Origin of the sequence: Streptomyces termitum (genome assembly GCF_014650175.1) — a bacterium.
Classification (GTDB): Bacteria; Actinomycetota; Actinomycetes; order Streptomycetales; family Streptomycetaceae; genus Streptomyces; species Streptomyces termitum.
Genome location: NZ_BMUL01000009.1, coordinates 112,719 through 170,389, shown reverse-complemented (window position 1 = coordinate 170,389; position 57,671 = coordinate 112,719). Strand labels below are relative to the sequence as shown.

Below are 57,671 nucleotides of genomic sequence, written 5' to 3'. Positions count from 1 at the left end.
TGGCGGCCCTGGCGGAGGACGACCAGGAGCGGATGGAGGAGGCCGCCACCTGGGTCTCCCCCGGTCAGCTGGCCTTCGGGGTCAACGAGCTGGCGTCCCGCGCGCTGCTGGTGCTCGCCCGGGAGCGGAGCCAGACGCCCGAGACCGTCGCCCGCGCACTGCTCGGGGTGCGCCCCGACTGAACTCCCGCCCCTCGGGGACCCTCGACGCACGGGTTACTCACTGGTTAAGGTGCGCCGACGATCCGATGGGCAGCGAGATGGGGAGGGTGCCGTGGCGGCTACGGAACCGGCGGCCGGCGACACGTACGCGCGCGTGCCGGCGGACGCGGCCGGCGGGTCGGAGGCCGACGCCGACTCGCTGTTCGTCCTGACCGCCTGCCTGTTGACGCCAGCGCGCTTCCCCAGCGTGCTCGGGGACGACTACCCGGCGGCCTGCGCCGCCCTCGGGCTCGAACCGTACGAGGAGGGGTACGGCCTGGTCCTGGGCCAGGACGGGCTGGGCGCGCGCTGGACGGTGGTCGTCGACGACGTGTCGCTGGTCGCGGTCGCCATCGCCTCCTGGGACTGCGGGATGGCCTACGACCTCTCCCCCGGCGAGGAATCCGTGGTGGCGGCCCTCCCCGGCTGGCCGCTCGCCGTCGCGACCCGGGCCCCCGGGGTGCCGGAGCCGCACGACCCCGAGCCCGAGGAGGGCGATCCCGCGCCGCTCGTGCCGCCCGCCGAGGACGTCTGGGGTCCCGCGCAGCGGCGGCTCGGCGCCGACGAGGTGGCGCTGCGGTGGCACGACTGGCGGGCGCAGATCGAGGAAGCTCCCCCCGCGCCGGCCTCCGGCGCGGACACCCCCGTCGAAAGCGCACCCGCGCCCGACGGCCCCTACGCCGAGGTGCGCCGGGCCCTGGAGGAACTGCGCGGTTATCTGGAGGAGGCGCCGCCGGCGGGGCGGGTGCGGTCCGCTCCCACCGGTGGGGAGGCCCGGGCGCTGAGGGCCGACGGTCCCGGCTGGTCGCTGGTGGCCCGTACCGACGACATGGCGTTCGTCCTCCTCGACGCCCACCCGCGCGAGGTCCTGCCGGTGACGCGGGGCCCCCGGCTGCCGGGCCTGCTCGAAGCCCTCGACGCGATCGCCGTACGGCACGCCTGACCGGCCGGTCCGCCCCGGGCCACCGGACGGCACCGGACCACCCGGCCACCGGACCACCGGACCACCGGACCACCGGACGGCACCGTGCCACATGGCCGGGGGCGGCGGGGTGTGGCGCGGGCCCATGGCCCGGTGGAGGGCGGCGCCGCAGGATGTGGCGCCTCACCCCTTTTCCGTCGCCCCACCGGAGGCACCTCCATGCGCCTGCTCCCAGGCCGCCCGCGCACCCGTCCCGCCGCGCCCGCCCGGCGGTTCGGCCTCGCCGCCTCGCTGCTCGCCACGACGGCCGTGCTGGTCCCCGCCGTGCCCGCCACGGCCGACGCCCCCTATGCGGGGCACTGCGCCCGGCAGGACCGGCTCCGGGTGCCCGGGGCCGCCCGCCAGGAAGCGGCCTGCCTGCCCGATCTGACGACCGCCGGGCTGGCCGGGACGCCGTACACCGACATGGCCGACCAGGCGGGGCTCTCGGCGAAGGGGACCGTGAACCCGTCGGGGGTCCCGGGCGTGCAGATCGACGGCTACTTCCCGGACACCTCGCGGCTGAACGCCACCCACGGCTGGGCGCACGACGCGCAGTTCGTCATCCGGCTGCCCGACCGCTGGAACGGCGGGCTCGTGGTGACCGGCGCGCCCGGCACCCGCCGCCAGTACTCCACGGACGCGCTCATCTCCGACCGGGTCCTCGCCCAGGGCTACGCGTACGCGGCGACCGACAAGGGCAACACGGGCCCGGACTTCTTCACCGACGGTGAGCGGCCCGGCGACGCGGTCGCCGAGTGGAACCGGCGGGTGACCGAGCTGACGCTCGCCGCCAAGCGGGCCGTGGGACAGCGGTACGGGCGCGCGCCCGCGCGTACGTACGTGACCGGCATCTCCAACGCGGGCTACCTCACCCGCTGGCAGCTGGAGAACCGGCCCGAGCTGTACGACGGCGGGGTCGACTGGGAGGGCGTGCTGTGGACCGGCAAGGGCCCCAACCTGCTGACGAGCCTGCCGGTGACGGTGGCCCGTTCGCTGGGCCGGGCGACGGACGAGGACCTGGTCGCGGCCGGTTTCGCGGCGAACTCACGGTTCCTGTGGCCGTACCACGAGACGGCGTACTGGGGGCTGACGCAGAAGATCTTCCGGGCCGAGTTCGACCCCTCGTACGACCCGGCGTGTCCGGGGACGACGGCCGGGAGGACCGTCGCGGAGATCCTCGACCCCTGCGCCTCGGACGCCTCGTACGACTACGCCGCGCGGCCCGCGTCGGTGCGGCGGGCGGTGGAGCGGGTGGCGCTGACCGGCCGGATCGGGAAGCCGCTGATCACCCTGCACGGCGACCTGGACACGCTGCTGCCGATCGCGACCGACTCGGACGTGTACGCGCGAATGGTCGACGGGCGGGGGCGGGGCGGGCTGCACCGGTACTACACGGTGGCGGGCGGCAACCACACGGACGGCCTGTACGACACGTATCCGGACCGGCTGCGGCCGGTCCTGCCCTGCTACCGCTCCGCCTTCGACGCGCTGACCCGCTGGGTGGAGGCGGGCGAGCGGCCGCCGGCCGACCGCGTGGTGCCCCGGCCCGCCGCCGGCGCGGACGTGGTGAACTCCTGCGAGCTGGGCTCCTGAGGGGCCCGCGCGGTCAGACGCGCTCCAGGGGGCGGTGCGGCCCGGCCGGTGCCTCGATCCGGATCGGGTCGCCGGGCCGCACCTCGCCGCCGGTCAGGACGATGCCCATGATCCCGGCCTTGCGGACGATCCCGCCGTTCTCGTCGCGGCCGACGACCTCCTTGAGCAGGCCGTGGCAAAAGCCGTCGATCTGCGCGCAGGGGTTGCGCAGCCCGGTGACCTCGACGACGGCCTCGGCGCCGAGGTGGAGGCGGGTGCCGGTGGAGAGGGCGAGCAGGTCGACGCCCCGGGTGGTGACGTTCTCGCCGAGGTCGCCGGGGGCCACCTCGAAGCCGGCGGCGGCGACCTCCTCGAAGAGTTCGGCGTGGATGAGGTGGACCTGCCGGAGGTTGGGCAGCGTCGGGTCCTGGGCGACGCGGGAGCGGTGCTTGACCGTGACGCCCGCGTGGACGTCGCCCTCGACGCCGAGTCCGGCGAGGAGGGTGATGGCCTCGCGGTTGGGCTTGGTGAAGGAGTAGACGCCGTTGCTGCTGACGGTGGTGACGGTGCCGTCGCCCATGGGGTCCCCCAGTGATCGAGAACGCGTTCGAGAACGCGTCCGACCCTACTCCTGGCGTCCGGCGCGCTCCGCGCGGAGGGGGGCGCCCACCTCGTGGAGGTGGCCGAGCGCCTGCCGGTAGGAGTCGACGAAGCCGGTCTCCGTGTACGGGACGCCCAGCGCCCGGCAGTGCGCGCGGACGGCGGGCTGGGCGAGCCGCAGGTGGGGGCGGGGCATGGAGGGGAAGAGGTGGTGCTCGACCTGGTAGTTGAGGCCGCCGAGGAACCAGTCGGTGAGGGCGCCGCCCCGGATGTTGCGGGAGGTCAGGACCTGGCGGCGGAGGTGGCCCCAGCTGTCGCCGTCCTCGTGCTCGTCGGGCCGGTCCATGCCCTTGTGGTTGGGGGCGAAGGCCAGGCCGAGGTGGACGCCGAACAGCATCTGGTGGAGCAGGGCGAGGACCAGGGCCTGGGCGGGGGTGAGGGCGGTCAGGAGCAGCGCGGCGTACCCGGCGGCGTGGGCGGCGAGCAGGGCGCCCTCGGTGAGGCGCTCGCGCCGGGTGCGGTAGGGGCCGTCCTTCGCGAGCAGGGCCCGCACGCCGTACAGCTTGAGGGCGAGGCCCTCCAGGGTGGTCAGCGGGAAGAACAGCAGGGCCTGGTGGCGGGTGAGGAGGCCGCTCAGTCCGGTGCGGCCCGTGGTCTGGTGCTCGGCGAAGACCAGGATGTCGGCGGCGACGTCGGGGTCCTTGTCGAGGTGGTTGGGGTGGGCGTGGTGGCGGTTGTGCTTGTCGTTCCACCATTCGCGGCTCATGCCGAGGAGGAGGTTGGCGTGGACGAGCTGGATCGCGCGGCCCGCGCGGCGGTTCGGGGTGATCTGGGCGTGTCCGGCGTCGTGGGCGGTGAAGGCGGCGCGGGCGGAGAGCAGGGCGAGCGGTACGGCGAGCGGGAGCGCCCACCAGGTGGGGCCGGCCAGGAGGAGGCAGGCGGCGACGGCGGCGAAGCCGAGGAGGGTGAGGGCGATGTCCCGGGCGTACCAGCCGGGGCGGTGGCCGAGGAGCCCCTGGCCCTTCACCGTGCGCAGGAGCGGGGTGAACTCGCTGCCGCCCCGGGGCCGTGCGGCGGGCGCCGCCGCCGGGGCGGCGGGGGTGAGGAGGGTGGCCTGGGGCATGGGCGGGCTCCGGCTTCTGCGAGGTGGACGGACGGCCGTCCGCGACGAGGGGCGGCGGCGGTTCCCACGGTAGGAAGGGGTGACGGTCCGGAACCATGGCGTCACCACCCGCCCCGGAGCGGGGGCGCCCCCGGACGGGGGGTGGGGTGTTCCCTACCGGGCGGGTCCTCCGTCCGGGCCGGTCCTCCTCCGTCCGGGCCGGCCGCCCCGCGCACGGCCGGCGCTCCGGCTGCACATGTGTCGGCCGTCACGCCCGGATGTGCGCATTCCACGCCGTCGTTGGGGTAAGGTCGGCCGCTCCGTCTTCCAGGTAGTCAAATTTGAGGAATGCGTTGACGTCGTCGCCCGGATCCTCTCGCCCGACCCCCGAGCCCTCCCCCGCGTGTTCCGCCACGCCCTCCCCCGTGCCCGCCGCCGTCTTCCTGCCCGCCGATCCGCCGCGCACCGGGCGCTTCTTCCTCTGGTCGCCCGAGGACGAGCCGCTGCCCGAACCGGGACCGGCCGGAGCGGTGCCGGACGAGCTGACGGTGGTGGACGAGGCCGACCTCCAGCCCGTCTCCGTCCCCGCGCTCTCCCTCTCCGTACGGGACGCCCTGCCGCTCCTCGCCCGCGCCCGGCTCTCCGGCGACGCCGACCCGGCCGCCGCGTTCTGGGGCGGTGCGGTGCTCCTGGCGCTGGACCTCGTGGCGCGCGGGCTGCTGCTGCCCGGGGTGACGCCCGGCGGGTACGACGCCTGGCGGGCCGGGCCGCTGGGCCCCGAGGAGCTGGACCGGCTGCGGACGCTGGCCGCGTCGATGCCTCCCACCGCGCACGCGGTCCCGCTGGACACGGACGGCGCGACCGACGGGGACGACGAGGACGACGCCGCCGGGGACCCGCTGCTGCCCGAGCCGGAGGCGCTGCTGCGCGCCTTCCTCGACGCCGTCGCCGACACCCTGCCCCGTACCCCCGCCGCCCCGATCGCGGCCGGCGGCCCCGCCTTCGCCGCCGAGGAACCGCGTGCCGTACCCGAACAGCGGCCGTGGGCGGCCGATCTGGCGGCCGGTCACGACGCGGGCGTACGGCTCTCGCTCCGTCTGGAGCTGACCGGTCCCCCCGCCGGGGCGGAGGAGGCGCCGGGCTTCCGCGCGGTGCTCCAGCTGCACACGGCGGCCGACCCGGCGGCGGTCGTGGACGCGGCCGGGGCCTGGTCCGGCACCGGCCCCGCGGCCTTCGGGCCCCGGGCCCGGATGGACGCGCTGCTCGCGCTGCGGCGGGCCGCCCGCGCCTGGCCGCCGCTGGCCCCGCTGCTGGCGGCGGCCGTGCCGGACAGCGTGGACCTGGCCGACGAGGAGGTCGTGGAGCTGCTCGGCCCGGCCGCCCGCGCGCTGGCCGCGACCGGCATGCGGGTGCACTGGCCGCGCGAGCTGACGGACCGGCTGACCGCGCGCGCGGTGGTCGGCCCGGCCGACGCGGACCCGCCGTACGGGAACGGCGGCGCGACCACCGGCAAAGACGGCGGCGGGCCCGGCGACGGGAACGGCGGCGAGGAGGGCGGCGGTGGCGGTCTGCCCTCCTTCCTCTCCGCCGACGCGCTGCTCGCCTTCAACTGGCGCTTCTCCGTGGGCGACCAGGAGCTGACCCGGGCCGAGCTGGACCGGCTCGCCGAGGCCGGCCGGCCGCTCGTCCGGCTCCGCGACCGCTGGGTCCTGGTCGATCCCGCCGAGGTGCTGGCCGTCCGGCGGCGGCAGGACCGCAAGGTGTCACCGGTGGACGCGCTCGCCGCCGTCCTCACCGGGACGACGGAGGTGGACGGCCGGACGGTCGAGGTGGTCGCCACCGGCGCCCTGAAGCGGCTGCGCGAGCGGCTCGCCGACCCGGAGGGCGGCGTCCGGGAGGTGCCGCAGCCCGCCGCGCTCGCCGCCACCCTCCGCGACTACCAGCTGCGCGGCCTGAACTGGCTGCACCGGATGACCTCGCTCGGTCTCGGCGGCTGCCTGGCCGACGACATGGGCCTGGGCAAGACCATCACCCTGATCGCGCTCCACCTGCACCGGCAGGGCGAGCCGGGCACCGCCGGGCCGACGCTCGTCGTCTGCCCGACCTCCCTGATGGGCAACTGGCAGCGGGAGTTCGAGCGGTTCGCGCCCGGCACGCGCGTGCGCCGCTTCCACGGCACCGCCCGCGACCTCGACGGGCTCGCGGCCGGGGACGTCGTCCTCACCACGTACGGCACCATGCGGCTGGACGCCGGTCGGCTCGCCGCCCGGCCGTGGGGGCTGCTGGTGGCGGACGAGGCCCAGCACGTGAAGAACCCGTACTCGGCGACGGCCCGGCAGCTGCGGACCATCGGGGCACGCGCGCGCGTGGCGCTCTCCGGGACCCCGGTGGAGAACAACCTCTCCGAGCTGTGGGCCATCCTCGACTGGACGACGCCGGGGCTGCTCGGCGGGCTCGGCGCCTTCCGCCGCCGGTACGCCGCCGCCGTGGAGGGCGGCACGGACCCGGCCGCCGCCGAACGGCTCGGGGCGCTCGTCCGGCCGTTCCTGCTGCGCCGCCGCAAGTCCGACCCGGGGATCGCGCCCGAGCTGCCGCCGAAGACCGAGACCGACCGGGCCGTCTCCCTGACGCCGGAGCAGGCCGGGCTGTACGAGGCGGTGGTGCGGGAGAACCTGCTGGCCATCGCGGAGGCCGAGGGCATGGCGCGGCGCGGCCTGGTGGTGAAGCTGCTGACCTCGCTCAAGCAGATCTGCAACCACCCCGCCCAGTACCTCAAGGAGGAGCGGCCCCGGATCGCGGGCCGCTCGGGGAAGCTCGAACTCCTCGACGAGCTGCTGGACACGATCCTCGCCGAGGGGGCGAGCACCCTGGTCTTCACCCAGTACGTGGAGATGGGCCGCCTCCTGGAGGCCCACCTGGCGGCGCGCGGGGTGCGCACCCGCTTCCTGCACGGCGGGACGCCGGTGGCGGAGCGGGAGGCGATGGTCGCCCGCTTCCAGGCCGGTGAGGTGCCGGTCTTCCTGCTGTCGCTGAAGGCGGCGGGGACGGGCCTCAACCTCACCCGGGCCGAGCACGTGGTGCACTACGACCGCTGGTGGAACCCGGCGGTGGAGGCGCAGGCGACCGACCGGGCGTACCGGATCGGGCAGACGCGGCCGGTGCAGGTGCACCGGATCGTCGCCGAGGGGACGGTCGAGGACCGGATCGCGGCGATGCTCGACCGCAAGCGGGAACTGGCCGACGCGGTGCTCGGCACGTCCGGCGACGCGCCGGCGGAACTGACCGGGCTGACCGACGCGGAGCTGGCGGAGCTGGTGCGGCTGCGCGGGGACGGAGACGGACGATGAGCGGATACTGGACCGGCGGCGGGGCCGGATCGGGCGGCGGCGACGGGGAGCTGACCTTCGCGGCGCTGCCGCCCGTGCGGGGCGGGGCCTTCACCCGGACCTGGTGGGGCCGGGCGTGGCTGAAGGCCCTGGAGGACACGGCGCTCGACGGGCAGCAGGTGAAGGAGGGCCGGCGGCACGCGCGGGCCGGGGCGGTCGGCGCGGTGTCGGTGCGGCCGGGCCGGATCACCGCCGTGGTGCAGGGCCGGGACGGCACCGCGCACCGCAGCGACGTGCTGGTGCGCGTCCTCGCGGACGAGGAGTGGGACCGGCTGCTCGACCTGGCGGCCGGCAGCGCGGGCCACATCGCGGCGCTCCTCGACCACGAGGTGCCGCCGCACCTGGTGGAGGACGCGGCGGCGGTCGGTGTGGAGCTGCTGCCGGGCATCGGCGACCTGGAGCCGGAGTGCGGCTGCGAGGCGTGGGACCACTGCCCGCACACGACGGCGCTCTGCCACCAGGTGGCGCGGCTCCTCGACGAGGACCCGTTCGTGCTGCTGCTGATGCGGGGGCGGGGGCAGCGGGCCGTGGTGGACGCGCTCCAGGCCCGCAGCGCGGCGCGCGCCGCCGGTCTGGCCCCGGCGGAGGGCCCGGCCGGGGCGGCGGACGGCGGGGAGGCCGGTCCGGCGGGGGTGTCGGCGGCGGAGGCGTACGCGCTGTGCGGCATCCTGCCGCCGCTGCCCGCGGTGCCGGTGCCGGTGGCCGAGCCCGGCGAGCCGCCGTCGCTGGACACGGAGACCGACCCGGATCCGGGGGTCGAGCCGGCCGCGCTCGAATTCCTGGCGGCGGACGCGGCGGCCCGCGCCCACCGGCTGCTCGTGGAGCTCCTCGCCGGCCGGGCCGGGGAGGCGGCGGAGCCGTCGGTCGGGCAGGACGCGGTACGGCTCGCGGCCGGCGGGCCGCCGTCGTGGGTCGCGGCCCGGCTCGCCGCCCGCACCGGCCGGTCGCGGGCCGGTCTGGACGCGGCCGTGCGCGCGTGGCGGTGGGGCGGCGCCCCGGCCCTCGCCGTCCTGGACGGGGAGTGGGTCCCGGACGGGGAGGCCCTGGCCCGGGCGGGGACGCGGCTCGCGGCGGCCTGGGACGAGGGCGAGGCGCCGAAGCTGGCGCGGTCCGGGGCGTGCTGGACGGCCGGGGACGCGGGGGTGCAGCTGCGGCTCGGCGAGGACGGCCGCTGGTGGCCGTACCGCCGGGTCGGGGACGAGTGGCGGCCGGCGGGTCCGGCGGACCGCGATCCGGCGGCGGCCTTCACGGCGGCGGAGACGGCGGAGGCCGGATAGCACTCCAAGAGCAACGGCCCGAACATCACTTTGCGTGAGCAAGCCTTCAGGGGCACATGCCGTACGCACGTTCGGAACGTACTTCCCTCACCGGAGGGGGGATGTCGGAAACCTGGTCCGTACCGGACCGGCGACATCCCCCCTCCCTTCACGTTTACGGGCAGACGTCACGCACCCCGATCACTTGATGTCATTTTCGGTGCGCAATTCAGTCCCTTTATGGCTTCGAATTGATCGATAGAAGCCTTCCTTCCAGGGACGGCACACACCAATCCCGAACTGACTATGCTCCGCAGATGTGTTGTGCCGCTCACAGCGAGTCATGAACGCTGGAGCAGGCGCCGACGGGACACGGCGTGCGGTGCGGTCGATCGCCGCCTTTCGCCTCCCCTCGGCGCGCCGCACCACTTTCAGTCCGTTCGTTTCCCGACCGTTGAGGGACACCGTTGATGGTTCGCGCAGGTTCACCTTCCAGAGCCCGGCCCGGTGCGGGGGCCCCGGTATGGCTCATCCCGCCAGGGGTTCTGGCCGGACTCTTCGCCATAGGGCTCGTCTTCGCACCCGCGCAGATACGGACACCGGTCGCCTGGTACGGCTTCGCGGCGGTCTCCCTCACCCTCGGCAGCGCCGCCGTCGCCGTGCGCCTGACCCGGACGGCCGAGGCCGCCCGGCACGTCCGGGGCTCGGCCGAGGCCCGCGAGTCCCACGCCCGGCGCGAGGCCGCGCTGCTCGGCCGCCTGGCCGACCAGCGCACCACCGCCGTGTGGATGGCCGAGGAACTGCTGCCGGCGGCCGTCGCCCGGCTCCAGAAGGGCGACCCCTCCTCGGAGATCATGCACTCGGTCTCCTTCGGCGACCACCTCGACGACGAGTTCGCCGACGCGCTGCGCGGCGCCCTGCGGACCCTCCTCCAGGCCGTGGAGGCCGAGGAGAACACCCGCGACTCCTCCCAGCGCGCCCTCGTCGCCGTCGCCCGCCGCGTCCAGGCCATCGTCCACCAGCTCACCAAGGACCTGCGGACGATGCAGATCGTCCACGGCACGGACCTGGTGCTCGCCCGCGGCCTCCAGGACATCGACCACCGCAACGCGCTCATCGGCCGCCTCGCGGCCAGCATCGCGGTCCTCGGCGACGCCCGCCCCGGACGGCAGTGGTCCAAGGCCATCCCCCTCTACGACGTCCTCCGGGGCGCCATGTCCCGCATCGTCGACTACCCGCGCGTGAAGCTCCAGTCGGTCACCGAGGCGGCGGTGATCGGCCCCGGCGCCGAGCCGCTCATCCACCTGCTCGCCGAGCTCCTCGACAACGCCACGTCGTTCTCCCCGCCGCACACCCCCGTCGAGGTGAGCGCGATCGAGGTGCCCTCCGGCATCGCTATCGAGATCGAGGACCGCGGCGTCGGACTCACCGAGGAGGTCCGCCAGCGCATCTCCCGCGTCATGACGGAGGCCTCCTCGGGCACCTTCCTCGCGGGAGTCGGCGAAGTGACGCAGCTCGGCCTGCCCGTGGTGGCCCGGCTCGCACGCGAGCACGGCTGCGAGGTCGACCTCCGCACCTCCGCCTACGGCGGCGTGCGCGCGGTCATCCTCGTGCCCCGGCGCCTGATCACCACGGTGGAGAAGCCCGTCGTGCGAACCCCCGAGCCCCCCAGGAAGCGGGCGGGCGTCCCGTCCCGGCCCTTCCCCGCGCCCTCGTCGGTGCCCCCGCCGGCCCCGGCGCCCGCCCCGGCCCCCGTGCCCCCGCCGCCGCCCGTACCGCCGGCGCCGCCGGCACCGGTCCTCCTACCCTCGCCCGTGTCCGAGGCCGTCCTCGACCCCTTCGCCGGCCCCGACCTCGGGACGACGCTCAACGGCCTGCCCCGCCGGCGCCGGGAATCACCCGTCCCGACGCCGGTGGTCCGCACCGGCCCCGAGCCCGCCGCCCCCACCCGCCGGACCCCCACCCGCCAACCAGGGCTCATGTGGGAGGCGTTCAACGGTGAGAAGCGCACCGGCACCACCTCCTCCCCTTCGTACAGCGATCCGTCTGATGAGGTCGAATAACATGCAGCCACTGCCCAACATCGACTGGATGCTCACGGAGCTCGTGGGCGGCGTCCCCCACGTGCGGCACGTGGTCGTCCTCTCCTCGGACGGTCTGTGCATCGGCCAGGCGAACACCGCCTCCGACACCGCCGACGCGATCGCCGCGGCCTGTTCCGGCATCCAGAGCCTGGCGCGGGCCATCGCCAAGATGTTCCCGCACGGCGACGGCTCGACCCACATGGTCGGCATCGAGGCCGACGGCGGGTACTTCTCGCTGATGGCGGCGGGACCGGGGGCGTACCTCGCGGTCCTCGCCGACGAGGAGGTCGACGCGGGGCTGCTCGGCGACCGGATGCGGACGCTGGTGGTCAGGATCGGCCGGCACATGACCAGTCCCCCGCGTGAAGACGTCCGGCAGGCGATGTGACCTCGGAGCACTCCTCGCCCTGGGACGAGGGAACTCCCGTACCGCTCTACGTCATCACGGGCGGCACGGGGTCCTCGGCCAAGACCTTCGACCTCGTCACCCTCATCGCGACGCGATCCGCGCCGGATCCGTCGATGCAGCCCGAGCAGGCGGCCATCCTCACGATGTGCCACTACCCGCTCTCGGTGGCCGAGGTGTCGGCCTACCTCAGCCTTCCGTTCAGCGTCGTCACCGTCCTGCTGTCCCAGCTCGTCGACGACGGACACGTCGAGGCGATTGCACCTGTGCCCGTCGCGGCCTTCCCCGACCGCGACCTACTGGAGGCGGTGATCCATGGACTACGCAGACTCTGACCTGGCCACGGCAGGCCCCCGAGCCACCGACATGCTGCTGCCGCACGGCGCCCGCGGAGTCAAGATCGTCATCGTCGGCGGCTTCGGCGTCGGCAAGACCACCATGGTCGGGGCGGTGAGCGAGATCCCGCCCCTGACCACCGAGGAGACCATGACGCAGGCGGGCGTCGGGATCGACCACAATCCCGGCGCCTCCGGCAAGAACACCACCACCGTGGCCATGGACTTCGGCCGGATCAGCATCAACCAGGAGCTGATCCTCTACCTGTTCGGCACCCCCGGACAGGAGCGGTTCTGGTTCCTGTGGAACGGGATCTTCGAGGGCGCGCTCGGTGCGATCGTCCTCGTCGACACCCGGCGGATCGAAGTCTGCTTCGAGGTCATCACCCGCCTGGAGGACCGCCGCGTCCCCTTCGTCGTGGCCGTCAACACCTTCCCCGAGGCCCCGCAGTACCCCGTAGATGAATTGCGCACGGCCCTGGCCCTCAGCGAGTCCGTCCCCATGGTCACCTGTGACGCGCGCGACCGGGCGTCCTGCCGGGACGCCCTGCTCTCGCTGATGGTCTACCTGTGCACCCTCGCCGCCCAGGAGACCGTATGACCCTCCCCGCCCACGAGCACGCACCGCGGCACTCCCCGCGACACGCCGCACCCGCCCCGCCCCCCGGCTGCCCGGCCCACGCCGCCGCCGGACCCGACGGCACGGCCCGGCTGTACGGCCCCGCCGCCGAGACCGACCCGATGAGCCTGTACGAGGAACTGCGCGCCCTGCACGGCCCGGTCGCGCCCGTCCTCCTCGACGGCGACGTCCGCGCCTGGCTCGTCCTCGGCTACACCGAGAACCGCGACGTGGCCACCCGCTCCACCCAGTTCTCCCGCGACCCCCGGGTCTGGCACGGCTGGAGCACCGGCGAGATCGACCCCGCCACCTCGCCCCTCATGCCCATGATCGGCTGGCGCCCCGACTGCGTGTGCGCGGACGGCGAGGAGCACCAGCGGCTGCGCAGCGCGGTCACCGCCTCGCTCGACCAGTTCGACCACCGGGGCATCCGCCGCCGCATCAACGGCTTCGCCCACCAGCTCATCGACTCCTTCTGCGAGCGCGGCCAGGCCGAACTCGTCGACCGCTTCACCGAGCACCTGCCGATGCTCACCCTGATCCACCTGCTCGGCATGTCCGACGAGGCCGCACCCCGCCTCGTCCAGGCCGCCCGCGACCTCTTCAAGGCCACCGAGACCTCGCTCGCCAGCAACGCCTTCGTGATCGCCAGCCTCGAACAGCTCGTCCGCGACAAGCGGGTGGCGCCGGGGCAGGACATCGCCTCCGCGCTGCTGGCCCACCCGGCCGGCCTCACCGACGACGAGGTCGTGAACCACCTGCGGCTGGTCCTCCTCGCCGGCTACGAGACCACCGCCAACCTCATGTCGAACGTGCTCCGCATGGTGGTGACCGACCCCCGCTTCCGCGGCTCGCTGGCGGGCGGCCAGATGACCCTGCCCGAGGCGGTGGAGCAGGTGCTGTGGGACGAGCCGCCGCTGATGGTGTGCCCGTCCCGGTACGCGAACGGGGACACCACCATCGGCGGGCAGCAGATCCGGGCGGGCGACATGCTCCTGCTCGGGCTGGCCGCGGGCAACGTGGACCAGGCGGTCCGTCCGGATCCGTCCGCGCCCGTGCACCACAACCGCGCGCACCTCTCCTTCAGCGCGGGCAGCCACGAGTGCCCGGGGCAGGACATCGGCCGCATCATCGCCGACACCGGCATCGACATCCTGCTCACCCGGCTCCCCGACATCGCCCTGGCGGTGCCCGAGTCGGAGCTGACCTGGCGCTCCTCCACCTGGGCGCGGCACCTGACGGCGCTGCCCGTCACCTTCGCGCCGCGCTCGCCCCGGACGCACCAGTTCGCGTCACCGCTGCCGGCTCCGCCGCCGCAGCAGACCGGGATGCCCGAGGAGGCGCCGGAGACGGAGCCGTCCGCCGCGAACGGCGCGCCCGCCTCATGGTGGGCGCGGCTGCGGGCCCTGCTGCGGTGGTGAGCCCGTCACGGCTCGGCGTCCACGCCGTAGCCGACCGCCGAGGGGGGCACCGGCACATGACCGCCGGTGCCCCTCCGGTACGTCTCCCCGGCCTCGCCCGGCTCCTCGTGGAAGGGCGGGTCGGCGGGGACGTAGCGGGGGGCGCCGGTGTACCAGGCATGGAGACCGGAGAGGAAGCCGGCGGCGCCGGAGAGCCAGGTGTCGAGCTGGGCCCGTTCGTCGTGGTCCAGGCCGGCCCGGCGGGCCAGCGGCGGGATGTCCTCCTGCCGGAACCGCTCGAAGTCCCGCATGCGGGCGTTCACCAGGTGGATGGCGGCCGGGACGGCCTGCCGGATGGGGATGCTCAGGGAGGTGCCGATGACGACCACGAGGTTGTTGACGTCGTGCTCCTCGTGGACCTCCCGCTCGTAGGAGGCGACGTCGTTCGCCAGGCCCATGACGTCCATGAAGGCGTCCATGAGGCCCCGGACGGGACGGCTGCGCCGGATCCGTTCGGGTATTCGGGCGCCGGTGGAGAGTTCGACGGAGTACGGCGCGGTGTGCGCGGCGAAGCTCTCCCGCCGGAACGGCGCGTAGTCGATGAGGTGGGGCACCCGGCCGGTCCTGCTGTTGGCCAGCTCCTCGACGCCGGCCTCGACGTACCGGCGCAGCGCGAGGCTGAACTCCTCGCGCCAGTGGGCCAGTCGAGGCGGGTACAGGTGGCGCTGGAGGTCGGCGATGCCGCGCTCCACGGCGTTCACCGGCTCCGGCAGGAGGGCGCCCTCCTCCGGGCGCAGGAAGGCGTGCAGCCGGTCGGTGAACTCCCGGGCGCCCTGGAGGTCGCCGTTGCGCTTGAAGGCGTGGGCGAAGTAGTCGTCCCAGGCCAGAGCCCATATGTTGAAGCGGTGGTTGAGGCGGAGCGCGGCCGGCGAGGCGTCGGGCAGGGTCCATGCGGTGAGCAGGTCCACCGTCATGGCCCGGTACTGGGCGAGGGTCCAGATGGCGCCTCCGCCCGGTCCCTCCTCGCCTCCCAGCATGCCCATCTCGCGCGCCCAGGTCTCGCTCTCGGCCCGCAGGCCGGGCAGATGCGGGTTGACCCGCAGCGGATGGGGCATCCACAACTCCGGAAGCCCGACAGTGCGCAGGTTCACGGTCACTGCACCTCCCTCTCGTCTCGGTCTCGCCTCGGCCTGACGGTCCGACGGACGTCGCCTCCGGCACTGACCGGCCGACAGTTCCCGCCGGGCGACGCTCCAAACCTGCCCGCGTCGTCCTGTCCACAACCCCACCTTTCCATGCGGGTCGGCGCAAGGTCACGAGTCGCGCGCCCGGCGGCCTTCTCTGGTGCTGAGCACGGGAGTTGTGCTTTGCTGGGGCCATGAGCCCGCTCGTCACGCGCCGACACGTGGATTATGTGCGCGTGACGACCATGGCCTGTTCCGGCTGACACCGAGGCCCCGACCCGGCGTCAGCCCACCCCCGCGCTCGGCCCGAAGGGTCGCCGGCGCCCTCCTGGTGGCCTCGCTCCACGCCCCCGTCCCGCCTCCGGAGGAGACCCATGTCCATCGAAGAGACCCCTGTCGCACCCGCCCCCGCCGTCCCCGATCCGGCGGTCTTCGCCGAGGAGTGGGAGAGCTGGCACCGCGAGCGGGACGCCCGGCTCGCCGACCCGCACGGCTGGCTCGCGATCACCGCGCTGCACTGGCTCTCCGACGAGCCGCAGACCTTCTCCGGGGCGCCGGGCCGGTGGTCCACGGGGCCCGAGGGGGTCGTCGTGGAGCTCGACGCGGGGACGGAGCTCGTCGTCGGGAGCGAGACGGTGCGGGGCCGGCACCTGTTCGGGGTCGTTCCGGAGCGCGGCGGCGTGGACGCCGTCTGGGAGGACACGGTGATCGAGGTCGCCAAGCGCGGCGGCCACGACGTGATCCGCCCCCGGCACCCCGGGCACCCCGCCCGGACCGCGTTCACCGGCACGCCCGCGTACGCCCCTGATCCCCGCTGGGTGGTCGAGGGGCGGTACGAGGTCTTCGAGGCGCCGCGCCCGACCACGGTCGGGGCGTCCGTCGAGGGGCTCCGGCACGTGTACGACGCGCCGGGCCGGGTGGTGTTCCGGCTGGACGGGCGGGAGTTCGCGCTGACGGCGTTCAACGGGCACGCGCCCGGCACGCTCACCGTGCTGTTCACCGACGCGACCTCCGGGGTCACCACGTACGCGGCCAACCGGTCGCTGGCGGTGGACGTCTCCGGGCCCGGTGACGCGGTGGTGCTGGACTTCAACCGGGCCGTCAACCTGCCCTGCGCCTATACCGACTTCGCCACCTGCCCGCTGCCGCCGGCCGAGAACCGGCTGCCGGTGGCGGTCGAGGCCGGGGAGCGGATCCCGCGCGAGCGCGGACCGGTCGGCGGCCCGTCGGAGTGAGGCCCGCGCCGGCCCCCGGCGGATCCGTCCACCGGGGGCCGGCGCGCGGCGGGTTCAGGCGGGGGGTGCGGCCGACCGCGCGCGGGAGAGTTCGCCCAGGAGGCTCCAGGTGCGGCGGCGGTCGGCCTCGCCGCCCAGGTCGGTGGCGGTGAAGACGACCTCGGTGGCGCCGGCGTCGGTGTAGCGGCGGACCTCGGCGGCGACGGCCTCCTCGTCGCCGAGGACCGCCAGGTCGGCGGCGCGGTCGACGCCGGAGAGGGCGAGGGCGCGCCGGTAGGACGGGATCGTCTCGTAGAAGCCGAGGACGTCGGCCGCGCGGCGGCGGGCGGCCTCCGGGTCGGCGGTGACCGCGCCGGGGACCAGGGCGACGATCCGGGGCGCGGGGCGGCCCGCCGCCCGGGCGGCCCCGGTGACGGCGGGGACGATGTGCTCGGCGAGCGCGCGGGGTCCGGCGAGGAACGGCAGGATGCCGTCGGCGAGTTCACCGCTGACGCGCAGGGCCTGCGGTCCCATGGCCGCGACCAGCACGGGCACCGGCGGCCGGGCGCCGGGAACCGCCGCCGGGAGCGGGGTCGTCGCGGTGAGCAGTTCGCCGTGGAAGTCGGCCTCGCCGGTGTCGAGCAGGGGCCGGAGGGCGGTGAGGAACTCCCGCAGGAGGGCGATGGGCCGCTGGTACGGGAGGCCGAAGCCGGTCTCGGTGAGGTGGCGGGTGCCGGGCCGTGTCCGGAAAGTCCTGCCGTGCGCCCGGAGGGCGCGGCCTGCGGCGTCCGGTGCGTGCTCTCGGCGTGCCGGCCGTGATCCCCCGTACTGGATGTACTGGGGATCTCGGCCGGTGCGGCTGGGGGTGCCCCCTCTGGGGGAGCGTGCCGGGCGTCGCGGGCCAGGCGGGAGTTTCCGGACACGGCCGAGGGCGAGGCCGAGGTGGTAGCGGCCGGCGGTGGCGGCCTGGGCGGTCTGGGCCTGGCTGGAGACGAGCAGGGGGTGGCGGCCGAAGACGGGGATCGCGGACGTGCCCACGTGCAGGCCGGGCACCTCGCGGCCGACGAGCGCGGCCAGCGAGGGCGAGTCGTAGCCGAAGGTCTGGCCGAACCAGGCGGAGTGGAGCCCGGCGTCCCGGGCTTCGTGGGCGAGCTCCACGAGGGTGTCGACGGGGAGCGTCAGGGTGGACGAGCTGAGAGTCACGCCGAGAGTCATGCAGGTGCCAACGGGCGCTGCGCGCAGGGGAATTCCGGTGTTCTGTGAACAGTGCGTGGCGGGTGGGCGGGCGGTCCCGGCCGCCGCCGGGCGATGATGGGGGCATGCTGACCCTCGCCGAAGTGGACGAACTCGCCGCCCGGGCGCACGCCGGGCAGACCGACAAGAACGGCGTGCCGTACGTGGAGCACGTGCGCGCCGTGGCCGCCGGGCTCACGGCGTTCGGGGAGGCGGCGGTGATGGCCGGGCTGCTGCACGACGTCGTCGAGGACACGGCGTGGACGGCCGGGGCGCTGCGGGCGGCCGGTGTCCCGGCGGGGGTGGTGCGGGTCGTCGAGGCCGTCACGAACGATCCGGGGGTGCCCTACGAGGAGAAGGTCCGGCGGATCGCCGGGGATCCCGAGGCCGTCCTCGTGAAGATCACCGACAACGCGCACAACAGCCGCCGGGACCGGGCGGCCGGGCTCGCCCCGGAGTCGCGGGAGCGGCTGGCCGCCAAGTACCGGGCGGCGCGGCGGGTCCTGTGGGCGGCGGCCGATCCCGCCGACGTCGCCGCGATCCTGCGGGCGGTCGCCCCGGAGCTGCTGGCCGAACTGCGGGAGCACGGGGGCGCGTAGCGCGGGGCGGCGGCCCGCGTACCCGGGGACGCCCGGCAAGCCCGGCGCGCCGGCGGGGAACCTGCGGGACGCGGCCGTCTTCCTCCGGGGGCAGAAGGTGATCGACGCGGTGCCCGAGCGCGCGGTCTTCGAGAAGGCGCTCGCCGTGGAGGAGCTGTCCCGTGGCGCCCGCTGGACCGGCGGACGTGAAGACTGACGTGAAGACGGACGTGGCGAAGGACGTGACGGCGGACGTCGAACTCGTCGGCGTCGGCGTCCGGTACGGCTCCGCGAAGGCGGCGGTGGCGGCGGTGGCGGCGGTGGCGGCGGTGGCGGTGGCGGTGGCGGTGGCGGTCGAGGACGTCACGCCGAGCGTGGCGCCGGGCGAGTTCGTTGTCCTGGTCGGGCCCTCGGGCCGTGGCAAGACGACCCTGCCGCGGCTGGTCGCCGGCTTCGAGCGGCCCGCCGCGGGGACGGTGCGGGTGCGCCGCACCCGGGAGCCGTCGGGCGGGCAGCGGCAGCGGGTGGCGATCGCCTGTGAGGTCACCGTCCCGCTGCCGCGCGGCCCGGGCACCGCCGTGGCGGCGCCGCGCGGCGCCGCCCCCTTCGCGGCCCCGCGCGCCGAGGTGGCCGGCGCGATCCGGGAGGCCGCCGCCCTCTCCTGAGGACGGCGGGCGGGGGCTCAGGCCCGGCAGCGGAGGAGTTCGAGGGGCGGGTGGGCGAGGAGGTCGGCCCAGAACTCCTCGCCGTAGCGGGCGAGTCCCTCCTCGGAGATGTGCAGCGGCACCCATTCCAGGTCGCGGAAGCCGGCCGCGGCGAGGCACCTCTCGTAGACGTCGCGGCGGGGCGCGGCGGCGACGATGCTGACCGGTTCCGGGTCGAGGAGGGCGGTGACCCGCACGCCGGGTCCGGTGCCGGTCTCCTCGCCGGTCGGCTCGCAGCGGAAGCCGTACGTGTCGAGGGTGGCGCAGTCGAAGGCGTAGTCCGGGTTCTGCGCGAACACGCAGAACGTGCCGCCGGGCACCAGGCTCCGGTGGATGTTGCGGCACATCCGCTCCATCTCGGCCTCGTCGCGGGCGTAGTTGAGGCACTGCACGGCCAGCGCCAGGTCGAAGGGGCGCTCAACGGGGGCCAGTTCGGCGACGTCGCCGACCTCGTACCGCAGGCCCATCGGCGCGCGGTCCTCGATGGCGCGGGCGGCGGCGATCATCTCGGTGGAGATGTCGACGCCGAGGATGTCGGCGGCGCCGCGCCGCTTCAGCTCGCGGCCGTAGAAGCCGGTGCCGCAGGCGAGGTCGAGCACCGACCGGCCGGTGACGTCGCCGATCAGGGCCAGGACGCTGGGCACCTCTCCGTAGCGGGTGAGCGGCAGGGCCTTGAAGCCCTCGAACGCCTCGCCGATCCCGTCGTACTGCTGCACCGTCATGCCGGAGCTCCCTCGTGGTCGTCGGGTGGGACGGCGGAGAGTCTGCTCCGGCCGGGCGCGGGGGCCGTAGGGGCGGATGACACGAGAAAGCCGGGGCGCCGCCCCCGTATCGTCCAAGGAGGGGCGGACCCCGGCGGGGCCGGTACGAAGGGAACTCCCCAGGCCCTGTCCGGCGGATGACCGGGCCGCCCTGCGCGGCATCGTCTACGTGCTGCGCAAGGGGGTGAGCTGGGCCGCGATGTACCCGCAGAGCGGATCGGTTGCAGCGGTGTGACGGCCTGGCGGCGGCTGCGGGACTGGACCGAAGCCGGAGTCTGGCCGCGTCTGCACGAGGTTCTGCTGGCCGACTTGCGCAAGGCGGGACTGCTGGGGATGGACGACGCGGCGGTCGACGGTTCACACGTCCGGGCCTTCAAAGGGGGGCTCACACCAGACCTTCGCCGGTCGACCGGACCCGTCCGGGAAGCAAGCACCGCCTGATCACCGGCCGGAAGGGGACACCCCTTGCGGTGTCCCTGACCGGCGGAAACCGTCATGATGTCCCGCAGTTGATGCCGCTGCTGGACGCGATCCCGCACATCTGCGGGACCCGCCGGGTGGTGGAGCGAACCTTCGCCTGGGTCCATCAGTTCAAACGGCTACGGACCCGCTACGAGATACGCGCCGGCCTCCACCTCGGCTTGCTCCAACTCGCTTGCAGCATCATCCGCTTGGGACACCTCAGAACATCGTTCTGAATGATCGGTTAAGCGGGGGTGCGGGTGTTCGTCTCGGCCCCTCCCCCGAGAACGCGGGCTATGTTTCTCCTCCCAGGGCGCGGCGCGGGTGCGCGGCCGCACGTCCTCCCCGGAAGCGCGCGGCCGACGCGAAGCGGCCCGGTGGTCGCCGGGCTGTCGGCCCCGCATCCTCGCAGGTGGGCGGGGAGAGGAACAGCTCATTACGGGGCGGGGCCTGCGGAATGACAGCCGGGGGTCGGCGGCGACCGCATCGCGCCCACCCCACTCCTCTGATCCCCACCAAAAGCCATATAAAGATACAGATCGAAACGGCTATTTTCGGGCAGGTCTAAACCACTTCCGCAGCGTGCGGCGTTCCGTCGCAGGCCGAAAGATCTTCACAGGCAGGGCACATTTTCGGCGCAATGTGCGGTCAAGTCCTCCATGCCCCGCACCCCTGGAGCGCGGACTGCCCCGACAACACCCCCGCGACACCCTCGCGACACCCCGGCGACCTGCGCAGATGTGTCCGTAAGAGAGCCAACCATGATCGGTCTTCTTCTGCCGGTATCGCTCCCCGTGTAGACATGGCCGAGGCGGCCCCGATCCACCCGAGAGGCCGCCTCAGCCATGTTCTGGAGGGATTTTCAGCTATGTCCAGACCCACTCGCCGCCAGGCCCTCGGAGCCGCCACCGGTGCGGCCGCGAGCATCGCGCTCGTCGGCATGGCCTCCGCGTCCACGGGCACCGTGTCGGCCGCGCCCAGGGACGAGAAGGCTCCCGCGCCGGGCTCCGCCGCGGGGCCCGCGCCCTTCGACGAGGTCTTCCAGGGGCGCCGCATCCAGGGCGCGCCCGCCGAGGCGCACGCCCACGCCCATGCCCACGCCGGGCACAGTGCCGTCTACCGGGTGTCGATCGACGGCCGCGACCTCCACGTGATGCAGCACGGAAAGAGCGGCTGGAGCAGCTCGATCAACCACTACGAGAGGTTCGCGACCCCGCTCGACGCCGCGCGCACCGCGGTCATCTCCCTCAAGGGCGCCTCCGTCGTCCCGTTCGACCCCATCGCCTGAGCCGGGAGCACCGACCATGACCGTACGCAAGAACCAGGCGAACCTCACGGCCTCCGAGAAGAAGGCCTTCGTCGACGCCGTCCTCGGGATGAAGCGCAAGGGGGTGTACGACGAGTTCGTCTCCACCCACCGCACCCGGTTCTCGATAGACATGAACTCCGGTGTCTACGTGGCTCATTTCGGCCCGTCGTTCCTGCCCTGGCACCGCAAGTTCCTCATCGACTTCGAGCTCCACCTCCAGAAGTTCGACCCCTCGGTGTCGATCCCCTACTGGGACTGGACCACCGACAACACCGTCGCCTCCTCCCTCTGGGCGCCTGACTTCCTCGGCGGCACCGGCCGCCCCCTGGACGACCAGGTGATGGACGGCCCCTTCGCCTACTCCACCGGTAACTGGAACATCAACGTCCAGGTCGACAGCCGCGAGTTCCTCGCCCGCAACCTCGGCTACCGCGTCTCCACGCTCCCGACGAAGTCCGAGGTCGACTCCGCGCTCGCCATCCCGGTCTACGACTCCGCCCCGTTCCGCGACGGTTCGGCCGGGTTCCGCGCCACGCTGGAGGGCTCGTCCGGGTACATGAGCATGCACAACCGCGTGCACACCTGGGTCTGGGGCCAGATGGAGTCCAGCGTCTCCCCGAACGACCCGGTGTTCTGGCTGCACCACGCGTTCGTCGACAAGCTCTGGGCCGACTGGCAGGCGCTCCACCCGACCAGCGCCAAGTACCTCCCCGCCGGGGGCACGCCCGATGTGATCGACCTGAACGAGACCATGCCGCCGTTCCCCGCCACGACCCCCGCGGACATGCTGGACCACACCCCGTTCTACACCTACGCCTGACCGCTCGACGGAAACGGTGCGCCGCCCCTCACCGTCGTGAGACGGCGGGGGGCGGCGGCCCTGAGTGGCTCCGGGGGGGGCTCCGGCCCCCGGGCCGCGCGCCCACCCGGCCCGGTCGTCGCCCCCGCCCCGTGCCGCCGCTCGACGCCGTGCGTCCGCCGCCGCTCGACGCCGTGCGCCCCGGTCTCCGCCGACCTGGTCGTGGTCTGCCGCTGCCCGGGGTCGTGCTGGTCGGTGTATCGGTGCGGTCTCCGGGGCGTCTTGACCGTCGTCGGCCTGATCGTGCCGGCTGTTGCCCGGCATCGTCTCGTGGTCCGCTGTCCTCGGCGCCGGTCGTCCGCCGCGCCCGCCGACCGGTGCGGTGCCGGGGCCCGGCCGTCGCTCTCCCGGCCTGGGCCTGGTCAGGGTGGACTTCGTGACGTCCCGGGCCCACCATCACGCCGTAGGGGTGATCCTCGATGCGGGGCGGTTGGTGGCCCTGGAGGCGGCTGTCGAATCCGAAAAGGGGGGCAGCGCGAAGGAACGAGAGCCGTGAGAGGGGTGGTCCGGCGACGGTGAGCGAGCCGAACGGCGCCAGGCCCGCCGACGGCACCGCGCCCGTTTGAGGGCTGCTGAACCGGGGTGTTCCCGGGGTGGGTCGACCGCCAGGATCCGCCTGGCGGCCGGTCGGCGCGGCACAGCGACCCGCTTCGACAAGACCCCGCAGAGCTACGGGACCGGGCGCCACCCGTGTGGTGCGATGCTCCGGCTCCGCAGCATCGCACCACATTCATGACCCGAACCCCAGACAGGACCTAGGAGGCCGCCGGTCCTGGCCCGGTGGCGCGCAGGTCGGCGAGGAGTTCGGCCTGTCCGGCGAGGACGCCGGAGAGGATCGCGCGGGCCACCACGAGGAGTTCGGCCACGGTGGGGTCGGTGAGCGCGTAGTGGACGGCGGAGCCCTCGCGGCGGGCGACGACGAGGTTGGCCCGGCGCAGCACGGCGAGCTGCTGGGAGAGGTGGGCGGGTTCGACGGCGACCTCGGCGAGGAGCTCCGAGACGGCGTGCTCCCGCTCGCTCAGCAGTTCCAGGACGCGGATGCGCACGGGGTGGCCGAGCGTCTTGAAGAACTCGGCCTTCAACTGGTAGAGCGGCGCGGTCCTGGCCATGGCGGGCGTCAGACCTTCTTGACCACGCTGGACTTGAGCTGCATGGGGCCGAAGCCGTCCACCTTGCAGTCGATGTCGTGGCCGTCGACGCCGTCGACGAGGCGGATGTTGCGGACCTTGGTCCCGGCCTTGATGCCGCTGGGGCTGCCCTTGACCTTGAGGGTCTTGACGACGGTGACGGTGTCGCCGTCGGTGAGGACGTTGCCGACCGCGTCCTTGATCACCTTCGGGCCGTCGGCGGTCGTGTCGGCGGCGTCCCCGGCCGGCTGCCATTCGTGGGCGCACTCGGGGCAGACGAGCAGGGCGCCCATCTCGTAGGTGTAGACGCCGGAGCAGGCGGGGCAGGGGGGCAGGTTCTCGTTCACGCTCCGATTGTATGAGCGGTGTCGCCAATTGCGAAAATCGGCAACTCGACGGGGCCGGGGGGCGGGGTCACTCCGGCCGGTGCGTGCCGCCGACGACGATCAGGACGTCGCCCCGGTCCCAGCGGCGCGTCTCGCGCTTCGGCGGGTTGAGGCGCGGCAGGGCGGCGTCCCGGGCCCGGTAGCCGATGGCGCTGGTGCCGTGCCGGGCGGCGGAGGCGACGAGCGCGGCGAAGGGCGCCTCGGTGCCGGGCGGCACGAAGTCGGTGGCGGGGTGGAGCCGTACCGAGACGCCGGTGGGGGCGAAGAGGGCGTCGAAGGCCGCCGCCAGGTGCCCGTCCTGGGAGACCTGGGCCATCAGGAGGGCGGCCAGGCGGCCGGTGACGAGGAGGTCGGTGCGGGGGCCGGCCGGGGCCAGCGGCCGGTTGCGCGCGTCGGTCAGCTCGGCGACGGTCGGCACGGCGCGGCCGGAGCGCCGCTCCCGGTCCCTCAGCCGGAGCAGCTCGACCAGGGCGGGCCCGTCGGCGTCGGGCGCGTCCCCGCCGGAGCCGTCGGGGCCGGCCAGGACCACCACCCCGTCGTACGCCTCCGGTGCGCGGGTGCCGTCGTCGCGGACCACCGTCACGCCGTTGCGCGTCAGCCCCTCCACGACCCGGGCGCCCCGCTCGTTCCAGCCCCGGAGCAGGACGCTGCGGGGGTACGGCACCGGGGGCGGCGGCGCGGTGTGCGCGACGGGCTCCCGGGGCGCGGGCGCCGGGGGCGGGACGGCGGCCCGGTGGTCCTCGGCGAGGGCGACGAGGGCGTCGCCCGGGAGGAGTTCGGTCTCCGGGGGCGGGTTGAGGTGGGCGGTGCCGTCGCCCCGGACGATCCCGACGGCGCAGGCGTCGGGGCAGGCGGCGGCGAGCTCGCCGTAGCGGCGGACGGTGAGGCCGGGCGGGCGGAGGGTGTGGAGCTCCGCGCCCGCGAAGTCGAGGAGGTCCTCCAGGACGGGCGCGAGACCGGGGTGCAGGACGCACTGGACGAGGAGCCGGGCCGCGAGGTCGTCCACGTCGAGCACGACCGCGCCGGGGCCGGCCGCCAGCCGGGCGACCGGGAGGTGCGCGCCGTCCCGGACCGCCGCCACCACCCGGACCGGGCAGCGCTCCCCCACGGTCGCCCGGAGCGCGAGGAGGACCCGGACGACGCGGGCGTCCGCGCCGGGGGCGTCCGGCGGCAGGACGAGGACGGCGCGGGCCGCCGCCGGGGTGACCCGGGCCAGCGCGGCGGGGTCGGAGGGGCGGCCCCGGCGGCAGAGCAGCGGGACGCGGCAGCGGGCCGGGACCGCGTCGCGCAGCTCCCGCTCCATCTCCGCCTTGTCCCGGTCGGCGAGGACGACGACCGCGCCGCGCCTCAGCTGGACATGGGCGGCGAGGAGTTCGGCGACGACGGTGGGGGTCTGCTCGGACCAGCCGAGGACGACGGTGTGGCCGCGCTCCACGACGGTGGTCTGGCCGTGCTGGAGTGCGGTGAGCCGGTCGGTGATGGCGGTGGTGATGATGCCGACGAGGGTGGAGACGTACAGCAGCGAGACGAGGGCGAGGAAGACGGAGAGCGCGATCCGCAGCGGCGGCCCGACCTCGCCGCCGAGGCGGAGGGTCTGGCCGACGGTCCGCCAGATGGTCGCGACCTTGCCCTGGAAGGTGGCCGGGGAGCCCCGGTCGGTCCACACCAGGAGGGCGCTGGCCGGGGCGACGACGGCGAGCCCGGCGAGGGCCAGCCAGCCGACGAGGACCGTCACGCCGCGCACCACGGTCCGGTCGACCCAGTACCGGGCACGGTCCCGCAGTCCCGGTCCTGCGGCGGGGGCGGGGGTCCTGGGCGGCCGGGCGGCGGGCCGGTCCCGGTGCGGATCCCGCTGGGCGGGGACCGTGGTCTCGCGCTGTCTACGCACGTCAGCAGGGTGACGGCGGGACGGGGACGAAACGCCGCCGACGCCCGCCGTTCATCCTTTCGGGCAGGCGCGCGGGCGGCACGCGTTCGAGCCGGTCGTGCGGAGCGCGCCGGTGCGCGCGCCCCGGCCCGGCGTCAGGTGCGGAGGTACGAGGCGCCGTTGAGGTCGAGGACGGTGCCGGAGGCCCATTCGGCGGCGGGCGAGGCGAGCCAGAGGACGGCCCCGGCGATCTCCTCGGGCGCGGCGACCCGGCCGAAGGGGCTCTGGGCGAGGATCGCGGCGCCCTCGGGCCCGTCGAGGCGGGGCGCGACCCGTTCTGTGGCGAAGAAGCCGGGGGCGACGGAGGCGACGGCGATCCCGTGCGGGGCGAGGGAGACCGCGAGGGACTGGCCGAGGGCGTGGACGGCGGCCTTGGTGGCGCCGTAGGCGGGGTGGTCGGGTTCGCCGCGGAAGGCGCCCCGGGAGCCGATGTTGACGATCCGTCCGCCGGTGCCCCGGTCGATCATCCGGCGGGCGACGAGGTGGCTGAGGTGGGCGGTGGCGAGGAGGTTGACGGAGACGTGCCGCCGCCAGGTCTCCACCCACTCCTCGTAGGGGGTCTCGGCGAGGGGGTGGCGGAGGTTGACGGCGGCGTTGTTGACCAGGACGTCCACGCCACCGTCGCCATCGCCGTCGCCGTCGCCGTCGAAGGCGGTGTGGGCGGCGTCGGCGACCTCCAGGGCGCCGGCCGGGTCGGCGAGGTCGCCGCGGACCAGGACGTGGCCGGTGCCGTCGAGGGAGGCGAGGGTGGCGCGGGCCTCCTCGGCGCGCTCGTGGCAGTGGACGGCGACCCGGTCGCCGTTCGCGGCGAAGGCGCGGGCGACGGCGCGGCCGAGCCCTCGGGAGGCGCCGGTCACGAGGACGCGCCGGCCGGTGGCGGGGAACTGCACGGGGGACCTCCCGGGAGGAGCGGGCGTACGAACGGGACGTGACGGACGTACGAGGGGGACGCGGCGGGCCGCGAGGGGGCGGGCGGAGGAGCGGGGGCGGGCGTACGAGGAAGGCGTGGTGGGCGTGCGACGGGAGCGTGGCGGGCGAATGAAAGGTGAACTTCGGGTGAACCGCCCTCCGGGTGGGGCCGGATGGCGGTGAGGTGTTCGGGGCGGGGCCGCGCGGTTCCGTTCCGTCGCTTTTCCCACGGTCCGTCATTCTGCCCGCCGGACGGGGCGGATGGGGCCGGTGACCTGCTGTGACGTACTCATCCGGAATCCACGCCACCTTTTGGAAGCTTTTGTGTGAGTCCGCTTGGCAAACCGATCAGGGTGAGTTCCAAACCGATCAAGAACGCCTCTATAGTGCGGTCGTTCCGAACCTTCCTGTGCCTGCCTCTCGAGAGTCCGGTTGATGTCGGCGTCGCCCACCCCGTACCGCCCTGCCCTGATCGCCTCCCTGCTGACCCTCGCCGCGGGCGGTGCCCTCACCGCCGCCGCGACGAGCGCCGCCCCGGCCGGAGTCCGCTCCCCGCTGGGCTGGTTCACCGCCTGCGGTGTGCTCCTCCTCGCGGCGGCGGCCTTCGCCGTCACCTGGTACGCGCGCACCACCCGCCTCCTGACCAAGCGTGCCGAACGGCTGGCCGCCCAGGTCGCCTCCCAGGACGCCTACGCCACCCAGCGCGCGGCCGCCGCCGCACGCGAGGCCGCGGCCCTGAAGGAGCGCCTGGAGGCCGAGGCCGCCGCCGCGGCGGCCGAGCACGCCTCCCGCGCCGACGCGCTCGTGCGCGCCCAGCGCGCCGAGTCCGAACGGCTGGCCGCCGGCCACGCCGCCACCGCCGCCGGACTGGAGCAGCGGCTGCGCCGCGCCGAGTCCGCCCGCTCCGCCGCCCTCGCCGCCGCCGCCAACGCGGCCGGCCGGATGCAGGCCCTGGCCACCAGCATGATGGCCGACCTGCGCGAGATGGAGCACCGGCACGCGGCCGAGGACGTCCTCGCCGACCTGCTCCACCTGGACCACCGCACCGCCCAGGCGGGCCGGCTCGCCGACTCCGTCGCCGTCCTCACCGGCGCCCGCTCCGGCCGCCGCTGGGCCCGGCCCATCGTCATGGAGTCGATCCTGCGCGGCGCCATGGGCCGCATCGCCGGCTACCAGCGGGTCCGCCTGCACTCCAAGTGCGAGGCCGCCGTCGCCGGGCACGCCGCCGAGGGCGTCATGCACGCGCTCGCCGAGATCCTCGACAACGCCGCCAACTTCTCGCCGCCCAGCGCCGAGGTCCACGTCTACGTGGAGGAGGTCCCGGCGGGCGTCGTCATCACCGTCGAGGACAGCGGTCTGACCATGAGCGACGTCCAGCTGCGGCGCGCGGAGACGGCCGTCTCCGCCGAGGGCCAGGACCTGGCCGGGCTCTCCGGCACCCGCCTCGGCCTGCACGTCGTCGGCCGGCTGGCCCGCAAGCACGGCCTGGCGGTCTCCTTCCGGCCGTCCGCCCGCGGCGGCACCGGCGTCGTCCTGATGATCCCCCAGGAGATCGTCTCCCGGGGCGCCGAGGCCGCCCCCGCGCCCGCCGCCCCGGCCGCTCCGGCCCCCCGGATCCCGGCCGCCCGGACCGCCGAGCCCGCCCCCGCGCCGGCCACCGCGCCCGAGCCCGAGGCCGCCCACGGGCACGCCGGGGAGGGCGGCGGCGCCGAGGCCGGTCCGCTGCTGCCGCGCCGCCGCCGCGGCCGGACCCTCGCCGCGCACCAGGAGGCCGGGAAGAACCCGGCCCGCCCGACCGGACCGCGCCCCGGCGACGCCGCCCGCGCCTCGGCCCGCTTCGGCGGCTTCCACCGGGCCGTGCGCGGCGCCGAGGGCCGCCAGGACGGGACGCCGCAGACCGCTCCCGACCCCGGTGCCCCCGACCCCGGCACCGCACTCCCCCCGCAGGCCGGACCGACCACGCCGTCCTCGGACCACCCTCATTCGGAAGGCAACCCCCGATGACCGGCACGACCACCGACGACAAGCTCAGCTGGCTCCTGGAGGGCCTGCTGGAACGGACCCCGGGCACCCGGCACGCCCTCGTGCTCTCCCGGGACGGGCTCAAGCTCTGCCGCACCACCGGGCTCTCCGTGGACCAGGCCGACCAGCTCGCCGCCATCGCCGCGGGCATCCAGAGCCTCTCGCACGGCGCGTCCGTGGAGTTCGGCGACGGCACCGGCGGGGTCCGCTCCGCGATGGCCGAGTTCTACGGCGGCATCCTGTTCATCGTGGAGGCCGGGGAGGGCGCCCACCTCGCGCTCGTCGCCGCCGAGGACGCCGACGCGGGGCTGGTCGGCCACAACATGACCGAGCTGGTCGAGCAGTTGGGCGAGCACCTGGTCGCGAGGCCGCGGGGATGAGCCGCGTCAGGCCGGGTCGCGACGACTCCCCCGACCGCCTCTACACCCTGACGGGCGGTCGCAGCAGCTCCGGGTCCACCGCCTTCGACGTGGTCACCCTCGTGGTGGCGGAGAGCGACCCGGTCCCCGGGATGCAGTCCGAGCACGCCGCCATCCTGCGCATGTGCCGCTTCCCCACCGCCGTGGTGGAGGTGGCCGCCGGGCTCGGACTGCCCGTGTCGATCACCCGCATCCTCCTGGCCGACCTGCACGACACCGGCCGGATCAGCGCGCGGCACCCCCGCCCCACCTCGTACCGCCTTCCCGATCACGACATCCTGGAGCAGGTGCTCGTTGGACTCCGTAACCTCTGAACCGCAGCACCGCACCCTGAGCAGCACCGCCGACAACGGACTGAAGATCGTCGTCGTCGGCGGCTTCGGAGTCGGCAAGACCACCCTGGTGCGGTCGGTCAGCGAGATCCGTCCGCTGAACACCGAGGAGACCATGTCGCAGGCGGGCGAGGGCATCGACGACACCGTCGGCGTCGCCGCCAAGACGGCCACCACCGTCGCCTTCGACTTCGGCCGCATCTCCCTCGACGAGCGCAACGTGCTGTACCTGTTCGGCGCGCCCGGCCAGGAGCGCTTCTGGTTCCTGTGGGACCGGCTGTTCTCCGGGACGCTGGGCGCCGTCGTCCTCGTCGACACCCGCCGGATCGCGGACTCGTGGTACGCCGTGGACCGGCTGGAGCACCACGGCACGCCGTTCGTCGTGGCCTGCAACGACTTCGGCGGGGCCGCGCACGGCCCTGAGGCGATCCGCGAGGCGCTCGACCTCGCGGACGAGGTGCCGCTGGTCTTCTGCGACGCCCGGTCCCGGGAGTCCAGCAAGCAGGTCCTCATCGCCCTCGTCGAGCACCTCAAGAACGTCGTCGCCGCGGCCCCGGAGGGGGCTCCGCGGCCCATCCCGGAGCCCGCCCCGTGAGCACCCCCGTGACCGCCCCCGCGCCCGCGCCCGTCCCGCTGAGCGGGCCCCGCTTCCACACCGACCCCGTCGAGCTGTACCGGCGGATCCGGCGGGAGCACGGGGCCGTCGCCCCCGTCGTCCTCGACGGCGACGTGCCCGCCTGGCTCGTGCTCGGCTACCGCGAGCTGCACCAGGTCACCAGCGACCCGGTGCTCTTCTCGCGCGACTCCGACCTGTGGAACCAGTGGGACGCCATCCCCGCCGACTGGCCGCTGCTGCCCATGATCGGCCGCAAGCAGCCGTCGATCCTGTACACGGTCGGCGAGCGCCACCGGGAGCGGGCCGGGGTGCTCTCGGCCGCCCTGGAGGCCGTCGACCCCTTCGAACTGCGGAGCCGGGCCGAGCGGTTCGCCGACGAGCTGATCGACCGGCTCTGCGCCAAGGGCTCCTGCGACATCGTCGCCGAGTACGCCACGCTGCTCCCGGTCCGGGTCCTCGCCAGCATCTACGGCTTCTCCGACGAGGAGGGCCCGGCGCTGGTCACCGCCCTGAACGACATGATCAACGGCACCGAGGGCGCGCTGGCCGGCCAGCGCCACCTGGCCGAGTCGATGGGGGCGCTGCTGGCGGCCAAGTCGGCGGCGCCGGGCGACGACGTCGCCTCGCGGATGCTCGGCAACACCCTGGGGTTCACCGTCGAGGAGGTCGCCCAGGACCTGATGGTGATGCTGGCCGCCGGGCACCAGCCCACCGCCGACTGGATCGGCAACTCGCTGCGGCTGATGCTGACCGACGACCGGTTCGCCGCCTCGCTCTCCGGCGGCCGGCACAGCGTCGGCGAGGCGATGAACGAGGTGCTGTGGGAGGACACCCCCACGCAGAACGTCGCGGGGCGCTGGGCCTCGCGCGACACCCACCTCGGCGGGCGGGCGATCGGCCGCGGCGACCTGGTGCTGCTCGGTCTCGCCGCCGCCAACGCCGACCCGCACGTGCGGACCGACGCCGGCGCGCTCACCGGCGGCAACAACGCCCACCTCTCCTTCGGGCACGGCGAGCACCGCTGCCCGTTCCCGGCCCAGGAGGTCGCCGAGACCATCGCCCGCACCGGCATCGAGGTCCTCCTCGACCGGCTGCCGGACGTGGACCTCGCCGTCGGCGCGGACGAGCTCACCCGGCGCCCCTCCCCCTGGCTGCGCGGCCTGACCGCGCTCCCCGTGACCTACACCCCGACCCCCGCCCTTGGAGGGAACGCATGAGCTGCCCCATCGACCACTCCGCCCCCGGGGGCGAGGCCATCGTCCTCGACCCGCTCGTCGGCGACCTCGTCGGCGAGAGCACCCGGCTGCGCGAGGCCGGTCCGCTGGCCCGCGTGGTGCTGCCCGGCGGCGTGCCCTGCTGGGCGGTCACCCGGCACGCCGAGGCGCGGGCCCTGCTCACCGACGCCCGGCTGGTCAAGGACATCGAGGTCTGGGGCGCCTGGCAGCGCGGCGAGATACCGATGGACTGGCCGCTGATCGGCCTGGCCAACCCCGGCAGGTCGATGCTGACGGTGGACGGCGAGGAGCACCGGCGGCTGCGCACCCTGGTCGCGCAGGCGCTCACCGCGCGCCGGGTGGAGCGGCTGCGGGCCGGCATCGAGGCGCTGACCACGGGGCTGCTGGACCGGCTGGCGGAGCGGCCGGCGGGCGAGACGGTGGACCTGAAGGCCGAGTTCGCCTACCCGCTGCCGATGAACGTGGTCGGCGAGCTGATGGGCGTGGACGCGGCGGACCACCCGCGGATGAAGGCGCTGTTCGACAAGTTCTTCTCGACGCAGACGCCGCCGGAGGAGGTGCCGCAGATGATGGCGGACCTCGGCGCCCTCTTCGCCGGGATCGTGGCGGGCAAGAAGGAGCGGCCGGGCGACGACCTGACGAGCGCGCTCCTGGAGGCGTCGGAGGGCGGCGACCGGCTGACCACCGAGGAGATCACCAACACCCTCCAGCTGATGGTGGCGGCCGGTCACGAGACGACGATCAGTCTCATCGTGAACGCGGTGGTGGCCCTGGAGACGCATCCCGAGCAGCGGGAGAGGGTCCTCAAGGGCGAGGTGCCGTGGGAGAACGCGATCGAGGAGACGCTGCGCTGGTCGACGCCGACCTCGCACGTGCTGATCCGGTTCGCCCGTGAGGACATCCAGGTCGGCGACCGGGTGCTGCCGAAGGGCGAGGCGCTGATCGTGTCGCACGGCGCGATCGGCCGGGACGAGCTCCAGCACGGCGAGACGGCGGGCGACTTCGACGTCACCCGCACGCCGAACCGGCACATCGCCTTCGGGCACGGCCCGCACGTCTGCCCGGGTGCGGCGCTGTCCCGCCTGGAGGCGTCGGTGGCGCTGCCGGCGCTGTACGCGCGCTTCCCCGGGCTGCGGCTGGCCGTGCCGCGCGAGGAGCTGCGGAACAGGCCGGTCGTCACCCAGAACGACCTCTTCGACCTGCCGGTGGTCCTCGCCTGACGGACCCTCAGGACGTAGCGACGCGACGGAGCCCGCCCCCGCACCGGGGGCGGGCTCCGTCGCGTCCGCGTGTTTCGGGGGAGTGAATTCGCCGTGTCCGACGTCTTGACGGCCTCCGGACGGCGCACCTAGCTTGCTCAAAGTCTTGCTGAAAGTTGCGGCAAGACTTTCCACCCTTCCTCCCCGCACCCCCACGAGGAGCACTCCCATGAGGTTCCGCCCCTTCCGCCTGCCCGGGCGGCCCGCGGCCGGCCTGGCCGCCGCGGCGCTGACACTCGGACTGACCACCGCGCTCGGCGCGCCGGCGCCGCCCGCGGCGGCGGCCCCCGCCGCCAACGGCCAGAAGAAGGTCACCGCCGTCCTGTTCGAGTGGAACTTCGCCTCGATCGCCCGCGAGTGCGTGAACACCCTCGGCCCCAAGGGCTACGGCTACGTGCAGGTCTCGCCCCCGCAGGAGCGCATCCAGGGCCCCGCCTGGTGGACCGCCTACCAGCCCGTCAGCTACCGGATCCAGGGTCCGCTGGGCGACCGCGCGGCCTTCGCGGACATGGTGAACACCTGCCACCGGGCGGGCGTGAAGGTCATCACCGACGTGGTGATCAACCACATGACCTCCGGCTCCGGCACCGGCACGGCGGGCACGTCGTACAGCAAGTACGGCTACCCCGGCGTCTACTCCGACGCCGACTTCCACGGCTGCCGCCGCCCCATCGGCGGCAACTACGGCGACCGGTACAACATCCAGGAGTGCGAGCTCGGCGACACCGGGCAGCCCTCCCTCTCCGATCTGAACACCGGCAGCGACCACGTGCGCGACAAGATCGCCGGATACCTCAACGACCTGCTCTCGCTGGGCGTCGACGGCTTCCGGGTGGACGCCGTCAAGCACATCGCGGCCGGCGATCTGGCGGCGATCCGCAGCAAGCTGACCGATCCGGGCGTGTACTGGGTCCAGGAGGCGATCTTCGGCGCCGGCGAGGCCGTCTCGCCCAGCGAGTACCTGACCACCGGCGACGTACAGGAGTTCCGCTACACCACCGACCTCAAGCGGATCTTCGGCAACGAGAAGCTCTCCTACCTGAAGAACTTCGGCGAGGCGTGGGGCTACATGCCCTCGGACCGCAGCGGCAGCATGGTCGCCAACCACGACACCGAACGCAACGGCAGCAGCCTCAGCTACCGCGACGGCGCCCGGTACACGCTCGCCAACGTCTTCATGCTGGCGCACCCGTACGGCACCCCCTCCGTCCACTCCGGCTACGAGTTCGGCAGCAGGGACGACGGCGCCCCCAACGGGCACACCGTGAACGCCTGTTACACGAACGGCTGGTCCTGCCAGCACGCCTGGCGCCCGATCGCCAACATGGTCGGCTTCCGCAACGCCACCGAGGGCACGCCGGTCACCGACTGGTGGGACAACGGCGGCAACGCGATCGCCTTCGGCCGGGGGAGCAAGGGCTTCGTCGCCCTCAACCGCGAGGGCGGCGCGGTCACCCGGACCTTCCAGACCTCCCTCCCGGCGGGCACCTACTGCGACGTCCAGCACGGCGACCCGACCGCGGGCGGCGGCTGCACCGGCACCTCCTACACCGTCGGTTCCGACGGCCGCTTCACCGCCACCGTCGGCGCCGACGACGCGATCGCGCTCCACGTCGGCGCGAGCGGCGGGAAGCCCGAGGAGGGCGACCGCAGCGCCACCGTCTACTACAGCACCGAGAAGAACTGGTCCGCCTACCGCGTGCACTACGCGCCGACCGGCGGCACCTGGACGACGGCACCCGGCGCCGCCATGGAGCCCGCCTGCGCCGGCTGGGTGCGCAAGACCGTCGCGCTGGGCTCCGCGACCGGCCTGCGGGCCGCCTTCAACAACGGCTCCGGCACCTGGGACAACAACAACGCCGCCGACTACGCGCTCGGCACCGGCGACATCACGGTGAAGGGCGGCACCGTCGGCACCGGCAACCCCTGCGGCGGCGAACAGGCCGCCGATGGCGCCTCGTTCGCGGTGACCGCCACCACCGCTCCGGGCCAGGACGTCTACGTGGTCGGCGACGCCGCCGCGCTCGGCGCCTGGTCCCCGGCCGCGGCCCGCAAGCTGGACCCGGCCGCCTACCCGGTGTGGAAGCTCGACCTGGCGCTGCCGGCCGGCACCTCCTTCGCGTACAAGTACGTGCGCAAGGACGCGGCCGGGAACGTGACCTGGGAGAGCGGCGCGAACCGCACCGCGACCGTCCCGGCCTCCGGCGCGGTGACCCTGACGGACACCTGGCGCGGCTGAGCGGCGGCGGCACGACGGGCGGGACCGGCTCCGGGCCGGTCCCGCCCCCGGCGTTCCCCCGGCCCTCCTCCTGCCGACCCCCTTTCCGCAAGAGTTTTCCGAATCATTCTGCAAGATCTTGCCGACTTGATCGGCGGACTGCTTAACTCCTCAGCGATCCGCGGCAGTTGCGGCCCGCATCCGAGAGGAAAGCCATGAGCAGCGCGTACGACGTCCTCGTCCTGGGAGGCTCGGGCGTCGACACGATCGTGTACGTCCCCGAACTCCCCCTCCCGTACGCCGACAGCTACATGATCCGGCCCGGCATCGAGACCCGCGCCGGACAGACCGGCGACTTCGTCGCCCTCGGCCTGCGCTCCCTCGGCCTGCGCACCCACCACCTCGACATGATCGGCGACGACCCCTCCGGGGACCTGATCCGCGCCTTCCACCGCGACCACGGCATCGACTTCACCGACGTCCTCCTGCCCGGCGGCACCAAGCGCGCCGTCAACCTCGTCGGACCCGACGGCCGCCGCCTCTCCCTCTACGACGACAGCCGCTCCCAGGAGTCCGACCGGCTCCCCGAGTCCACCGTCCGCGCGCTGGCCGCCGCCAGCCGGCACGCGCACGTCTCCATCACCCACCCGTGCGCCCACGCCCTGCCGCTGCTCCACGAGGCGGGCGTCACCGTCTCCACCGACCTGCACGACTGGGACGGCGAGAACCCCTACCACGAGCCGTTCGCCCACGGCGCCGACCTGGTCTTCGTCTCCACCACCGCCCTGGCCGACCCGCCGGCCGTGATGCGGCGCGTCCTGGAGCGCGGCCGGGCCGAGGCCGTCGTCGCCACCGCCGGTGCCGAGGGCTCCTACCTGCTCACCCGCGACGCCGAGGCCCCCCTGCACGTCCCGGCGGTCACCCCGCCCGGCCCGGTCGTCGACTCCAACGGCGCGGGCGACGCCTACGCCGCCGGCTTCCTCTTCGGCCGCCTCTCCGGCGAACCCCTGGAGCGGTGCGCCCGCTACGGCGCGATCGCCGGGGCCTTCGCCTGCACGGTGCCCGCCACCGTCGGCGCCGCCGTCGGCCGGGACGCCCTGCTCGCCGCCGCCTCCGCCGGGACGGAGGGCGGCGCGTGAACCCCGACTCCTCCGACGTCCTGATCCTCGGCGGCGGCGTCGCCGGCTGCGTGCTGGCCGCCCGGCTCAGCGAGGACCCCGGCCGGACGGTCCGCCTCGTCGAGGCCGGCCCCGACCACGGCCCCGACCCGGCCGGCTGGCCCGCCCCGCTGCTGAACGCCCGCGCCCTGCCACGCGAGGAGCTGTGGGAGCGAGCGGTGCCCACCCACCGCTTCCGGGCCCGGGTCATCGGCGGCTCCTCCTGCGTCAACGGCTGCTGGAACACCTGGGGTTCCGAGGCCGACCACCGCGAGTGGGTCCGCGCGGGCGGGGAACGCTGGAGCGCGGCCGCCATGGAGCCGTACCGGGACGCCGCCGCCCGCGCGATGGGCCTGCGCGCCGTCCCCGACCGCGAACTCTCCCCGTGGAGCCGGGCGTCCACCGAGGCCGCCCGCGCCCTCGGCCACACCGAGGCCGACATGGGCCGCCCCGGCGCCCCCGGCTACGGCTTCCCGCTGCTCAACGCGCACGACGGCCGCCGCTCGAACGCCGCCCTCGCCTACCTCGGCGCCGCCGTCCGCGCCCGCCCCAACCTGACGGTCCTGCCGCACACCGTCGCCGACCGGCTGCTGGTGCGGCGCGGCCGGATCGAGGGCGCCGTCGTCGTCACCGACGGCGTCCCCCGCGTCCTGCGCGCCGACCGGTACGTCCTCGCCGCCGGGGCCTACGGCTCCCCCGCCCTGCTGCTGCGCAGCGGCGTCGGCCCCGCCGGGGAGCTGCGCGCCCTGGGCATCGACCCCGCCCTCGACCTCCCCGGCGTCGGCGCCAACCTCGCCGACCAGCCCGGCGTCTTCGTCCCGCTCTCCCCCACCCCCGGCCTCGACGCCGCGCTCGCCGCCAAGGACCGCGCCGGCGAGCTGTACGGCAGCCGCGTGCTGCTGCGGACCGCCGGACCGTACGCCCCCGAGGACGGCTGGAACCTGCACCTCCTGCCGGTGGCCGGGCCCCCGCTGTTCGGCACCCTGCCGCCCGGCCGGTACGAGGCGGGCGTCTCCGCCTTCCTGATGAAGCCCTTCTCCCGGGGCTCCGTCCGGCTCGTCTCGGCCGACCCGCTCGCCCCGCCCGCCATCGACCCCGGCTTCCTCACCGACCCGGAGGGCCGTGACCTGGAGACGCTCCGCTCCGGCCTGGCGGACATCCTCCGCCTCGCCCGGACCCCCGCTCTCGCCGCCCTCGCCACCCCCACCGGCGACACCGCGCCCCACCTGCTCGGCGACGACGCGCTGCGGGCCCGTACCGGCACCTACTGGCATCCCGTCGGGACCTGCGCGATGGGCCCCGCCGACGACCCGGCGGCCGTCGTCGACGGCACCGGGCGGGTCCACGGCCTGACCGGCCTGACCGTCGCGGACGCCTCCGTGCTGCCGACCCCGCCCGCCGCCAACACCCAGTTCCCGGTGCTCGCCACCGCCGAACTCCTCGCCGCCGCCCTCGCCACCGGGGCCGGCGCGTGACCGCCGCCCGGGGCCGCCGCCTGGTCCACGGCTGCATGGGCCTCGGCGGCGACTGGGACACCCGCCCCTACGGCCCCGCCGACATCGACCGCGCCGAGGCCGCAGTCGAGGCCGCCCTCGCCACCGGCATCACCGCCTTCGACCACGCCGACATCTACCGGTACGGCAAGTCCGAGGCCGTCTTCGGCGAGGTGCTGGCCCGCGCGCCCGGCCTGCGCGAGCGGATCACCCTCCAGTCCAAGTGCGGCATCCGGCTGCCCGAGGAGGGCCGCCCCGGCCACTACGACCTGCGCGGTCCCAGCGTCCTGCGCCGCGTCGAGGAGTCCCTGGCCCGGCTGCGCACCGACCGCCTCGACGTCCTCCTGCTGCACCGGCCCGACCCGCTCGCCGACCCGGAGGAGCTGGCCGCCGCCCTCTCCGCCCTGCACCGGCAGGGCCTCGTCGCGCGCTTCGGCGTCTCCAACATGCACGCCGCCCAGATCGCCCGCCTCCAGTCCTTCCTGGACGTGCCGCTCGGCGTCGACCAGCTGGAGATGAGCCTGCACCGCCGCGCCTGGGTCGAGGAGGGCGTCCTCGTCAACACCCCGGAGGGGGCCCGGACCGGCTTCCCCACCGGGACCGTCGAGTACTGCGCCGAGCGGGGCGTGGAGCTCCAGGCGTGGGGCGCGCTCGCCGGCGGCCGCTACTCCGATCCGGCGGCGGGCCCGGCCGCCGCGCTCGTCGCCCGGCTCGCCGAGGCCCACGGCACCACCCCGGAGACGGTGGTCCTGTGGTGGCTCCAGCGCCACCCGGCCGGGATCGTGCCGGTCATCGGCACCACCCGGCCCGAGCGGATCCGCGCCTGCCGCGACGCGGTGGAGCGCGCCCCGGCCCTCGGCCACGAGGAGTGGTACGCGCTGTGGACCGCCGCGCGCGGCACACCCCTCCCCTGAACCCCCTTCTCCCACACCGCCGTTCCGTCCCGACCGGATTCCCCGGTCGCCTCCCCGTACGGAGAGTCCGTGACATCCACCGGCGCACCGCCGGCGGGCCCGTTCGAGTCGGCCCGTTTCTACCTCACCTTCCGCTGCAACTCGCTGTGCGGCTACTGCAACGTCTGGCAGGACGACAAGTTCAAGGGGTACGAGGAACTCACCCTGGAACAGGGCCGCCTGATCCTCGACGAACTCCACGCCCTCGGCGTCCGCTACGTCGACTTCACCGGCGGCGAGCCGGTGCTGCACCCGCACGTCGACGGCATCGTGCAGTACGCGAAGAAGCTCGGCATGACCGTCGAGATCACCAGCAACGGCATCCGCTTCGCCCGGCACATCGACGCCATCGTGCCGCACGTCGACACCATGAACGTCTCCCTGGACACCCTGCGGCCCGAGCGCTACCGCGCCATCCGGGGCGTGCCGACGCTCGACCGGGCGCTCGACGTGATCCGCTCCATCGTCGCCCGGGGCGACTCCGGGCACCTCAAGCTGATCTGCGTGGTGACCCGGGAGAACGCCGACGAGGTCCCCGACCTGCTGCGCTTCGCGCAGGAGAACCGGGTGACCGTCTACTTCTCCACCATGTTCACCTACTTCGACGAGCAGGACACCGTCCGCGACGTCCGCCGCACCGCCCGCAGGCTGAAGCTGGTGGAGCGGGACGGGCGCCCGGCGGGCGGCGGCTGCGCGCCCGAGCGGGCCGCGCCCGGCCCGGACGACGCGGCCCTGCCCGACCTGCTCCAGAGCCTGCTGTACGCCCCCTACGCCCTGGTCAACCTGCACTTCCGGAAGTACGTGCGGACGCAGGACCCGACGGCGCCCACCCAGTGCTTCGCCAACAAGCGGATCCTGACGGTCGGCCCGGACGGGCGCCTCGTGCTGCCCTGCTACCACGCCTTCGACGCCTCGGTCGTGCGGGACCGGCCGCTGGCCGAGATGGTGCGGGACGAGGAGTTCCTGCGGGTGCGGGACGAGGAGGTGGGCTTCCGTCCGGAGTGCCGGGGCTGCACCGTCTTCCCGTACGTGGGGCTCTCGTTCAGCTACCGCTTCGACAAGGTCTTCCTCTACCAGGCGCTCTCCGAGGAGACCGCCAAGCTCAAGTCCCGCTTCGTGGACCCCCTCTTCCCACGGCTCGTCCCCGATCCCGCGCCGCTGCTCGCCGAGGTCGCCGCCCTGGAGGAGTTCATCGACCGGGAACTCCCCGAGCCCCGACCGCCCCTGAGGGAGGATCACCTCTACCGCTTCGACGTCACCGCCACCGGGGTCCGTACCGACCTCGCCGCCGCGGAGAGCTCGGTCGAGGAGGTCCTCGCCGACCACGCGGGCGAGCAGTGCTGGGGCGTCCGGCGCTCCCCGCACACCTGGGTCCGGCTGCTCTACCGCGAACTGCTGCCGCTGCTCGGCACCCTCGCCGACCGGGAGCTGATCCCCCGAGGCCGGTACGAGGAGCTGGCCGGCGGGGTGTACGCGGTGCAGCTCGCCTGGTGGCGGGCGTACCTCGGGCGCTACGCCCGGGGCGGGTCCGCGCTGCCCACCGGCGGCGCGGACGCGGTCGTGGCCCGTTTCCTGGCCGCGACGGCGGCCCTGCTGCCGGAGGCACCGGAGTCCGGGCGGATCCGGGAGATCCTGCTGCACGCCGGCTGCGTGCTCGCCCTGCCCGCCGGGGAGCTGGCCCCGCTCGCCTCCCGGGCTCCCTTCCCGGAGGCGGACCTGCTCGCCGAGCACCTGCTGCTGCTCGCCCCCGAGCCGGCGCGGTACGCGGCGCTGCTCCCGGAGCCCGCCGCCGCCGTGCTGCGCGGCGAGCCCCGGCCCCGGCCGGACGGCGGGCCGCTCGGCCGGCTCCTGGACGCCTCGCCCGGCGGGGAGCTGCCGGCCCTGATCGACGCGGTGCGCGCGCTGCGTGCCGAGGTGCCGGCGGAGGAGCTCGCCGCGCTGCTGCTCGCGCGCGAACTGCGCGACCCGGCCGGGATCCGGCGGCGCGGCGCCGTCCTGCGCGCCGGGGGCTGACGGGAGGAATGGCGGCGCCCCCGGACCGTCGGGTCCGGGGGCGCCGTCGTGCGTGCGGGCCGGGTCAGCCGGTGGTGCCGGTGGCGGCGAGGAGGGCCCCGGCGGCGTTGCGCCGGGTGGCGATCAGCTGTCCCCGGCGGGCCTCGGCGACGCGGTCGCGGTCGCGGGGGTCGACGGTGAACGCCTGGCGGCCGGCCAGGTCGGGGCGGGCGGCGAGCTGCTCCCCGGTGAGGACGGTGGGGATCAGGCGCAGCCACCGGCCCTCGTCGGTGAGGGCGCCGTCCTCGATCGCGAGGGAGCCCTCGGGGCCGTAGACGAGCTGCTGGCTGGTGGAGCCGGTGGGCTTGACGTCCCAGACGACGGTGGTGGCGTCGAGCAGGAGGGCGTCGGAGCGGGAGAGGTCGAGGTCGGGGGTGGTGCGGATGCCCGGCAGGACGTAGTCGGTGGCGCCGCCGACGAGCCACACCTCCTTGCCGTAGGTGCCGAAGTCGAGGGAGCGGTCGGCGGGGAGGTCCTTCTCGTCGCCGCGGTGGACGATGTAGCTGAGGGAGCCCGCGCCCTCGGCGAGCGGGACCTCGTAGACGGCTCCGAAGGCGTCGGTGCGGACCGGGAGGAGGGGCTTGGACCAGTCGGTGGGCCGGGCGGCGCCGGTCCAGGTGTGCAGGCCCCAGCCCTGGTGGTCGCCGTCGGGGCGGTAGTAGTGGATGACGGCCCTGCCCTCGTCCTGCGGCGGGTAGACGCCGGCCGGGACGGTCTCCGTCTGGTCCTGCCCGCCCTGGGCGATCCACACCTCGCCGGTGCGGTCGAGGGCGACGGTGCGGGCCGGGCCGTCGGCGGTGCCGTCCTTGGTGACGGTGTAGGGGACGGCGGCGGTGCCGGGGTCGAGTTTCACCCAGGCGAAGGCGCCGTAGGCGTCGCGGCCGGTGAAGGGGGCCCGCTGCCCGGCGGCTTCGAGGGTCCAGCCGTCGTAGTCGCCGTCGGGGCGGCGGTAGTGGACGACGGCGTAGCCGCGTTCGAAGGCGCTGGGGCGGGCGGGGGCGGGCGGGCGTCCCGAGGTGGTGGCGGCGCGGCTGCTCGCGGTGCGGCCCCGGGCGTCCACGACGACGGCCTTGTACCGCAGCGGCGTGCCCTCGGGGAGGCCGTCGGGGAGGCGCTGGGTGACCTTGTAGGGGGCGTGGTCGGCGGTGCCGAGGGTCCGCCAGGGGCCGTCGCCGGCCTGGGCGGCGAAGACGACGCGGCCCAGGTCCCCGGCGCGGGCGTCGGCGGTGAGGGTGACCGTTCCGGTGGCCCCGGCGGGCGGGGCGGTGAGGCGGATCGTGGGCGCGGCGCGGGGGGTGTCGAGGGGGCGGTCGGCCTTGAGGACGACGGTGGAGAGGGCGGGCACGGTGAGGGTGACGGCGCCGTCGGCGCCGCTGCGAAGGGTGCGGGCGTCGCCGTGGAGGGGGGCGAAGCGGGCGCGGGAGGTGCCGGTGCGGAAGGTGACGGTCTTCGGGGTGGTGGCGTTGTTGGCGGCGACGAGGTATTCGGTGCGCCGCTTCGGGTCGATGCGGGAGACGGCGTGGACGCCGGCGCCGGCGGTGTCGGCGTGGCGCTGGATCTGGACGCCGTCGCGCAGCGCCGGGTGGGCCTTGGTGAGCTTGGAGAGGGCGGCGATGGCGCGGTAGAGGGGGTGGCCGGTGTCGTAGGCGTCGGTGGCGTGGGTGCGGTCGGTGCCGAGCTGGTCGTCGTCGAGGTAGTCGGGCACCTTCGAGGCGAAGAGCGTCTGGCGGGCGTCCTTGTCGTTGCCCGATCCGGTGAAGCCCTGTTCGTCGCCGGAGTAGACCACCGGGTTGCCCCGGGAGAGGAACATGAGTTCGTTGGCGAGGGTGGCGCGGCGGACGAGTTCGGCGTCGCTCGCGTTCGGGTTGTCCTGCTTGAGGAAGGAGCCGATGCGGCCCATGTCGTGACTGCCGAGGAAGGTGACCTGCTCGTAGGCGTTGGCCTTGTCGGTGGTGTACCGGTAGTCCTGGGCCAGGACGTGGGAGAGGTCGGCGGCGGGTCCGCCGCGCGAGGCGTAGTTGCGTATCGCGGACTGGAAGGGGAAGTCGAGGGTGGCGTCGAGGCGGCCCTCGGTGACGTAGGGAGCGGTGATGGCGGCGTCGGCGGAGAACGCCTCGGCGAACATGAAGAAGTCCTCGCGGCCGTGCTTCTCGGCGTAGGCGTCGAGGGCGGTGGCCCACTGGGTCCAGAACTCCATGTTGACGTTCTTGGCGGTGTCCACGCGGAAGCCGTCCACGCCGAAGTCGCGGACCCACGTCTCGTAGATGTCCTTCATGCCCTCGACGACCTCGGGGCGCTCGGTCCACAGGTCGTCGTGGCCGTAGAAGTCGCCGTAGAGGGCGCTCTCGCCGACGAAGGTGGAGTCGCCCCGGTTGTGGTACATGGTCGGGTCGTTGAGCCAGTCGGGAACCTTGCGCGGTCCGGTGACGACCGGGGCGTACGGGAAGGAGCCGGCGTCGACCCGGGGAACGCCCGCGGCGTCGTCGAAGGGGCGGCCGTCCGTGTCGAGGTACGGGAAGGCGCCCTTGGGCCGGTAGCCGTACTGCTTCTCGGCGTAGTCGACGGTGTCGGCGGTGTGGTTGGTGATGACGTCGAAGAAGACCTTCATGCCCTTGGCGTGGGCGGCGGCGATGAGCTTCTTCAGGTCGTCGTTGGTGCCGAAGTGCGGGTCGACCCGCGTGAAGTCGGTGATCCAGTAGCCGTGGTAGCCGGCCGAGGGGTCCTTGCCGTCGCCCCGGTCCTGGACCGGGATGTTGGTGAAGACGGGCGCCAGCCAGAGGGCGGTGGTGCCCAGGCCCTTGATGTAGTCGAGCCGCCGGGTGAGGCCCTTGAGGTCGCCGCCCTGGAAGAACTTCTTGTCCGCGGGGTCGTAGCCGGTGGCCGTGCGGTCTCCGGTGAGGCCGCCCCGGTCGTTGGCCGGGTCGCCGTTGGCGAAGCGGTCGGGGAGCAGCAGGTAGAACTGCTCGCGGGTCAGGTCCTGGCGCGGCGGCTCGGCCGCCAGCGAGCGGTCCGAGGGGGGTGCGGGCGGTGCGGTGCGCGGGGCCGCCGCCGTGGCGGCGGGCGCGAGGGCCGTCGCCAGCAGGACGGCGGCCAGGGACACGGCGGAGCGCCGGAGGTGTCCGGTCACGGGTGTACTGCTCCTTCGGAGCGCGTCGGGCGGAAGGGGGTGGGGTTCAGGGGCGCGGGGCGGCCTGCCGGTCCGCGTACCAGCGGACGGTGGCGGCGAGGGCCTCGGCGAAGACGGCGCGGGGGCGGTAGCCCAGCTCGCGGCGGATGCGGGTGTCGTCGACGGCGTACCGGACGTCGTGGCCCTTGCGGTCGGCGGTCCGGGCGATCCGGCCGGGTCCGGCGCCGCACAGGTCGAGCAGGCGGCGGGTCAGCTCCAGGTTGGTGAGGGAGGTGCCGCCGCCGATGTTGTAGATCCGGCCGGGGCGGCCGCCGGTGCGGACCAGTTCGACGGCGGTGACGTGGTCCTCCACGTGCAGCCAGTCCCGGATCTGCGAGCCGTCGCCGTACAGCGGCACGTCCTCCCCCGCCAGCAGGGCGGTGGTGAAGCGCGGGATCAGCTTCTCCGGGTGCTGGCGGGGGCCGAAGTTGTTGGAGCAGCGGGTGACGCGGACGTCGAGGCCGTGGGTGGTGTGGTGGGCGAGCGCCAGCAGGTCGGCGGCGGCCTTGGAGGCCGCGTACGGGGAGCTGGGGCGCAGGGGGTCGTCCTCGCGGGCGGCGCCGGCGGCGATCGAGCCGTACACCTCGTCGGTGGAGACCTGGACGAAGGTGCGGACGCCGTGCCGGACGGCGGCGTCGAGGAGGGTCTGGGTGCCCAGGACGTTGGTGCGGACGAAGGGCGCGCCGTCCTCGATGGAGCGGTCCACGTGGGACTCGGCGGCGAAGTGGACGAGGTCGTCGTGGCCGGGCACCAGCCGGTCGGCGAGGGCCGCGTCGGCGACGTCGCCGCGGACGAGGCGGAGGCGGGGGTCGTCGAGGACCGGGGCGAGGTGGGCGGCGCTGCCCGCGTAGGTGAGGGCGTCGAGCACGGTGACGGAGACGTCGGGCGGTCCGTCCGGGCCGAGGAGGCGCAGGACGTGGGCCGAGCCGATGAAGCCGGCGCCGCCGGTGACGAGGACGCGTCGGGTCATGGGTGGAGGTGCACCTTGCTGTGGTCGCCCAGCACGAGGCGGTGGGCGTACGGGTGTCGGGGGGCCGCGACGACGGCGTCGCGGCCGATGAAGGAGCGCTCGATCCGGCCGGCCCGGTCCACGTCGGCGCCGTCGAGGAGGACGGAGCCCTCGATGGAGCTGTCGTGGATCCGGCAGTTGGCGCCGATCGCGGTGTAGGGGCCGATGACGGCGTCGCTGATGACGGTGCCGGGGCCGATGACGACGGGGCCGGTGACGCGCGAGCCCCGGACGACGGCTCCCTCGCCGAGCAGGACGCGGCCCACGACGGCGCTGTCGTGGTCCACCTTGCCGTCGAGGCGGCCGGTGAGGCCGTCCAGGACGTGCCGGTTGGCCTCCAGCATGTCGTCGACGCTGCCGGTGTCGTGCCAGACGGAGGTGGTGGTGTCGGCGCGGACGTCGTGCCCGTGGTCGACGAGCCACTGGACGGCGTGGGTGAGTTCGAGTTCGCCGCGGGGCGAGGGCCGGATCGCGGCGACCGCCTCGTGGACGGCCGGGCCGAAGGCGTACACGCCGATGAGGGCGAGGTCGCTGCGCGGCCGGTCGGGCTTCTCCTCGACCCGGCGGACCCGGCCGTCCGGGTCGACCTCGGCGACGCCGAAGGCGGCCGGGTCGGGGACGGCGGTGACGAGCAGCCGGGCCGCGGCGGGCGCGGCGACGGCGCGGGCGGCGAAGGCGGCGACGCCGCCGTCGAGGAAGTTGTCGCCGAGGTGGAGCAGGAAGTCGTCGTCGGCGAGGAAGCCGCGGGCGACGGCGACCGCGTGGGCCAGGCCGCGCGGGCGGTCCTGGCGGAGGTAGGTGATGTCGAGGCCGAAGGAGCGGCCGTCGCCGGCGGCGCGGCGGATGTCGTCGCCGTAGGGGCCGACGACGAGTCCGAGTTCGCGGACGCCGGCGGCGGCGAGGGACTCCAGGGCGTAGAAGAGCACCGGCTTGTTGGCGATCGGCAGGAGCTGCTTGGTCCCGGTGTGGGTGAAGGGGCGCAGTCGGCTGCCGGTCCCGCCGGCCAGGACCAGGGCCTTCACACCGGCTGCCTTGGGTCGGATGCGGCCTGCGGGTGTCTGTGCACGGTCCCTCCTCGTGGTGCGAGGCGTCGGTCGGCGGTCGCACCGGCGACTCAAGCAGAGCCCGCGCACCGCTTGCAAGTGCTGTCTGAAAGTTTCTGAAATCCCTTGCTCGCACTCCCCTTCGAGTGCTTCACTCGCACCTCGAAACGATCGATCAACCGTCCGGCCCCTCTCCAACTGGCCGGGAATCCACGCACGTTCGCACGACCCCACAGGAGCTCCGGTGACAAGTCGCCAGCGAGAGACGCTGGTCAGAGAGGCGCGGCATCGGGCGCCCGGCCAGTCCGAGGAAGCCGCCCTCGCACGGCGGGTCTTCGCCGAGGGCCGCGGCGCCGTCCTCACCGACCTGGACGGCGACCAGTACCTGGACTTCGCCGCCGGCACCCTCACCCAGTCGCTGGGCCACTGCCACCCCGAGGTGGTCGCGGCCCTGACCCGGCAGGCCGGAAGGCTGTGGAACGTCCACGACACCGCCACACCCGAACGGGCCGAGTTCTTCGAGCTGTTGGCCCGGCTGCTGCCCGAACACCTCGACACCTACGCGCTGTTCTCCACCGGCGCCGAGGTGGTGGAGGCCGCGCTGCGGGTCGTGCAGTCCACCGCCCCGCCGGGCCGCAACCGGATCGGGGCGCTGCGCCACGGCTTCCACGGCAAGACCATGGGCGCCCGCATGCTCGTCCACTGGGACGTCGGCCACCAGTCCTTCGCCGGCAACAGCGTCCTGGGCTACGCCCCGTACTGCTACCGCTGCCCCCTGGAACTCGAACGCCCCACCTGCGGACTGCGCTGCGCCGACCTCGTCACCCGGCACATCGCCACCAAGCCGAACGTCTCCGCGCTGGTCTTCGAACCCGTCCTCGGCGCCGCCGGGGTGATCGTCCCGCCGCCCGGCTACTGGGAGCGGATCTCGGCCGCCTGCCGGGAGAACGGCGTCCTCCTCGTCGCCGACGAGGTCGCCACCGGCGGCGGCCGGACCGGCGCCTTCCTCGCCTCCGAACTCCTCGGCGCCGAACCGGACCTGGTCGCCCTCTCCAAGGGCATGGCCAACGGCTTCCCCTTCGCCGTCCTCGCCGGCCGCCACGACCTGCTGCACCGGCCCGAGGCCGCCCCGCCCGGCGCGTACGCCTCCACCTACGCCGGCAACCCGCTGGGCATCGCCGCCGCCCGCGCGACCCTGGAGGTCGTCGAGCGCGACCGGCTCGTCGACCGGGTCCGGGTCCTCGGCGAACGGCTCGGCGGCCACCTCGCCGCCCTCCACGACCGCTTCGAGGTGCTGGGCGAGGTCCGCGGCCTCGGCCTGCTGCACGGCCTGGAGTTCGTCCGCGACCGGGCGAGCCGCACCCCCGCCCCCGGGATCGCGCGGGCCGTCCACACCACCGCCCTCGACCTGGGCCTGCGCACCTCCGTCGGCGGCCACGTCATCCGGCTCGCACCCCCCTTCACCCTCGACGAGCACCTCCTCGACGAAGGCGCCCGGATCCTCGGCGAGGCCATCGGACGGGTGACCGCGTGATCGTCGCCGAAGGACTCACCAAGGACTTCCGGATCGCCGAGCGGCGGCCCGGCCTGGTCGGCAGCCTCGCCACCCTCCTCAGCCGCGAGCACCGGACCGTGCGCGCCGTCGACGGCATCTCCTTCGCGCTGCCCGCCGGCTCCAAGACCGCGTACATCGGCGCCAACGGGGCCGGGAAGTCGACCACCATCAAGATGCTCACCGGCATCATGACGCCCACCGCGGGCCGCTGCCTCGTCGACGGCATCGAGCCCTACCGCGACCGGCGGCGCAACGCCCGCGCGATCGGCGTCGTCTTCGGCCAGCGCAGCCAGCTCTGGTGGGACCTGTCGGTGCCCGACTCCTTCCAGATCCTGCGCCGCGTCTACGACATCCCCGACACCGTCTACGCCCGCAACCTCGCCCTCTACCGCGAACTCCTCGACATCGACGCCCTCGGCACCACCCCGGTCCGCCAGCTGAGCCTCGGCCAGCGGATGCGGGCCGAGATCGCCGCGAGCCTGCTGCACGACCCGAAGGTCGTCTTCTGGGACGAGCCGACGATCGGCCTCGACATGGTCCTCAAGGAGGCGGTCCGCACCCTGGTCAACCGCGCCCACGCCGAACTCGGCACCACCGTCCTGCTCACCAGCCACGACCTCTCCGACATCGCCGCCATCTGCGACGACGCCCTCGTCGTCGACGGCGGCCGGGTCGTCCACCAGGGCACCCTGCACGACCTGCTGCGCCGGGCCGACCGCCGCTCGGTCGTCTTCGAGCACCGGGGCGGCCCCGGCCCGGACGCCGTGGTCCGCGCGATCGGGGCCGGGCTGCCCGGCGCCACCGCCTCCGTCACCCCCGAGGGGCGCGTCCGGGTCGACTACCCGGCCGACGCCCTCACCTCCCGGCAGGTCCTCGGCTTCCTCCTCGACCGCTTCGAACTGGCCGACTGCTACGCCCCCGAACCCGACCTGGAGACCGTGCTCCGCCAGATCTACCGGGGCGGCGTCCCCGCCGCCCGGGACGGCGGTGCCGCGTGAGGACCGCGCTCCGCCCCGGCCGCTACCTGCCCTTCGCCACCAGCGGCCTGCAGACCCTGCTCCAGTACCGCTCGACCTTCCTCGTCACCGGCGTCACCGCCGCGGCCGGCGCCGCCGTCACCGTCTTCCTGTGGCGGGCGGTCTACGCCGATCCGACCGGCCCCGGCCCCGGCGGCTTCACCCGCGAGAGCATCACCACCTACCTGGTGGTGGCGCAGGTCCTGGCCGTGGCACACGCCAACCGGGTCGACGACGAGGTCGCCGCCGAGGTCTACCGGGGCGACATCGCCGTCGCCCTGACCCGCCCGGTCAGCTACCCGCTCGTCCGCCTCGCGGCCGGCCTGCCGGTGGTCGCCGCCAACACCGCCCTGGTCGGGGTGCCGCTGCTGGTCCTCTTCGCCGCCCTCGTGCCGCTGACCGTCCCCGCCCCCGCCGACGCCGCCCTCTTCCTGCTCTCCGCCGTCCTGTCGGTGCTGCTCGCCTTCTGCGTCAACCTGCTGACCGGCATGGCCGGCTTCGTCACCACCAACACGTGGGGCGTCCGGATGGCCAAGCAGGGCGTCGTCGCCTTCTTCGCCGGACAGACCGTGCCCCTGGACCTGCTGCCCGGACCGCTGCGCGCGCTCGCCTCCGTCCTGCCCTTCCGGGCCATGGCCGACGGACCGCTGACCCTGCTGCTCGGCCGCTACGAGGGGGCGGCGGGCGCCGCCGCCGTCCTCGGCCACCAGCTCGCCTGGACCGCCGGCCTCGTCCTGCTGTGCGCCGTCCTCTGGCGGGCCGCCGTCGCCCGGCTGGAGGTGCTCGGCGGATGAGCGCCACCCCCGGCGGCCGGCTGCGCCTCGCCCTCTTCCTCGGCGGCGTCGGCCTGCACCGGCTCGCCGCCTACCGGCTCGACTTCCTCCTCGGCTCCGGCGCCTTCCTGATCCGGGTCGGCCTCCAGACCGTCGCGGTCGGCGTGGTCTTCCGGCACGTCCCCGCCGTCGCCGGATGGTCGTACCACCAGGTCCTCTTCCTCCTCGGCTGCGCGCTGCTGACCCGCGGCCTCGACCACCTCTTCACCGACCAGCTGTGGGAGCTGAGCCGCAAGCTGATCCAGCGCGGCGAGTTCTACCGCTATCTGATCCGCCCGGTGGACCCCCTCTTCGCGCTGCTGTCCGAGCGCTTCTTCCACCCCGACGGGATCGGCGAACTCGCCGTCGGCGCCTTCCTGGTGGTGTGGAGCGGGACCGCCCTCGGCCTTGACCCCGGCCCCCTCCAGTGGGCCCTGGTGCCGCTGCTGATCCTGGCCGGGGCGCTGATCCACGCCTCCGTGAAGCTGTTCTTCGCCTCGCTGTCCTTCTGGACGGTGACGAGCATGCCCGCGCTCCAGACCGCCACCCAGCTCTCCGAGTTCGCGGGCTACCCCCTGGACCTCTACCACGCCTCCCTGCGCACCCTGCTGACCTGGGTGCTGCCCTTCGCCTTCACGGCGTACGCCCCCGCCGTCTACCTGCTGCACGGCGACACCGGGCTGCTGCGGTGGCTGCCGGCCGTGACCGGCCTTTCCCTCCTCGCCGCGCTGGCCCTGTGGCGCCGCGGCCTGTCCCGCTACGAGATGACCGGGAGCTGACGAACCGCGTGACCAGCGACACCCACCTGAGCGCGCTCCTGCGCGGCGCCGCCTGGCTGCCCGAGGACGGCCGCCGGGCCGACCGCCACGAGGTGGCCGACGAGGCCGCCCTCGGCGGCGGGCTGCGGCTCCTGCTCACCACCGCCGTCGGCGGCCCCGCGCACGGCCGGCGCTTCCTCGTCCCGGTCCGGACCGACGCCGCCGGGCGGACCGCCGAGGCCCCGGGCACCGAGGAGTTCGACCGCGCCTGCGTCCGGCTCGCCGCGGCCGGCGCCACCCTGCCCACCGCGCGCGGCGGACACGTCGCCTTCCGCGGCTCGGGCCCCGCCCCCCGGACCGTCCGGGTCCTCCCCTTCGAGCGCGGCTGGTCCTCGAACTCGCTCTCCCGCGTCGACCTCGACGGCCGGCCCCACCTGCACAAGACCTACCGCGCGCCGGACCCCGGCATCCGGGAGCCGGAGCTGCTGCGCCTGATGGACGGCGGCGGCCACACGCCCGGCTGGTTCGGCGACTACGCCTACGTCCCGCCCGGCGGCGGCCCGCCCCTGCCGCTCGGGGTGGTGTACGCGTACGCCCCCGGCACCGGCATCGACGCCCCGCTGCGCGCGAACCTGCGCGCCCTGTGGCCGAGGACCGCCGCGCCGGACCCGGCCGGGCCGCCCGGTGAGGCGGTCCGCGCCCATCTCGCGCCGCTCGCCGGAACGCTCACCGCCGCCCGGGACTTCCTCGGCTCCTTCCACCGCGAACTGCGGCTCCGGCTCGGCGGGGACGCGCCGCTCCCCGCCTACCCGGCGGGCCGGGCGCTCGACGCCGCCGAGGCGCGGATCGCCGCCCTGGCCGAGCGCGCCCGGGACGAGGCCGTACTGCCCCGGCCGGTGCTCGACGCCGCCTTCCGCGCGCTCGCCGGGGAGGCCGCCCTGCTGCGGGACGCCCTCGCGGCCGGCCCCTGGCACGCCCCGGCCGGGCCCTGCCACGGCGACCTGCACCTGTCGCACCTGCTCACCGACCCGCCCCGGGTCATCGACGTCTCCACCCCCGCGACCGGCCCCGGCGAGCCCGGCTGGGACGAGCAGTCGCCGCTGGAGGACCTGGTGGCGCTCGGCCGGGCCCTGGAGTACTTCTCCGCCGACGAGGCCGCCGACCACGCGGCCCGGCTCCTGGGCACCGACTCCACCCGCACCATGCTCGCCGCGCTCGACGGCGGCGCCACCCTGCCGCCCGCCGAACGGGCCCCGCTGCTGAGGGTGTTCGCGGCGGCGGACGCCTGGCGGCAGCACGTCGCCGAACTGCTCCTCGGGCCCGCCGGGGCGGTGTCCGGGCACGGCGGCGAGGAACTGCGGCGGCTGCTGCGCCTGCGCCGGCTGCTGCACGAGCTCGACTACAACTTCGCGCACGCCCGGCCGTACCACGCGGCCATCGACCTGCGCCACGCCCTGGCCCTCGGCCACCCCTCCCCCTCCGCCCGCACTCTCACCACGAGGACCTGACGTGAGCGACGCGACCGACGGACCGCTGCACATCATCGAGACGTACTTCGAATGCTGCGGCTTCGACCACACCTTCCTCCAGGGCGGCACCTCGGTGTACCTCTGGAACCTCTCGCGCGCCTTCGCCCGCAAGGGGCACCGGGTCTCCATCGTGACCCCGGCGCACGGCCGCCTCGACGACCTGCGCCGCCGGCACGCCGTCGAGGACCTGCCCTACGAGGACGCCTACACCCTGCCGCTGGTCCTCGACCCCGAGGTGTGGCGGGACTTCCCCGCCGAGGTGCCGGTGGAGCTGCGCACCACCGCGCACCGGATCCGGCTGGAGGGGGTCGACCTCTACTTCCTCTCCAACGCCTACCTGGACCGGCTGCCCGACACCTTCTACCCGCCGTACGCGGCGAAGGGCACCGACCTGACCTTCTTCAAGCCGCTGGTCTTCCAGGTGGACAGCGTCCGCTTCCTGCGCGGCTGGTTCGGCGGCGAGAAGGCGGTCGTCCACGCCCACGAGCCGTACTACCACTACCTGCTGCCGCCCGCGCTCGCCGCCGACCCGCTCAAGAGCGTGGTGACGACCGTGCAGAGCAACATGCCGATCACCAAGAAGGTGTACGGCCCCGAGGTCCGCCGGCTCCTCGCCCTGCTGGGCGCGCCGCGGCCGGCCCCGGAGGCCCCGGCGCCGCCGGCCGGGGTGCGCGAGGCGCAGCGCCAGTACCAGACCCGGACCCACCTGCACTACGAGTACCCGGAGGACCACCTCACGGTCTACGGCCTGGTCGCCGACCACGCCGACCGGATCGACTTCCTCTGCACGGGCCAGCGGGACTTCGCCAACGGCTTCGGGGGCACCCCCTTCGAGGAGCTGTTCGCCGCGCTGCCGGTCGCGGACACCGTGCGGCGCAACGCGCACAAGCAGTTCGTCGGCGGCTGCGCCCTCTCCGACTCCTGGCTGGCGGGCGACCCGGACGCGGTGGACCGGGCCGAGGTCCTCTCCGGCCTCGGCCTGGACCCGGCGCTGCCCACCTTCTTCCACAACGCCCGCTACGCGGTGCACCACAAGGGGCAGGTCGAACTCTTCCGCGCGGTGGACCGGGTCCTGTCCGAGGGGCTGGCGGCCAACTTCGTGCTGCGCTGCATCTCCGGCACCGGCATCGACGACCCCTACGTTCACGAGGTCGTCGCCCGGCACCCGGGCCGCGTCCACCTGGAGTGGGAACGGGTCGGCGAGGAAAGGGTGTTCGCCCTCGCCTCCGCCGCCGACTTCTGCGTCTTCCCGTCCAAGTTCGAGATGGACACCTTCCTCATCGCGCAGGGCGAGGCGATGGCCTGCGGGGCGGTGCCGATCGCCACCGCCCAGTGGGGCACGGCGCACTTCCGGCACGCCGAGGAGGGCGAGCGGCGGACCGGCTTCGCCGTCAACCGCTCCTTCGCCGAGGACGACGCGCTGCTCGCCGACGCGCTCGCCGACCGGCTGCGGCAGGCCGTCCGGCTCTACCGGGAGGAGCCCGGGGAGTACCGGGAACTGTCCGCGCGGGCCCGGGAGGTGGCCCGCTCCTTCACCTGGGACCGCTGCGCCGAACTGCACCTGGAGGTCTTCCGGGAGCTGTGGCGCGGGACCGGGCCGGAGCCGCCGGTGGCCGCGGCCCTGCGGCACGGCTGGTTCGGGCTGCTGCCGGACGCGGTGTGGAAGGAGCGGCCGGAGGAGGTCCTCGCGGCGGCCGTCGCCGTCGGCGACCTGGACGCCGTCGACCGGCTCGGGCCGCTCACCGACCCGCTGGCGCTGCGGCTCTTCGACGCGGCCTGGGAGCGGGCCGACTTCGCGGTCTGCGCGGAGGTCGCCGCGCGCCGGCCCGGCGCGGTCCCGGCGGAGCGGACCGCCGCGCTGCGGGGCCGCCTGGCACCCGGCGGGGCGGGGCTGGTCTACCGCCTCGGCCACGCCGAGCGGGTCGAACTGGTCGAGCCGGGGCCCCGGGAGGAGGGCGGCCGGGGCGAGGCCCGGGTGACCGAATGGACCCGCACCGGCCCCGGCGCGTTCACCGGCGCCGCGCCGGAGGGCTCCGGCGCGCGGCTGCTGCTGACCCTGTCGGACGGGCGGACCGCGTGGGACGGGGTGCGGCATGGCTGACCCCACCCCCGGGTACGGCGCCGAGGCCGGCGTGCGGACCGTGCTGCTGGCCGGCGGGCGGGGCGAGCGGATGGGCCGGCTCGGCGCCGGACGCCTCAAGCCCCTCGTGCCGTACGGCGGTTCGTGCCGTCTGATCGACTTCAGCCTGGCCAACGCCCGCGACTCGGACCTGGGCGAGGTGCTGCTGCTCTCGCAGTACGAGGAGCGGCTCCTCATGGACGACCTGCACACCGTCTGGAACGGCGGCCCGTCCGGCTTCCGCGTCCACTTCGGCCCGTACGACGCCGCCTACCGGGCGGCCGGGCGGCGGGTCCCGGAGGAACTCCCCGAGCGGGACCGGCCGCTGGAGCGGGGCACCGCCGACGCGCTGATCCGCAAGGCCGACCACGTCTTCGGGCCGCGCACCCGGCACGTGGCGGTGCTGCACGCCGACCACGTCTACCGCTTCGACTACCGGCCGCTGATCCGGCGGCACATCGAGGAGCGGGCCGCGCTGACCGTCGCGTACCAGCGGATCGACCCCCGGTACGTGCACCTCTTCGGGATGGTCGGCTTCGACCGGGAGGGGCGGCTCACCGAGTTCACGGAGAAGCCCGAACACCCCACCTCCGACCTGGTGTTCGCCGCCTTCTGCGTCTTCGACGCGGCCGTCCTGCACCGCCATCTGGAGGCGCTGGACGGGACCGGGTGGCGGCACGACATCAGCCGGGACGTCATCCCCGCCATGCTCGCGGCCGGGGAGCGGATCATCGGGCACCGGGTGGAGGGCCACTGGGAGGACATCGGCACGGTGGAGCGCTACCACCGCGCCCACCTGGCGATGACCCGGCCGGACGCGACGCTGCCGGTGACCGCGCTGCCCCGGATCCTGGCGCCCGGCGTCTCGCGCGGCCTGGTCGACCGGGCGCCGGGGGTCCACCGCTCGGTGGTGCCGCTGGGCCTGGCCAACGGCGGCCTGGTCGAGGAGAGCGTCGTCTTCCCCGGCGCGCGGATCGGGGCGGGGGCCCGGGTGCGGCGCAGCGTGGTGCTGCCCGGCGCGGTGGTGCCCGACGGCGCCGACGTCGACTCCGCCGTCGTCCTGGAGGACGGCTTCGTCCAGCACATCGAACCGCTGCCGTCCGCGGCGCGCTGAGGGGGCCTCGTGCACATCGTCAACTTCGCCTACGAGTGCGGGGGCTTCGACCCCCGGCTGATGCGCGGCGGCCTGTCGCCGCTGGTGTGGAACCTGTCGCGGGAGTACGCGGCGCTCGGGCACCGGGTGTCGGTCGTGACGCCCGCCCACGGGCACCTGGACCGGCTGCGGGCCGCCCACCGGATCGAGGACACCGGCTACCGGGTCACGCACGCGGTGCCGCTGGTCCTCGACCCGAAGACCTGGCCGGACCGGCCGGCCGAACTGTCGCTGGAGCTGACCACCGGCGCCCACCTGCTGCGCCTGGAGGGGGTGGACGTCTACTTCCTGTCCGACGCCCACCTGGACCTGCTGCCGGACCGCCTCTATCCGCCGCCGGACTCCGAGGGCCGGGAGCTGTCCTTCTTCAAGCCGCTGGTCTTCCAGGTCGCCGGGCTGCGCTTCCTGCGCGACCGGCTCGGCGCCGGGCACGGCGGGGAGGCCGAGCCGGCGATCGTGCACGGCTTCGAGCCCTCGTACCACCACCTGGTGCCGCTGGTGCTGCGGGACGACCCGCGCTGGCGGTGCGTCAGCACGGTCGCGGCCAACGCGCCCGTCACGCAGCAGGTGTACCGGCCGCAGACCGAGGCGGTGCTGCGGCTGTTCGGGGTCGATCCGCGGCGGATCGGCGCCGGGAGCGGGGAGCCGTACGCGCTGGACGCGTGGGAGGAGCCGGCGCCGCCGGAGGACTCCCCGACGGCGGCGATGGTCCGGGCGCTGGCCGCGACCCGGCTGCACACCGAGTCCGGCCCCGACCACGTCTCGCTCTTCCCCCAACTCCTCGCCCACGCCGACCTGGTGGACTTCGTGTCGGCCGGGCAGCGCGAGCACCACAGCACCTTCGAGGGCACGCCGATGGAGCGGTACGTGTCCGGTCTGCCGGTCGCCCGGCTGCTGCGGGAGCGGGCGGACCGGCTCGTCGACGGCGGCTGCGGGGTGTCCGACGGCTGGCTGGCGCGGGACCCGGCGGCGGTCGACCGGGACGCGGTGCTGCGCGGCATGGGCCTGGACCCGGCGCGCCCGGTCTTCTACCACGCGGCCCGGTACGCGGTGCACCACAAGGGCCAGTTGGAGCTGATGCGGGCGGTCGAGGAGGTGCTGGCGGAGGGGATCGACGCGAGTTTCGTGCTGCGCTGCGCGACCGGCGCGGCCGGCACGGTCCCGGACGCCCCGGCCAACGCCTCCTTCCAGCGGATCGCGGACGCCCACCCGGACCGGGTGCGGCTGGAGTGGTCGCTGGTCGGCGAGGACGAGCTGTTCGCCGAGGCGGCGTGCGCGGACTTCTGCGTCTACCCGTCCAAGTTCGAGCTGGACGGCTTCCTGATCGCCCAGGGCGAGGCGATGGCCTGCGGCGCGGTGCCCATCGGGACGGCCCAGCGGACCACCGCCCACTTCGGGCACGCGCTGGCGCACGACCACCCGGACGCGACCGGTTTCGCGGTGCGCGGCTCCTTCCGGGACGACGACCGGGAGCTGGCCGGGCTGCTGGCGGACCGGCTGCGGGAGGCGGCCCGGATGTTCCGGGAGGAGCCCGGGGCGTACCGGCGGCTGTCCCGGAACGCGGTCCGCACGGCGCGCGGCTTCACCTGGGAGGAGAGCGCCCGGCGCCGCCTGGACGCCTTCCGGGGGCTGCTCGACGGGACGCCGCGCCGGCTGCCCGCCGAGGACGCCGTGCGGTACGGCTGGTTCGGACTGCTGGACCCGGCGGAGCGGGAGGCGCACCGGGAAGCCGTGCTGCGGCGGGCCCTGGAGCTGGGCGACGCCGACGCCTACGGGTCGTGCGCGGAGCTGGACGGGGCGGCGTACGAGGCGCTGTTCGCGGGGGCGTACCGGCGGGCCGACTTCGAGCGCTGCGCCGTCCTGGCCGGGGCTGCGGGGCGGGCGGACCTGATGGCGCCGGTGCGGCACCGCTGCCGGGTCGCCCCGGCCGGTCCGGGGGCCGTGCGGGCGGTGGAGTACCGCCATCCGGGCCTGGTCGCGGTGGACGTCGTCGTGGACGGCGTCGCGCCGGACCCGGCGGAGGCCGGGGAGGCGCCGCTGGAGTCGGCCGCCGAGGCGGCCCGCTCCGACGAGCCGGTGCCCGTCGCGGGCCGCACCCGGCTGTCCGGGCTGCGCCGGGACGCCGACGGCGTCTTCCGGGGCGCGGTGCCGGTGGCGGGGGTGCGCGGCGGCCTGGTGCTGCGGCTGACCCTGGAGGACGGCCGGACCGCCTGGGACCACGTGCCGGTGCCAAAGGCGCCGCCGTACCGGGTGGTGGCGACGGATCTCGACGGCACCCTGCTGCGCGCGGACCTGACGGTCTCGGCGCGGACCCGGCGGGCGCTGGAGCTGGTGGCGGCGTCGGGCGCCGCGCACCTGGTGGTGACGGGCCGTCCGGCGGCGGCGTGCCGGCGGCTGCTGGACTCGCTGGGCTACACCGGGCTCGCGGTGTGCGGGCAGGGGGCGCAGCTGTACGACGCGGGCGCGGACCGACTGCTGTCGGCCGAGCGGCTGGACCGGGGACTGGCCCGGTCGGTGGTGGCGCGGGTCGAGGAGCTGCTCGGGCCGCTGGAGCTGGGGGTGGTGACCTCGCCGCCGGAGAGCCGGTTCAAGGTGACGCCCGGGTTCGGCGAGCGGGTGCGGCACGGCTGGGACGTGACCGCCGACCGGGCGCTGCTGTGGGACGCGCCGATCGACAAGCTGGTGCTGCACCACCGGACGGTCGGGGACGACGCGCTCGCCGAGGCGGCCCAGCGGCTCTGCGGCGCCGAGGTGACGGTGGTGCACTCGGTGGCGGGGATGGTGGAGGTGCTGCCCCGGGGGATCACGAAGGGCACCGGGGTGGCGCGGGCGCTGGAGCGGCTGGGCCGCACCGGGGCGCAGACGGTGGCCTTCGGCGACATGCCCAACGACCTCCCGATGCTGGAACTGGCCGGGCACGGGGTGGCGGTGGCGGGCGCGCACCCGGCGCTGCGGGCGGTCGCGGACGAGATCGCGCCCGGTCACGAGGAGGACGGGGTGGCGGAGGTGCTGGAGCGCCTCTTCGGCACGCCGGTGGTGCCGTTCGCGCCGCCGCGCCGGACGGGGGGCTCCGGTGAGTGATCCGCTGCTCGCGCTCGCGGAGGCGTACGGGGTGGCGGCCTCCTACCGGACCGACCGGGGCCGGGAGGTGGCGGTCCCCCGCGACACGCTGGTCGCG

General features: G+C 74.9%; 46 protein-coding genes and 2 pseudogenes (2 of these 48 cut by a window edge). 36 read left to right on the top strand and 12 right to left on the bottom strand.

Annotated elements, in window-relative coordinates; translation table 11 throughout:
- From IE219_RS18790 to IE219_RS18780, 3 genes are all read left to right on the top strand, one after another.
- A protein-coding gene (locus IE219_RS18790; RefSeq protein ID WP_229849855.1) for a hypothetical protein crosses the window boundary here: on the top strand, positions 1 to 182 show its 3' portion. 106 nt of this gene lie to the left of the window's left edge; only the last 182 of its 288 coding nucleotides appear in the window; its start codon lies beyond the left edge, outside the window; its stop codon occupies positions 180 to 182.
- Between the two features lie 133 nt (positions 183 to 315).
- Positions 316 to 1,143: a hypothetical protein gene (locus tag IE219_RS18785; RefSeq protein WP_189979143.1), complete on the top strand. Its 828-nt coding sequence runs from the start codon at positions 316 to 318 to the stop codon at positions 1,141 to 1,143.
- A gap of 198 nt (positions 1,144 to 1,341) precedes the next feature.
- A complete protein-coding gene (locus tag IE219_RS18780) occupies positions 1,342 to 2,757 on the top strand; it encodes a tannase/feruloyl esterase family alpha/beta hydrolase (RefSeq protein WP_189978847.1) in 1,416 nt (471 codons plus the stop codon).
- Between the two features lie 13 nt (positions 2,758 to 2,770).
- On the opposite strand, the gene IE219_RS18775 is transcribed toward IE219_RS18780, so the two are convergent.
- Together IE219_RS18775 and IE219_RS18770 are read right to left on the bottom strand one after the other, a co-directional pair.
- The gene (locus IE219_RS18775; RefSeq protein WP_189978845.1) at positions 2,771 to 3,316 is read right to left on the bottom strand and encodes an MOSC domain-containing protein; all 546 of its coding nucleotides are present in this window, start codon (positions 3,314 to 3,316) and stop codon (positions 2,771 to 2,773) included.
- Between the two features lie 45 nt (positions 3,317 to 3,361).
- On the bottom strand, positions 3,362 to 4,459 hold the full coding sequence (locus IE219_RS18770; RefSeq protein ID WP_189978843.1) for an acyl-CoA desaturase: 1,098 nt from the start codon (positions 4,457 to 4,459) through the stop codon (positions 3,362 to 3,364).
- Between the two features lie 404 nt (positions 4,460 to 4,863).
- On the opposite strand from IE219_RS18770, the gene IE219_RS18765 reads away from it, so the two are divergent.
- From IE219_RS18765 to IE219_RS18735, 7 genes are all read left to right on the top strand, one after another.
- A complete protein-coding gene (locus IE219_RS18765) occupies positions 4,864 to 7,785 on the top strand; it encodes an SCO1167/SCO6262 family helicase (protein WP_189978841.1) in 2,922 nt (973 codons plus the stop codon).
- Positions 7,782 to 9,101, top strand: a complete 1,320-nt coding sequence (locus tag IE219_RS18760; protein ID WP_189978839.1) for an SWF or SNF family helicase — start codon at positions 7,782 to 7,784, stop codon at positions 9,099 to 9,101. Before IE219_RS18765 ends, IE219_RS18760 begins: the two co-directional genes overlap by 4 nt.
- 449 nt (positions 9,102 to 9,550) lie before the next feature.
- Entirely contained in the window at positions 9,551 to 11,143 is a 1,593-nt protein-coding gene (locus IE219_RS18755) for an ATP-binding protein (protein ID WP_189978837.1), read from the top strand.
- Position 11,144: 1 nt separating this feature from the next.
- Positions 11,145 to 11,552 carry a roadblock/LC7 domain-containing protein gene (locus IE219_RS18750; RefSeq protein WP_189978835.1) on the top strand — a complete coding sequence of 136 codons (408 nt, stop codon included), beginning with the start codon at positions 11,145 to 11,147 and terminating at the stop codon, positions 11,550 to 11,552.
- Entirely contained in the window at positions 11,549 to 11,905 is a 357-nt protein-coding gene (locus IE219_RS18745) for a DUF742 domain-containing protein (RefSeq protein ID WP_189978833.1), read from the top strand. The genes IE219_RS18750 and IE219_RS18745 overlap by 4 nt, the downstream gene beginning before the upstream one ends.
- Positions 11,886 to 12,506 (top strand): GTP-binding protein, encoded by a 621-nt coding sequence (locus tag IE219_RS18740; protein ID WP_189978831.1) that lies wholly within the window; start codon positions 11,886 to 11,888, stop codon positions 12,504 to 12,506. Before IE219_RS18745 ends, IE219_RS18740 begins: the two co-directional genes overlap by 20 nt.
- Positions 12,503 to 13,945, top strand: coding sequence for a cytochrome P450 (locus IE219_RS18735; protein ID WP_189978829.1), 1,443 nt, complete (start codon positions 12,503 to 12,505; stop codon positions 13,943 to 13,945). The genes IE219_RS18740 and IE219_RS18735 overlap by 4 nt, the downstream gene beginning before the upstream one ends.
- Positions 13,946 to 13,950: 5 nt before the next feature.
- On the opposite strand, the gene IE219_RS18730 is transcribed toward IE219_RS18735, so the two are convergent.
- On the bottom strand, positions 13,951 to 15,075 hold the full coding sequence (locus IE219_RS18730) for a terpene synthase family protein (protein WP_189978827.1): 1,125 nt from the start codon (positions 15,073 to 15,075) through the stop codon (positions 13,951 to 13,953).
- A gap of 407 nt (positions 15,076 to 15,482) precedes the next feature.
- On the opposite strand from IE219_RS18730, the gene IE219_RS18725 reads away from it, so the two are divergent.
- Positions 15,483 to 16,343, top strand: a complete 861-nt coding sequence (locus IE219_RS18725) for a DUF1684 domain-containing protein (RefSeq protein WP_189978825.1) — start codon at positions 15,483 to 15,485, stop codon at positions 16,341 to 16,343.
- A gap of 54 nt (positions 16,344 to 16,397) precedes the next feature.
- On the opposite strand, the gene IE219_RS31815 is transcribed toward IE219_RS18725, so the two are convergent.
- Positions 16,398 to 17,537 carry a TIGR03564 family F420-dependent LLM class oxidoreductase gene (locus IE219_RS31815; protein ID WP_229849854.1) on the bottom strand — a complete coding sequence of 380 codons (1,140 nt, stop codon included), beginning with the start codon at positions 17,535 to 17,537 and terminating at the stop codon, positions 16,398 to 16,400.
- Between the two features lie 104 nt (positions 17,538 to 17,641).
- Here IE219_RS31815 and IE219_RS18710 point away from each other — a divergent pair, with 104 nt between their 5' ends.
- Both IE219_RS18710 and IE219_RS32445 read left to right on the top strand, forming a co-directional pair.
- Complete coding sequence (locus tag IE219_RS18710; protein WP_189978823.1) at positions 17,642 to 18,154, top strand: HD domain-containing protein; 513 nt, start codon at positions 17,642 to 17,644, stop codon at positions 18,152 to 18,154.
- Between the two features lie 185 nt (positions 18,155 to 18,339).
- On the top strand, positions 18,340 to 18,798 hold the full coding sequence (locus IE219_RS32445; protein ID WP_308434027.1) for an ATP-binding cassette domain-containing protein: 459 nt from the start codon (positions 18,340 to 18,342) through the stop codon (positions 18,796 to 18,798).
- Positions 18,799 to 18,815: 17 nt separating this feature from the next.
- On the opposite strand, the gene IE219_RS18700 is transcribed toward IE219_RS32445, so the two are convergent.
- A complete protein-coding gene (locus IE219_RS18700) occupies positions 18,816 to 19,559 on the bottom strand; it encodes a class I SAM-dependent methyltransferase (RefSeq protein WP_189978821.1) in 744 nt (247 codons plus the stop codon).
- Positions 19,560 to 19,635: 76 nt separating this feature from the next.
- Between IE219_RS18700 and IE219_RS18695 the strand changes: the two are divergent.
- The 3 genes and pseudogenes from IE219_RS18695 (at position 19,636) to IE219_RS18685 (ending at position 22,189) form a co-directional block, all read left to right on the top strand.
- Positions 19,636 to 20,296: pseudogene (locus IE219_RS18695) on the top strand (IS5 family transposase).
- A 632-nt stretch (positions 20,297 to 20,928) separates the two neighbouring features.
- Positions 20,929 to 21,348, top strand: coding sequence for an apotyrosinase chaperone MelC1 (gene melC1 / locus IE219_RS18690; RefSeq protein ID WP_189978819.1), 420 nt, complete (start codon positions 20,929 to 20,931; stop codon positions 21,346 to 21,348).
- Positions 21,349 to 21,364: 16 nt separating this feature from the next.
- Positions 21,365 to 22,189, top strand: a complete 825-nt coding sequence (locus IE219_RS18685) for a tyrosinase family protein (protein ID WP_189978818.1) — start codon at positions 21,365 to 21,367, stop codon at positions 22,187 to 22,189.
- Positions 22,190 to 22,983: 794 nt separating this feature from the next.
- Here IE219_RS18685 and IE219_RS18680 read toward each other — a convergent pair.
- From IE219_RS18680 to IE219_RS18665, 4 genes are all read right to left on the bottom strand, one after another.
- Positions 22,984 to 23,337, bottom strand: coding sequence for an ArsR/SmtB family transcription factor (locus IE219_RS18680; RefSeq protein WP_189978816.1), 354 nt, complete (start codon positions 23,335 to 23,337; stop codon positions 22,984 to 22,986).
- A gap of 8 nt (positions 23,338 to 23,345) precedes the next feature.
- Positions 23,346 to 23,702, bottom strand: coding sequence for a zinc ribbon domain-containing protein YjdM (locus IE219_RS18675; RefSeq protein WP_189978814.1), 357 nt, complete (start codon positions 23,700 to 23,702; stop codon positions 23,346 to 23,348).
- 67 nt (positions 23,703 to 23,769) lie between these two features.
- On the bottom strand, positions 23,770 to 25,629 hold the full coding sequence (locus IE219_RS18670) for a CASTOR/POLLUX-related putative ion channel (protein ID WP_229849853.1): 1,860 nt from the start codon (positions 25,627 to 25,629) through the stop codon (positions 23,770 to 23,772).
- Between the two features lie 134 nt (positions 25,630 to 25,763).
- The gene (locus IE219_RS18665) at positions 25,764 to 26,558 is read right to left on the bottom strand and encodes an SDR family NAD(P)-dependent oxidoreductase (protein WP_189978812.1); all 795 of its coding nucleotides are present in this window, start codon (positions 26,556 to 26,558) and stop codon (positions 25,764 to 25,766) included.
- A 454-nt stretch (positions 26,559 to 27,012) separates the two neighbouring features.
- Here IE219_RS18665 and IE219_RS18660 point away from each other — a divergent pair, with 454 nt between their 5' ends.
- The 11 genes from IE219_RS18660 to IE219_RS18605 all read left to right on the top strand — a co-directional run bounded on the left by IE219_RS18660 (position 27,013) and on the right by IE219_RS18605 (position 40,294).
- Positions 27,013 to 28,581: an ATP-binding protein gene (locus IE219_RS18660; RefSeq protein ID WP_189978809.1), complete on the top strand. Its 1,569-nt coding sequence runs from the start codon at positions 27,013 to 27,015 to the stop codon at positions 28,579 to 28,581.
- Complete coding sequence (locus IE219_RS18655) at positions 28,578 to 28,979, top strand: roadblock/LC7 domain-containing protein (protein ID WP_189978808.1); 402 nt, start codon at positions 28,578 to 28,580, stop codon at positions 28,977 to 28,979. Before IE219_RS18660 ends, IE219_RS18655 begins: the two co-directional genes overlap by 4 nt.
- Positions 28,976 to 29,332, top strand: a complete 357-nt coding sequence (locus tag IE219_RS18650; RefSeq protein WP_189978806.1) for a DUF742 domain-containing protein — start codon at positions 28,976 to 28,978, stop codon at positions 29,330 to 29,332. The genes IE219_RS18655 and IE219_RS18650 overlap by 4 nt, the downstream gene beginning before the upstream one ends.
- Complete coding sequence (locus IE219_RS18645; protein WP_189978804.1) at positions 29,313 to 29,945, top strand: GTP-binding protein; 633 nt, start codon at positions 29,313 to 29,315, stop codon at positions 29,943 to 29,945. The genes IE219_RS18650 and IE219_RS18645 overlap by 20 nt, the downstream gene beginning before the upstream one ends.
- Positions 29,942 to 31,183: a cytochrome P450 gene (locus IE219_RS18640; protein WP_229849852.1), complete on the top strand. Its 1,242-nt coding sequence runs from the start codon at positions 29,942 to 29,944 to the stop codon at positions 31,181 to 31,183. Before IE219_RS18645 ends, IE219_RS18640 begins: the two co-directional genes overlap by 4 nt.
- Positions 31,180 to 32,421 (top strand): cytochrome P450 family protein, encoded by a 1,242-nt coding sequence (locus tag IE219_RS18635; protein ID WP_189978802.1) that lies wholly within the window; start codon positions 31,180 to 31,182, stop codon positions 32,419 to 32,421. Before IE219_RS18640 ends, IE219_RS18635 begins: the two co-directional genes overlap by 4 nt.
- 208 nt (positions 32,422 to 32,629) lie before the next feature.
- Positions 32,630 to 34,699 carry a carbohydrate-binding module family 20 domain-containing protein gene (locus IE219_RS18630; protein WP_229849851.1) on the top strand — a complete coding sequence of 690 codons (2,070 nt, stop codon included), beginning with the start codon at positions 32,630 to 32,632 and terminating at the stop codon, positions 34,697 to 34,699.
- Positions 34,700 to 34,893: 194 nt separating this feature from the next.
- Complete coding sequence (locus tag IE219_RS18620) at positions 34,894 to 35,817, top strand: adenosine kinase (RefSeq protein ID WP_189978800.1); 924 nt, start codon at positions 34,894 to 34,896, stop codon at positions 35,815 to 35,817.
- Complete coding sequence (locus IE219_RS18615) at positions 35,814 to 37,310, top strand: GMC family oxidoreductase (protein ID WP_189978798.1); 1,497 nt, start codon at positions 35,814 to 35,816, stop codon at positions 37,308 to 37,310. Before IE219_RS18620 ends, IE219_RS18615 begins: the two co-directional genes overlap by 4 nt.
- Positions 37,307 to 38,242, top strand: a complete 936-nt coding sequence (locus tag IE219_RS18610) for an aldo/keto reductase (protein WP_229849850.1) — start codon at positions 37,307 to 37,309, stop codon at positions 38,240 to 38,242. Before IE219_RS18615 ends, IE219_RS18610 begins: the two co-directional genes overlap by 4 nt.
- A 69-nt stretch (positions 38,243 to 38,311) precedes the next feature.
- Complete coding sequence (locus IE219_RS18605; protein WP_189978796.1) at positions 38,312 to 40,294, top strand: radical SAM protein; 1,983 nt, start codon at positions 38,312 to 38,314, stop codon at positions 40,292 to 40,294.
- Positions 40,295 to 40,370: 76 nt separating this feature from the next.
- On the opposite strand, the pseudogene IE219_RS18600 reads toward IE219_RS18605, so the two are convergent.
- The 3 genes and pseudogenes from IE219_RS18600 to IE219_RS18590 all read right to left on the bottom strand — a co-directional run.
- Positions 40,371 to 43,460 (bottom strand): annotated as a pseudogene (locus tag IE219_RS18600) (alpha-amylase family glycosyl hydrolase); the annotation flags it as partial.
- Between the two features lie 46 nt (positions 43,461 to 43,506).
- On the bottom strand, positions 43,507 to 44,469 hold the full coding sequence (gene rfbB, locus IE219_RS18595) for a dTDP-glucose 4,6-dehydratase (protein ID WP_189978792.1): 963 nt from the start codon (positions 44,467 to 44,469) through the stop codon (positions 43,507 to 43,509).
- Positions 44,466 to 45,530, bottom strand: a complete 1,065-nt coding sequence (locus tag IE219_RS18590; protein WP_189978790.1) for a glucose-1-phosphate thymidylyltransferase — start codon at positions 45,528 to 45,530, stop codon at positions 44,466 to 44,468. Before IE219_RS18590 ends, rfbB begins: the two co-directional genes overlap by 4 nt.
- 265 nt (positions 45,531 to 45,795) lie before the next feature.
- On the opposite strand from IE219_RS18590, the gene IE219_RS18585 reads away from it, so the two are divergent.
- The 9 genes in view from IE219_RS18585 to malQ are tightly spaced (at most 9 nt apart) and all read left to right on the top strand, a layout consistent with a single transcriptional unit that may run on beyond the window.
- On the top strand, positions 45,796 to 47,085 hold the full coding sequence (locus IE219_RS18585) for an aspartate aminotransferase family protein (RefSeq protein ID WP_189978788.1): 1,290 nt from the start codon (positions 45,796 to 45,798) through the stop codon (positions 47,083 to 47,085).
- On the top strand, positions 47,082 to 48,104 hold the full coding sequence (locus IE219_RS18580) for an ABC transporter ATP-binding protein (protein ID WP_189978786.1): 1,023 nt from the start codon (positions 47,082 to 47,084) through the stop codon (positions 48,102 to 48,104). The genes IE219_RS18585 and IE219_RS18580 overlap by 4 nt, the downstream gene beginning before the upstream one ends.
- Entirely contained in the window at positions 48,101 to 48,916 is an 816-nt protein-coding gene (locus IE219_RS18575) for an ABC transporter permease (RefSeq protein WP_189978777.1), read from the top strand. The genes IE219_RS18580 and IE219_RS18575 overlap by 4 nt, the downstream gene beginning before the upstream one ends.
- Complete coding sequence (locus IE219_RS18570; protein ID WP_189978774.1) at positions 48,913 to 49,713, top strand: ABC transporter permease; 801 nt, start codon at positions 48,913 to 48,915, stop codon at positions 49,711 to 49,713. The genes IE219_RS18575 and IE219_RS18570 overlap by 4 nt, the downstream gene beginning before the upstream one ends.
- An 8-nt stretch (positions 49,714 to 49,721) precedes the next feature.
- A complete protein-coding gene (locus tag IE219_RS18565) occupies positions 49,722 to 51,200 on the top strand; it encodes a phosphotransferase (RefSeq protein ID WP_189978772.1) in 1,479 nt (492 codons plus the stop codon).
- 1 nt (position 51,201) lies between these two features.
- Positions 51,202 to 53,322 carry a glycosyltransferase gene (locus IE219_RS18560; protein ID WP_229849849.1) on the top strand — a complete coding sequence of 707 codons (2,121 nt, stop codon included), beginning with the start codon at positions 51,202 to 51,204 and terminating at the stop codon, positions 53,320 to 53,322.
- Positions 53,315 to 54,454, top strand: a complete 1,140-nt coding sequence (locus tag IE219_RS18555; RefSeq protein ID WP_189978770.1) for a sugar phosphate nucleotidyltransferase — start codon at positions 53,315 to 53,317, stop codon at positions 54,452 to 54,454. The genes IE219_RS18560 and IE219_RS18555 overlap by 8 nt, the downstream gene beginning before the upstream one ends.
- 9 nt (positions 54,455 to 54,463) lie before the next feature.
- Positions 54,464 to 57,574 carry an HAD hydrolase family protein gene (locus IE219_RS32440; protein ID WP_308434026.1) on the top strand — a complete coding sequence of 1,037 codons (3,111 nt, stop codon included), beginning with the start codon at positions 54,464 to 54,466 and terminating at the stop codon, positions 57,572 to 57,574.
- Positions 57,567 to 57,671, top strand: partial view of a 4-alpha-glucanotransferase gene (gene malQ / locus IE219_RS18540; RefSeq protein ID WP_189978769.1) — the 5' portion only. It continues 1,956 nt past the right edge of the window; the window shows 105 of its 2,061 coding nt (coding positions 1-105); the start codon lies at positions 57,567 to 57,569; its stop codon lies beyond the right edge, outside the window. Before IE219_RS32440 ends, malQ begins: the two co-directional genes overlap by 8 nt.

What these genes read in the sequence shown, in the direction of transcription:
- IE219_RS18780 (WP_189978847.1), top strand. Translation starts at nt 1,342, where the DNA reads ATGCGCCTGCTCCCAGGCCGCCCGCGCACCCGTCCCGCCGCGCCCGCC.
- IE219_RS18775 (WP_189978845.1), bottom strand. Translation starts at nt 3,316, where the DNA reads ATGGGCGACGGCACCGTCACCACCGTCAGCAGCAACGGCGTCTACTCC.
- IE219_RS18770 (WP_189978843.1), bottom strand. Translation starts at nt 4,459, where the DNA reads ATGCCCCAGGCCACCCTCCTCACCCCCGCCGCCCCGGCGGCGGCGCCC.
- IE219_RS18760 (WP_189978839.1), top strand. Translation starts at nt 7,782, where the DNA reads ATGAGCGGATACTGGACCGGCGGCGGGGCCGGATCGGGCGGCGGCGAC.
- IE219_RS18755 (WP_189978837.1), top strand. Translation starts at nt 9,551, where the DNA reads ATGGTTCGCGCAGGTTCACCTTCCAGAGCCCGGCCCGGTGCGGGGGCC.
- IE219_RS18750 (WP_189978835.1), top strand. Translation starts at nt 11,145, where the DNA reads ATGCAGCCACTGCCCAACATCGACTGGATGCTCACGGAGCTCGTGGGC.
- IE219_RS18740 (WP_189978831.1), top strand. Translation starts at nt 11,886, where the DNA reads ATGGACTACGCAGACTCTGACCTGGCCACGGCAGGCCCCCGAGCCACC.
- IE219_RS18735 (WP_189978829.1), top strand. Translation starts at nt 12,503, where the DNA reads ATGACCCTCCCCGCCCACGAGCACGCACCGCGGCACTCCCCGCGACAC.
- IE219_RS18725 (WP_189978825.1), top strand. Translation starts at nt 15,483, where the DNA reads ATGTCCATCGAAGAGACCCCTGTCGCACCCGCCCCCGCCGTCCCCGAT.
- IE219_RS31815 (WP_229849854.1), bottom strand. Translation starts at nt 17,537, where the DNA reads ATGACTCTCGGCGTGACTCTCAGCTCGTCCACCCTGACGCTCCCCGTC.
- IE219_RS18710 (WP_189978823.1), top strand. Translation starts at nt 17,642, where the DNA reads ATGCTGACCCTCGCCGAAGTGGACGAACTCGCCGCCCGGGCGCACGCC.
- IE219_RS18700 (WP_189978821.1), bottom strand. Translation starts at nt 19,559, where the DNA reads ATGACGGTGCAGCAGTACGACGGGATCGGCGAGGCGTTCGAGGGCTTC.
- melC1 (WP_189978819.1), top strand. Translation starts at nt 20,929, where the DNA reads ATGTCCAGACCCACTCGCCGCCAGGCCCTCGGAGCCGCCACCGGTGCG.
- IE219_RS18685 (WP_189978818.1), top strand. Translation starts at nt 21,365, where the DNA reads ATGACCGTACGCAAGAACCAGGCGAACCTCACGGCCTCCGAGAAGAAG.
- IE219_RS18680 (WP_189978816.1), bottom strand. Translation starts at nt 23,337, where the DNA reads ATGGCCAGGACCGCGCCGCTCTACCAGTTGAAGGCCGAGTTCTTCAAG.
- IE219_RS18660 (WP_189978809.1), top strand. Translation starts at nt 27,013, where the DNA reads ATGTCGGCGTCGCCCACCCCGTACCGCCCTGCCCTGATCGCCTCCCTG.
- IE219_RS18655 (WP_189978808.1), top strand. Translation starts at nt 28,578, where the DNA reads ATGACCGGCACGACCACCGACGACAAGCTCAGCTGGCTCCTGGAGGGC.
- IE219_RS18650 (WP_189978806.1), top strand. Translation starts at nt 28,976, where the DNA reads ATGAGCCGCGTCAGGCCGGGTCGCGACGACTCCCCCGACCGCCTCTAC.
- IE219_RS18635 (WP_189978802.1), top strand. Translation starts at nt 31,180, where the DNA reads ATGAGCTGCCCCATCGACCACTCCGCCCCCGGGGGCGAGGCCATCGTC.
- IE219_RS18630 (WP_229849851.1), top strand. Translation starts at nt 32,630, where the DNA reads ATGAGGTTCCGCCCCTTCCGCCTGCCCGGGCGGCCCGCGGCCGGCCTG.
- IE219_RS18620 (WP_189978800.1), top strand. Translation starts at nt 34,894, where the DNA reads ATGAGCAGCGCGTACGACGTCCTCGTCCTGGGAGGCTCGGGCGTCGAC.
- rfbB (WP_189978792.1), bottom strand. Translation starts at nt 44,469, where the DNA reads ATGACCCGACGCGTCCTCGTCACCGGCGGCGCCGGCTTCATCGGCTCG.
- IE219_RS18570 (WP_189978774.1), top strand. Translation starts at nt 48,913, where the DNA reads ATGAGCGCCACCCCCGGCGGCCGGCTGCGCCTCGCCCTCTTCCTCGGC.
- IE219_RS18555 (WP_189978770.1), top strand. Translation starts at nt 53,315, where the DNA reads ATGGCTGACCCCACCCCCGGGTACGGCGCCGAGGCCGGCGTGCGGACC.